Below are 57,671 nucleotides of genomic sequence, written 5' to 3' on the forward strand. Positions count from 1 at the left end.
CCCTGTACCGGGCCGAATGGATCGCGGCGCAGGATTATATCGCGCAGTGGGAACGCTATCGGGCCAAAGCCGAGGAGGGCGACGAGGAGGCGGTTGCCCCGGTACGCGACCTCAAACTCGAGACCCTGGCAGGGGTGCTGCGCGGCGAGATCATCGTCCACATGCACTGCTACCGTGCCGACGAGATGATGACCATTCTCGCCCTGGCTGAGGAATTCGACTACCGCATCGGTACCTTCCATCACGCGGTGGAAGCTTACAAGATCGCCGATGAACTGGCGGAGAATCAGGTTTGCGGCGCCCTGTGGGCGGACTGGTGGGGCTTCAAAATGGAGGCCTACGACGGCATCCAGGAGAACATCGCCCTGGTCGACCGTCCGGAAAACAGCTGCGCCATCGTGCATTCCGATTCCGCAGAGGGTATCCAGCGCCTCAATCAGGAAGCGGCCAAGGCCATGGGCAAGGGCCGCCGGGCCGGGCTGGATATCTCGCCGGAGCGCGCCATCCGCTGGATAACCCAGAACGCCGCCCGCTCTCTCGGCATTGACGAGGTCACCGGCACCCTGGCAACGGGCAAGATGGCAGACGTTGTGGTGTGGAGCGGCAATCCTTTCAGCGTCTACAGCAAGGCGGACCTGGTGTTTGTCGACGGCGCACTGATGTACGACCGCGCGGACCCGGCACGGCAACCGGTCTCCGATTTTGAACTGGGCCAGTTACAGGAGGTGGCACGATGAAACGCTTTCCAGTCCTCATTGCGGCCGCGTTGCTGTGCTGCCAACAGCTGGCAGCGGCGCAAACCCTGCTGATCAGGGATGCCAGGGTACACACCATGACCGCCGCCGGCGTGCAGGCAGAGCAGGATGTGTTGCTGCGCGACGGGCGCATCGAAGCCATCGGGCGCGGCCTGGAGACTCCGGCGGGCGCCGAGGTAATCGATGCCGCGGGCCGGCCGCTCACCCCGGCACTGTTCGCCGGCATTACCGCCCTGGGCCTCAACGAGGTCAACATGGTCAGCTCGTCCGTGGACAGCGGCGTCACCCAGACCGGCTCTCCCGAAATGCGCCCGGAGTTCAGCGTCATCCCGGCCTACAACCCGCACTCAAGCCTGATACCGGTCACCCGTATCGAGGGCTTCGGCTTCAGCGTGCTGGGCGCACTGGCCTCCGGCTCGATCATCGGCGGCCAGGGCCAGGCGGTACGGCTGGACGGCGGCTACGACAGCTTGGTCGGCGAACCCCTGCTGTTTGTAGCGCTGGGAGAAGGCGCCGCCGAGCTGGCCGGCGGTTCGCGCGCCGCCCAATGGATGCTGCTGGAACAGGCGGTGGGCGAAAGCCGCTCGGCCCCCCGGGCGGGAGACTCAAATCTGCTGACCCGCGAGGGTCGGGCAGTGATGAAAGAGTTCCTGCGCAATGGCACTATCGTATTCAGCGTTAACCGGGCCAGCGATATCCTCCAGGTCCTGCAATTCGCGGAACGCCACGGCTTCAAGGCAGTGATAGAGGGTGGCGCGGAAGCCTGGATAGTGGCCGCTGAACTGGCAGCGGCAGAGGTGCCCGTACTGCTGGACCCCCTGCTAAACCTGCCCTACAACTTCGACCTGCTGGGTGCGCGCATGGACAACGCCGCCCTGCTGCAGGCAGCCGGTGTCACCATCAGCTTTTCCGGTGCCGGCACCCACCATGCCCGCAAGCAGCGGCAATTGGCGGGCGTCGCCGCGGCCAACGGCCTCGACCAGGACGCGGCGCTGGCGGCGTTGACGATAAATCCGGCACGCATCTTCGGCCTGCCAGGCGGGCGTATCGAAGTGGGCGCCCCGGCGGATCTCGTGATCTGGAGTGGCGACCCTCTGGAGGTCAGCGAGTTTGCCGACCAGGTGATACTCGGCGGCAAGCTGCAGTCCATGGAAAGCCGCCAGACACGCTTGCGCGACCGCTATCTGGTCCGGGACCCCAAGTTGCCGCGGGCATACCTCCACTAGGGGCTTCTAAAAAGGGGTCAGGTCCAAAATTGGACCTGACCCCTTTTGAAGAATGCCACTATGCGAAACCTGACCCCTTATCTGATTGCTGGTAGAATCCTCGCTCCTTTTTGCTTTACCACTGGACGAGATTCCACAGCCGATGGACCAGCACTACCAGCCCCAGATCCTTGAGCAGAGCGCCCAGGCCCACTGGCAGGCTCACAACAGCTTCACCGTCGAGAAGGACGCCAGCCGGGAGAAGTTCTACTGCCTGGCCATGTTCCCCTACCCCAGCGGCAAGCTGCACATGGGGCATGTGCGCAACTACACCATCACCGACGTAATCTCGCGCTACCAGCGCATGCTGGGCAAGAACGTGCTGCACCCAATGGGTTGGGACGCCTTCGGCCTGCCGGCGGAAAATGCCGCGGTACAAAACCGCAGCGCGCCCGCCAGGTGGACCTACCAGAACATCGACTACATGAAGGGCCAGCTGCAGAGCCTGGGCTTTGGCTTCGACTGGTCCCGGGAGCTGGCCACCTGCCAGCCCTCCTACTACCGCTGGGAGCAGTGGTTCTTCACCCGCCTGTACGAGAAGGGCCTGGTGTACAAAAAGATGGCCACGGTGAACTGGGATCCAGTGGACCAGACGGTGCTCGCCAACGAACAGGTGATAGACGGCCGCGGCTGGCGCTCCGGCGCCCTGGTGGAGCGGCGCGAAATTCCGCAGTGGTTCATCCGGATTACTGCCTATGCCGAGGAGCTGCTGGCGGACCTGGACCAGCTGCCGCACTGGCCGGAGCAGGTGCGCACCATGCAGCGCAACTGGATCGGCAAGAGCCTGGGCGTTGACCTCCGCTTTGACCTGGCCAGCCCGGTCGCGGGCATCGATCACCTCGAAGTCTACACTACCCGCCCCGACACCCTGCTGGGCGTGACCTACATGTGTCTCGCGGCAGAACATCCGATCACCCGGGCGCTGGCGCTGGACAACCCCGAGCTGCAGGCCTTCATCGAGGCCTGCAAGACCCAGTCCTCCGCGGAAGCGGATATGGCCACCATGGAGAAGAAGGGGATCGATACCGGGCTCAAGGCCCTGAATCCGCTCACCGGCGAGGAAGTACCGGTCTGGATCGCCAACTATGTACTGATGGATTACGGCTCCGGCGCGATCATGGCGGTGCCCGCCCACGACCAGCGCGACTGGGAGTTTGCGCGCAAGTACGGGCTGACGATCCGCCAGGTCATCGCACCGGAGGACGCCAGCGAAGCCGATCTCGAGCAGGGCGCGGTCACCGCCAAAGGCACCCTGGTAAATTCCGGCGAATTCGACGGCATGGACTCCGAGGCCGCCTTCAGCGCCATCGCCGAACGGCTGCAGGCCGCAGGCCGCGGCCAGCTCACCACCAACTACCGGCTGCGGGACTGGGGCGTCTCCCGCCAGCGCTACTGGGGGGCACCGATCCCCATGTTCAACCTGGCCGATGGCGGCGAGATTCCGGTGCCAGCGCACAAACTGCCGGTCCTGTTGCCGGAAGACGTGCAGATGGACGGCGTGATTTCCCCGCTCAAGGCCGACCCGGAGTGGCGCAAGGACGAGCTGGACGGGCAGCCGGTGGAGCGGGAAACCGATACCTTTGACACCTTCATGGAGTCGAGCTGGTACTACGCCCGCTATACTTGCCCCGACTTCGATCAGGGCATGCTGGATCCGGAGCGCGCCAATTACTGGCTGCCGGTGGACCAGTACGTGGGCGGTATCGAACACGCTATCCTGCACCTGCTGTACGCCCGCTTCTTCCACAAGCTGATGCGCGACGAAGGCCTGGTCAACAGCAGCGAACCTTTCGAACGCCTGCTCTGCCAGGGGATGGTGCTGGCCGAGTCCTTCTACCGGGAAGGCACCGGCGGCGGCAAGGTCTGGGTCGCTCCCACCGAAGTCGACGTCGAGCGCGATGAGCGCGGCCGGGTAGTGCGCGCAGTGGAGCGCAGTAGCGGCGAGGAGGTCATCGCCGGCGGCGTCACCAAGATGTCCAAGTCCAAGAACAACGGCATCGACCCGCACGCGGCGGTAGCGGAGTACGGCGCCGACACCGTGCGCCTGTTCACCATGTTCGCCGCGCCGCCAGAGCAAACCCTGGAGTGGCATGATGCCGGGGTTGAGGGCGCCAGCCGCTTCCTGCGCAAGCTGTGGAAGGCAGTGCACGGCCATCTGGAGGCCGGCGCAGCCGGTGCCGTGGACCCGGACCTGCTCAGCGACGCCCAGCGCCAACTGCGGCGCAAGACCCATGAAACCATTGCCAAGGTCAGCGATGACTTCGGTCGCCGCCAGACCTTCAACACGGCGATTGCCGCCATCATGGAGCTCGGCAACGATATCGGTCGCCTGGATCAGGGCGACGCCCAGGGACGCGCCGTGGTGCGCGAGGCCTTGCGCGCCGTGGTCCTGATGCTGGCCCCGATTGTGCCGCACATCTGCCATCACCTGTGGCCCTTGCTGGATGGCGAAGGTGAACTGCTGGACACCCCCTGGCCAGAAGTCGACGCAGCCGCCCTGGTCCGCGACAGCATCGACATGGCCGTGCAGGTGAACGGCAAGGTCCGGGGCCAGATCGCGGTGGCGGCAGCTGCCGACCGGGCAACCATCGAGGCCGCAGCCATGGCCCAGGACAATGTGCAGCGCTTCCTCGCCGAGGTCACCGTACGCAAGGTCATTGTGGTGCCCGGTAAACTGGTTAACATAGTAGCCAACTGATGCCCGGGAGATGCCTCATGTCGCGCGCCCTCACCACCCTGCTGCTGACACTGGCCCTGCCCGTGCTGCTCGGCGCCTGCGGCTTCCAGCTGCGCGGCGCGGCCAGCTCTACCGGACTGCCGGAGGACTGGCGGCAGCTCCATCTGGCAACCGCAAACCCGAACAGCGAATTCAGCCGCGACCTGCAGTCGCGATTCTCCGCGAATGGTATTGAATGGGTCGAGCGCAGTGAAGCCGCCTACATCCTCGAGCTTGGGCCTGAGCGCTTCAGTCAGCGTAACCTCTCGCTCAACAGCGAGGCGCGGGCCGCCGAATTCGAGCTCACCATGCAGGCCAGCTTCGCAGTCAGGGCCGTCGACGGCAGCCTGGCCATGGAGCCCGCCGACGCCGTCATCGTCAAGCAGATGGAAAACGACCCGCGCAACGTCGTCGGCAAGGCAGAGGAAATCCGCATCCTGCAAAGAGAGATGCGTGGTGAGCTGTCGCGGCAAATCCTGCGCCGGATCGGTTTCCACGCCGCCGCCCGGTAATGCAACTCAAGCCCGAGCAGCTGCGTCAGCACCTGCAGAAGCAGTGCCTCCCGGTCTATCTCGTCAGTGGCGACGAACCTCTGCTGGTGCAGGAATGCGCGGACCTGGTCCGGGGCGCCGCCCGCGGGGCCGGCTGTACCGACCGCGAAATTGTTGATACCGCCGCCCGCGATTTTAACTGGCAGATGCTGCTGCACAGCGCCGCGGAGATGTCCCTGTTCGGTGACCGCAAGCTGATTGAGCTGCGCCTGCCCGATGGAAAGCCCGGTGCCGAGGGCAGCAAGGCCCTGTGTGAATACATCGACCGCGCCAGCGGCGACGATATCCTGCTGGTGGTAAGCGGCAAGATCGACAAACAGTCCCAGAACAGCAAGTGGTACAAGACCCTGGACAAGGCCGGAGCCACCCTCCAGGTCTGGCCTGTCGGTGCCCGGGAGATGCCCCGCTGGCTGCGCCAGCGCCTGCAGGCTGCCGGGCTCGACATTGACGCCGATGCTCTGGAGCTGCTGGCGGAACGCCTGGAAGGCAACCTCTACGCCGCGGTGCAGGAGGTGGAGAAACTGAAGCTGCTGGCCAGCAATCAACAGGTCACCATGGCCACCGTTACCGCCGCCGTACTCGACAACGCCCGCTACAATCTCTTTGCGATGGTCGATACCGCACTGGCCGGTGATGCCACCGCCGCCCTACGCATGATTCACGGCCTGCGCGGCGAAGGCAACGACCTGGTTCCCCTGCTGTGGGCTGTGGCCCGCGAAGTGCGCAGCCTCTACGCCATGCAACTGGACTGTGAAGCCGGCCAGCCAGTCAACCGGGTACTGAATAGCCACCGCGTCTGGCAGAGCCGCTCGGCGGCGGTGCAGGCCTGCCTGCAGCGCCATGACAGCAACTCGCTGGGCGCGCTGCTGCGGCAGGCGCTGACTGTGGACGGTAGCCTCAAGGGCTTTGCCGAGGGCGATCCCTGGGATCAGCTCGACCGGCTGCTGCTGGAACTGGCTACGTAGCAAGGGTAACCGACCGAGAGAAGAGTCGACCCACTCCGGAGGTGGAATTCGTGGCATCACGAACGATAAGAACGATTGTTGCACTGTGCGCTACCATTCTGCTGGCAGCCTGTGGTGGCGGTGGCGGAGGCAGCGGCCCGGTGCTGCAGCCCGACACGCCGGTCACCCCGGCGCCAGGCCCGGACCCGGAACCCGAGCCAGACCCCGAACCCGAACCGGCTCCGGACCCCGACCCCGATCCGCCTGAAGCCATCGGGCGCACCCTGTTTGAAAGCGGCCAGGTGCGCCCCATCGCGCTGGCGCCGGACGGCTCCCGGCTGTTTGTGCTCAACACGCCCGCTCACCGGTTGGAACTGTTCGACATCAGCGACGGGCAATTGTCTCCCGCGGGGAGCGTGCCCGTGGGCCTGGAACCGGTGGCGCTGGCCGCCGCCAGCGCGAATGAGGTGTGGGTGGTCAACCATCTTTCGGACAGCATCAGTATCGTCCGCCTGGATGGCGCCGCACCCCGCGTGGCCCGCACCCTGTGGGTTGGCGACGAGCCCCGGGACATTGTCTTCGCCGGGCCCGGCAACCGGCGCGCATTCGTCACCGCCGCCTACCGCGGTCAGAATCACCCCGGATTCAGCACCGCCGATCTGAAAACCCCGGGGCTGGGCCGGGCGGATGTATGGGTCTTCGACGCCGCCGCGCCCGGTGCCGGCTCCGGCGGTGAGCCCCTGGCGATCGTCAACCTGTTCGCCGACAGTGCCCGCGGCCTGGCCCGCAGCGCGGACGGCAGCCGCGTGTATGCGGCCGCCTTCCTGTCGGGCAACCAGACCACTACCCTGCTCAACGAAGCGGAGGTCGCCGGCGCCAAGCCGGGGCCAACAGAAAACCACGAGGGCGTTCGGCAACCTGATACCGGCCTGATCGTAGGTTTTGATGGCGAGCGCTGGGTCGATGAATCCGGCCGCGACTGGTCGCACAAGGTGCTCTTCGAGCTGCCGGATCTCGATCTCTTCACCCTGGATGCAATGGCCGAAACACCGCGCCTGCTGGACAGTCAGCGCGGGCTGGGCACGGTGCTGTTCAATGTGATCAACAACCCGGCCACCGGGGCGACCTATGTCAGCAACACCGAGGCTCGCAACCGGGTCCGCTTCGAGGGCCCAGGAACCTCGGCCAGCACGGTACGCGGCCATATCGCCGAGCACCGCATCAGCGTAGTCCAAAACGGCGCGGTGACCAGCAACCACCTCAATCCCCACGTCGATTTCTCACTGCCAGAAGGCGCATCTCTGCCGGCGAGCGACAAGCGTCTGAGCCTGGCCCAGCCCCAGGAGATGGCGGTCAGCCCGGACGGCAGGACACTCTACGTCGCGGCTTTCGGTTCCAACCGCATTGCCGCGATTCCGACCGCCGACCTGGAGGCAGGGCGCTATGACCCCGCCGCCACCCACCACATTCCGGTGCCCGGCGGCGGCCCCGGCGGGCTGGCGCTGAGTGTCGACGGCGACACGCTGTACACCCTGTCCCGCTACACCAACACCGTTAGCGCCATTGCTGCCGGCAGTGGCGATGTCCTCGCCAGCCACGACCTGTTTCACCCGGAGTCCGCGAGCATCCGACGCGGCCGGCGCCTGCTGTACGACGCGGAGCTGACCTCCGCCAACGGCACCGCATCCTGCGCCAGCTGCCACATATTCGGCGACGTCGACGGCCTGGCCTGGGACCTCGGCAACCCGGATGGCGAGATGCTCGAGAATCGCAACGAATTCGTACCCCTGCGCGGGCCCACCCAGGGCGTGTTCCATCCCCTCAAGGGCCCCATGACCACCCAGACCTTCCGCGGCATGGCGGACAGCGGCCCCATGCACTGGCGCGGAGATCGCAGCGGCCAGAACCGGGCCGTGGTGCGCGGTGAACTGGAGAGTCTGGAAGCGGCGGCCTTCAAGGAATTCAACCCGGCCTTCGTCGAACTGCTGGGCCGGGAGGAAATTCTGCCCGCGAACCTGCTGCAGGATTTCACCGACTTCGCCCTGGCGATCACGCCGCCACCCAACGCCATCCGCAATCTCGACAACAGCCTCACCCCGGACCAGGCCGAGGGGCGCCGGGTCTTCCTGGAAGAGCTCACCACCGGCGGCGCCCTGACCTGCAACCACTGCCATGTGCTGGATGTGGAGGCGCGGCAGTTCGGAACTGCCGGGTTGATGACCAACGAGGGGCCGGGCATTACCGAGGATTTCAAGGTGGCGCACCTGCGCAACCTGTACCACAAGGTCGGCATGTTCGGGGCCAGTGTTCCGCGCCCGGGGCAACAGGCCGGGTTCACCGGCGACCAGGTGCGCGGCTTTGGTCTGTTACACGACGGCGGTATCGACACCGTGAGCAACTTCCTCGCCAGCAGCGTGTTCGGCTTCGCCAGTGATGCCCAGCGCGAGCAGGTGGTGGACTTCATGTTCGCCTTCGACGGCAACCTCGCGCCGATAGTGGGCCAACAGTTGACCACTGGCGACCAGCCGGACGCTGCCGCCCGGGCGCGGCTGGATCTGCTGCTGGCGCGGGCAGGCAACGCCCGCCCCGAGTGCGACCTCGTGGTGCACGGTGTGCTGGACGGCGAGCAACGGGGCGCATTGCTGCTGGCGAACGGCCGCTTCCGCACCGACCGCAGCGCCGAAGACAGCATCGGGCTGCAACAACTGCTGGCCGTTGCTACCCAGCCCGGACAGGAGCTCACCTTCACCTGTGTGCCGCCGGGCATGGGGCAGCAGATGGCACTTGACCGCGATGGCGACGGCACCCTCGACGGTGACCAGAGCTGAGCCCGATATTGCGTCAGATCAAGACAGCCAGGACCGCGCTGTGATTACATGACTATAATAAAGGATCAGGAGAGGCCAGACCATGACCCGGATGTTTGAAACGGCGGAAGCCTGTGTGGACCACACAATCGCTACCCTCGGCAAACAGATCCGCCTGGGCGCACCACTGGGGCTGGGCAAGCCGGTGCAGCTCATGAACGCTTTCTTCCGCCGCGCCGCCCTCGACCCTGAAATCGACCTGCACATCTACACCGCGCTGTCGCTCGAAGTGCCCAAGCCCGCCAGTCACATCGAGGCGGAGCTGGCCGGCCCCATCGTCGAGCGCCTGTTCGGGGACTACGAGCCCCTGGCTTACATGGAGGCCCTGCGGGCCGGCAACATGCCGGCAAACATCCAGGTCAGCGAACTGTATTTCAAGGCGGGCTCAATGAAGGGACTGCCCTCCGCCCAGCAAAACTACATCTCCAGCAACTACACCCACATCGCCCGCGACATGGCGGCAGCGGGCGTGAACGTGCTGGTGCAGCTGGTGGCGGCGCGGGACACCGATGTCGGCTTGTCGCTCAGCCTTTCCTGCAATCCGGACGTGGCGCTGGATGTTATCCGGCTGCGCCGCGGTGGTGACCAGGATGGTTTTCTCTGCTTTGCCCAGGTGCACCGGGACCTGCCCTTCATGCGCCACGACGCAGAGGTCCCCGCATCCCTGTTCGACGGCGTCGTGGAGAACGCCGACTACCACCGCACCCTGTTTGCCGTACCCAACGCTGCGATACCCGCGGCGGACTATGCCACCGCGCTCAATGTCAGCAGCCTGGTGGTGGATGGGGGTACCCTGCAGATCGGCATCGGCGCACTCGGTGATGCCGTCGCCCACGCCTGCATATTGCGTCACCGCCACCATGATGCCTGGCGCGAACTGCTGCAAAACCTGACCCGGATCGACAGCGGCTGCGCCGCCGAACCCACCGTATTCAGCGAGGGCCTCTACGTCTCCACCGAAATGTTCGTCAACGGCATGCTGCACCTGATGGAGGCGGGCGTGGTAAAGCGCAGGGTGTTCGACCAGCTGGCGCTGCAGCGGGGTCTCAACGACGGCGTCATCTCCACGGCGATCGACGCGGCGATGCTGGACTACGCCCGCGCCTGCGGGCTGATGCCGCGCCTGCTGGATGAGGCCGCGCTGGCCGAGCTATGCCATTGGGGCCTGGTGCCCGAGGCTCTGGTGATTGCGGGCGACGGCTTGAAGCTGCACGGTGAAAGGCTGTGCAACGACATGGAGGATCCCGACACCCGCTCCGCGCTGCTGCGGGCAACAGCGGGTACCGAGCTGCGCCATGGCCGGGTGCTGCACGGTGGTTTCTTCCTCGGGCCCCGTGATTTTTATCAGAAACTGCGCGATCTGGACGAGGCCGGTCACGAAAAGATCTGCATGACCAGCGTCCAGCGCACCAACCAGCTGCTGCTCAACTACCCACTGTACTGCGCCCAGCGGCGCCACGCCCGCTTCATCAACACGGGCATGATGGTGAGCCTCAGTGGCGCGGTCACCTCCGACGCGCTGGAAGACGGCACGGTGATCAGTGGCGTGGGCGGGCAGTACAACTTTGTGGCCATGGCCCACGACCTGCCGGGCGCGCGCTCGATCCTGTGCATTCGCGCCACCCGCGGCAAGGGCAAGCATGTGCAATCGAATATCGTGCCGCACTATGGCCACACCACCATCCCTCGCCACCTGCGGGATATCATCGTCACTGAATATGGCATCGCGGACCTGCGCGGGCAGAGTGATGCCGAGATCATCCGGCGCCTGATCGCCATCGCCGACAGCCGTTTTCAGCAGGAACTCACAGACTGGGCCATTGAACACGGCAAGCTGCCCGAGGACTACGAGATACCGGCGGCGGCCCGGGACAACACTCCCTACCGCATCGCCAGCGCGCTGAGCAGCCATATCGCCGACGGCCTGCTGCCGTCCTACCCCTTCGGCACCCAGCTGACCGCGGAAGAACTGACGCTCAGCGCGAGCCTGCGGCGGATCAAGGCTTTGAGCGAGGAACCCGCGCACTTCCTCAAGGAAATTGTGCGCGCCCTGCTGCACCGGGGCGACAAGGAGGCCGCGCGCCCCTGGCTGGAGCGCATCCACCTGATGCACCCGGACAGCAGCAAGGAGTTCATCGTGCAGCAATTGCTGATGATGGAACTGGAGGAGCACGGTCTCCTGAAAGTACGCTAACATCCCCCTGACGCCGCCCGGAAGGCAGCGGCTGACAAGGCGCCAGTAGTGTTCGAAGTCATCTGTATCACATTCGCTTTTTTCTTCGGCCTGGCGGTGCGCCAGGTCGGCCTGCCGCCGCTGGTGGGATTCCTGGCCGCCGGCTTCGCTATCAACCTGTTTGGCCCGGGCCTTGGGCTGCCTTCCGACACCAGCAATATCCTGCACTATGTCGCCCACCTGGGTGTGTTGATCCTCCTGTTCACGGTAGGACTTAAACTCAAGCTGAAGCAAATTGCCCAGCCGCAGGTGCTGGGAGGGGCGCTGCTGCACTTTGCCATCAGCGTCGCGGTGTTCGCACCCGGTTTGTACTACCTTGTGGGACTGGACTGGAACACGGCGCTGCTACTGGCAATTGCGCTCTCCTTTTCCTCCACCGTGCTGGCGGCGAAGCTGCTGGAATCGAAACGTGAACTGGCGGTATTCCATGGCCGTACCGCCATAGGGATACTAATCGTACAGGACGTCATTGCCCTGGTGGTGCTGGCCATCTGGAGCGGCCAGACACCCAACATCTGGGCCCTGGCAGTGTTCGGCCTGCCGCTGTTGCGGCCGCTGATGCACTGGTTACTGGACTTTGCCGGTCACGATGAACTTCTGGTCCTGATGGGCATGATGTTGGCGCTGGTCATCGGCGGGATGGGCTTCCAGGCCATGGGCCTGAGCTCGGAGATTGGCGCCCTGCTTATGGGGGTGCTGCTGTCGAACCACCGCCGGGCCCAGGAACTGTCGGAATCCCTGTGGCCCCTGCGGGAGATTTTCCTGGTGGGCTTCTTTCTTGAGATCGGCATGTCCGGCCTGCCGGACCTGGAGGCACTGCTGTTCGCTCTCGGCGTAGGCCTCATCCTGCCATTCAAAGGCCTCCTGTTCTTCCTGCTGCTGATTGCCTTCCGGCTCCGCGCGCGCACCTCCTTCCTCGCCGCCGTCAGCCTCTCCGCCTACAGCGAGTTCGGCCTGATAGTGGCCGCTGTGGTGCTGCAGGACTGGCTGGTGCCGTTGGCCCTGGCAGTCTCGATCTCCTTCCTCATCGCGGCGCCCCTGAACCGCCTGGCCCACCCCCTGTTCGCGCGCCTGGAGGATCGTCTGCAGCGTTTTGAGCGCAGCACCATCCACCCGGATGAACAGCCCACCAATCTGGGCATGGCCGACGTCCTGATTTTCGGCATGGGTCGCACCGGTACCGCCGCCTACGATCACCTGCGTGAACTGGGCAGAATGCCGGCGGGCCTTGATGGTGACACCTACAAGGCCAAAGCCCACCAGGAGGCGGGTCGCAATGTGGTATTTGCCGACGCCGAGGACAGCAACTTCTGGCGCGGTGTGGATGTAACCACATTCGAAGCGGCGGTGCTGGCCATGGATGACATCGAGGCCAAAGTGGTTGCCGCACGCAGCCTGCGCGCCAAGGGCTTCACCGGCCCCATCGTCTCCCACGCCCTGCACGAGGACCATGTGGCGCGCATCACCGAGGCCGGGGCCACCCACACCTACCTGACCATGTACCAGGCGGGAATGGGGCTGGCAGACCGAACCATGAGCGCGCTGTACAGCGCTGACCCTGGCAGCCCGTAACCGGCCTGTCATGATTGCGGTGGATACTCGGCCGCTGGCATCATCCGGAGGCAGCATGCCAGCGAAAACCACCACCCTGTTGCTCCTGGCAGCCGCCTGCTTGCTGCAGGGCTGTACCACCGGCGCGCAAGATCAAAGCGACCACTTTGAACTCACCCTGCTGCATGTCAACGACCACCATTCACACCTGGAACCGCACAGCCTGGAGTTGGATGTCAGGGAACTGAACCTGCAGACCCGCGCTGCATCGGGCGAGCAACTGGAGGCTGTCACGGTGGCCTACGGTGGTTTCCCACTGCTGGCGGGCGCTTTGCAACAACTGGCTGCAACCGCACCCAATGCGATCACCCTGCACGCCGGGGACGCCATCACGGGCACCGCATACTACAGCCTGCTCGGGGGCGAGGCCGATGCCGCGCTGATGAACAGCATCTGTTTCGATGCCCTGGTCGCAGGCAACCATGAGTTCGACGGCGGGGACAGCGGCTTCGCGACCTTTATCGATGCGCTCTGGAACGGACGCTGCAAGACTCCGGTGCTGGCGGCCAATGTCGCACCGGGGCCGGGCTCGGCGCTGGCGACGGGCTACCTGCTGCCCTATACCATCCTGGAACGCGGTGCTGAGCAGATTGCCGTCATCGGCATCACTATTGGCGACAAGACCCGGAGCTCCTCGCGCCCGGATCAAGGCACCCGTTTCCTCGATGAGCTGGCAACCGCACAGCAGCACATTGATGAACTCACCGGTGCCGGTATCAACAAGATCATTCTGCTGACACACGTAGGCCTCGCCCGGGATCTGGCGCTGGCCCGCCAGCTGAGCGGTGTCGATGTCATCGTCGGCGGCGATTCCCACTCGCTGCTGGGCGGGGCCGGCCTGACTGCGTTCGGCCTGCGGCCCGTGGCACCCTACCCCAGCCGCACCACCAACGCCCTGGGCCAGCCGGTCTGCGTGGTCCAGGCCTGGGAGTACGCCCGCCTGCTCGGTGCCCTCAGCGTCAGCTTTGACAGCGACGGCGTGGTGAGCCGTTGCAGCGGCGCGCCGGTGCTGCCATTCGCCGAGCGCTACGAATACAGAGCCGCAGACGGCAATATCGCAAACCTCCCTGCAGAGGATGCTGCGCGGGTGACAGACCTGCTGCGCCAGCATGGCGTCCTATTGCCGGTTGCAGCCGATGCCGGGGCCGATGCCGCGCTGGCGGGGTACCGGGCCCAGCTCGGCAACCTGGCCGGGACGGTGGTCGCCCACGCAGAGGAAGATCTGTGCCGGGACTACCTGCCCGGGGCCGGCCGCTCCCAGCTCTGTCCTGCCGCCACCACCTGGCAGCATGGCGGTGACATCACCCAGCTGGTGAGTTTCAGCATGCTGGCAGCCACCCCGACGGCTGCCATTGCGCTGCAGAACGCCGGCGGGGTGCGGCGCGATATCGCTGGGGGCAGCATCAGCGTGGCGGATGTCTTCGCCCTGCTGCCCTTCAATAACACCCTGGTCACCCAGGAACTGACCGGGAGCGAAATTCTGACCGTGCTGGAGGAAGCGCTGGCACACGCCCTCGCCAGCCCCGCCAATGCCGGGGCCTACCCCTACACCGCCGGCCTGCGCTACAACGTAGACGCTGCACGTGAGCCGGGCAGGCGCCTGTCCGCCGTGGAGATCAACCCGCGGCTCGCCGGCAGCTGGCAGCCGCTGGAGCTGAACCAACGCTACACGGTGGTCAGCAACGATTTCATCGCCGCGGGCAAGGATGGCTACACCCTGCTTGGACAGAAATACGACAGGGGAGAATACACGGCGACCTACACCGAGTACGCCCAGGCCTTTATCGACTACCTGCGCGACCTGACCGCACAGGGGCAAAAGCTGGCAAAGCCCCCGGCAGACAGCTATTCCACGAGCAGCTATCGCAATGCCGCGGGCTGCACCTACCCGCAACCGCCCGACTGCAACACTACCGTCACCCCCCGGTAACTCTACTGTAACTCCCCGTCACTAGGATGCCCCCGGGTTTGCAATTTCAGGGGAAGAGCAGATGAGCATATGTTCAAGACGCAAGCAGCTGGCACTGGCAGTCGCCATGACCGTCGGTCTGGGCGCGCCGGCACTGGCGCAGCAAACCACCTCCGCTATTCGCGGCAATGTCACCACCGCCGCTGGCGAGCTGGTACCGGGCGCCAGCGTCACTGTACTCGACACGCGCACCGGTGCCGCCCGCGAGCTGACCGCCACCGAGACCGGCGGTTTCTCCCTGCGCGGCCTGCCGGTTGGCGGCCCCTATACCATCACGGTGCGCGATGCGCGCGGGACCCGCACAGTCGAGGATATCTACCTCAACCTGGGCGAGACCGCTAACCTGACGGTAGAGCTGGAGGGCCAGCGGGAAATGGAAAGCGTCGTAGTGACTGCGTCTGCACTCACCGATGTCGCTACCACCCTCGGCCCCACCGCCAGCTTCGATTTGAACGACTTGCAGTCAGCGCCGGCTGTTAACCGCGATATCAAGGACCTGATCCGCATCGACCCGCGGGTCTATATCGATGAGGCCTTCGCCGATTCCATCCAGTGTGCCGGCGCCAACTCGCGCTTCAACAGCCTGACCCTGGACGGCATCCGCACCAACGACAACTTTGGCCTCAACAGCAACGGTTATCCCACCGTGCGCATTCCGTTTTCCTACGACGCGATCTCCCAGGTCTCGGTAGAGCTGGCGCCCTTTGACGTGCAATACGGTGGTTTCACTGCCTGCAATATCAACGCGGTGACCAAGTCCGGCGACAATGAGTTCCACGGCGGCGTGTTCTTCGACTACACCGATGACTCCCTGCGCGGTGACGAACTCGAGGGCGACAAGATTACCGTGGGCGAATTCGACGAGCAGCGCTACGGCTTCAACGTCGGCGGCCCGATCATCGCCGACACCCTGTTCTTCTTTACCGCCTACGAAAAGCTTGAGGGCGTTTCCCTGTTCGATCGCGGCCCTGCAGATTCCAATGCCGCGGTACCGGTACTGGGCTTCTCCCAGGCCCAGTATGATGAAATCCTCGACATTGCCCGCAATCGCTACAACTACGAACCAGGTGGACTGGTCAGCAGCCTGCCGGTAGAAGATGAAAAGTTCATCGCACGGCTCGACTGGCAGATCAATAACGACCACCGCGCCTCGTTCATCTACAACTACAACGAAGGCAATGTTGTCCGCCAGTCAGACGGCGACTCCGACGAGTTCGAGTACTCGGACCACTACTACGACCAGATCGGCGAGCTGGAATCCTATGTGGTGTCAGTGTTCTCCGACTGGACGGAAAACTTCTCCACCGAGCTGCGTATCGGCACCTCTGACTTCGAGGCCACCGTCGCACCCCTGGGTGGCACCGAGTTCGGTGAAGTCCAGATTACCACCGAGAACAACGGCTCCTTTGCTACTGTCTACCTGGGTGCCGACGATTCGCGCCACTCCAACAAGCTGGAGTACAGCACCGACAACTTCAAGCTGGCGGGAACCTACGTTTACGGCGATCACGTCATCACCGGCGGCTTTGAGATGGAAGAGCTGGATGTGTTCAACCTGTTCGTGCAGGAATCCGGGGGCGAATACCGCTTCGATTCGATCGATGATTTTCGCGCGGGCACGCCGGGGCGAATCATTTACGAGAACGCCGCCTTTACCAATAATCCCAACGACGGCGCGGCGGAATTCTCCTACCGCATCAACAGCGCCTACCTGCAGGACGAGTACTACCACACGCCCTGGAACACCAGCTTCACCCTCGGCCTCCGCTACGACTGGTACACCAGCAGCGACAAGCCGGTGGAGAACCCGCTGATCGAGGAGCTATACGGCTTCTCCAACCGCCAGAACCTGGACGGCAAGGACCTGCTGCAGCCGCGCTTTGGGTTCAACTGGGGCGTCAACGATGAACTGGAAGTTCGCGGCGGCTTTGGCCTGTTCTCGGGTGGCAATCCCAATGTCTGGATCGGCAACAACTACCAGAACAACGGCATCATCCTGAAAGAAGTGCAGGACCGCTCGGGTACCTCGGTGTTTGACATCCCCTTCAACGGTGAGGGGCGCCCCCTCTACGATGTGCCGCAGGAACTGTTTGACGCGGTAGCGCGGGGCGAGGGTAGCCTCGGCGGTATCAACGTACAGGACCCGGACTTCGACATTCCCTCGGAGTGGAAGTACGCACTGGGCTTCAGCTACTCCCTGCCCCGGGATTACCTGTTGCTGGGCGATCTGCTCTATTCCGAGAAAAAGGATGCGGCAATCATCCGCGACCTGACGCGTACCCCCACCGGTGCCACCGCCCCCGATGGACGCCTGATCTACACCAGCGTCAACGGGCGCTCCCAGGACTTCATGCTGACCAATGCCCGCGGTGACTCGGGCGAGTCCACCAGCCTGTCCCTGGCGCTGAGCAAGTCCCACGATTTTGGGCTGGACTGGACCCTCGCCTATGCCTACACCCAGGCCAAGGATGTCAGCCCCATGACCAGCTCGGTGGCGTTCTCAAACTACACCAACATCGCGGTGGCAGACCCTGAGAACCCCGGCGCCGAGACCTCCAACTACGAGATTCCGCACCGGATCACGCTGCGCATGAGCTACGCCCGCGACTTCATCGCTGGCTACACCACCCGGGTTACCCTGTTTGGCAGCGCCAATGAAGGTCGCCCCTATAGCTACGTTTTCGCCGGCGACCTGGGCGGCGCCCTCGGCAGCTCGGTGGGCTTTATCGACCAGAACCTGGCTTACATCCCCGGGGCCAATGATCCGCTGGTGGTTTACGCCGATACCTTCGACAAGGCGGCCTTTGACGATCTGGTCGCGAGCGAGGGTCTGAAGCGCGGTCAGATCATGGGTCGCAACAGCATCAACAGCAGCTGGTGGACCAAGTTCGACCTGAAAGTCGAGCAGGAAGTGCCCGGTTTCCTCCCCGAACACCGCGGCAAGGCGTTCCTGGTAGTGGAGAACCTGGGCAACCTCCTGAACGATGACTGGGGCGTCCTGGAAGAGGCCAGCTTCCCGCGCAAGCAGCGACTGGTCGGCGCCTCCATCAACGAGCAGAACCAGTATGTTTTCGAGCAGTTCTTCACGCCGGCACAGCAAAGCCGCGTCGCCGATGCCTCCCTGTGGCAATTGCGGATCGGGGTCAGCTACGACTTCTGACCAGTAATACCCTCTTTGCCGGCGCCTGGCGCCGGCTTTTTTTTACGTGTTTTTCCGCGCCCCTGGCGCTAACCTTGAACAGAGCCGGGACACGCCATCCCGGGGAGACTGCCCATGGGCCCGCGCGTTCTCATAACCAGACTTGTAGTCGCCGCTGCCATGATGACATCGGAAATGGGCGCCACCGCCACCAGCACGCTGCGGGTCGCCACCTTCAACGCCAGCCTGACCGGGGACCAACACGTTGCCCGCAACGAGCCCGTGACCGGCAGCGAGCTGTTTGCCCAGCTGGCCACAGGCGACAATGCCCGGATTCGCAACGTTGCCGAGATCATCCAGCGGGTACGCCCGGACATCCTGCTGCTGAACGAGTTTGACTACACGCCGGACCCGGGCCGCGGCGTCAGCGCATTCCGGGCCAACTACCTGCAGCGCTCCCAGAGCGGTGCCGAACCCATTGACTACCCCTGGTTTTATACTGCGCCGGTCAACACGGGGATCGACTCCGGCCTCGACCTGGACCGCGACGGCATCGCCTCGGGCCGGGGTCAGGACGCCCTCGGCTACGGGCTCTATCCCGGCCATTACGGGATGCTGTTGCTGAGCCGTTACCCGATCGACGCCGCCGCCGTGCGCAGCTTCCGCCGTCTGCTCTGGCGGGACATGCCCCACAACCTGTTGCAGGAGGTGCGCGCGCCCGACGGTGAGCCCTGGTATGACCCGGCCGCGCGGGCCGTGCTGCCGCTGTCATCGAAATCACACTGGGACGTGCCGGTGCGGGTGGGAGCCCATAGCGTGCACATTCTCGCCAGCCATCCGACGCCGCCGGTCTTCGACGGCCCGGAAGACCGCAACGGCAAGCGCAATCACGATGAAATCCGTTTCTGGAACGACTACCTCACAGCGGGCGCTGCCGGGGCCTGGATCCGCGATGACCGGGATGGCCGCGGCGGGTTCGAAGGCGAGCTGTTTGTCATTGCCGGGGATCTGAATGCCTCGCCGGTGGAGGGCGACGCGATCCCGCCCGCCATCAGCAGCCTGCTGCAACACCCGCGGGTCCAGGCATCCACAGTACCGACCAGTGCCGGCGGCGCCGCGCAGCGGCCGGAGAATCCCCACGCGGCCGGGCATACGGCGAGCTTCGGGCTGCGGGTCGATTACGTGTTGCCCGCGGCCTCGCCGGCCTGGCGGGTCACCGGCGCCGGCGTATTCTGGCCCGCCAGTGACGACCCCCTCGGCCGCCTGGTGCGGGACCCGCGCCAGTCCTCGGACCACCGGCTGGTGTGGGTGGATCTGGAGTTTCAGCCCCTGCCGTAACGAGCTCACCTGTCGCCTGAACAGGCAGGTCAGTTCCGGCCTTGCGCCAGGCTGGCGGGTATCCGCTTGCATTCCGGGAAAGAGCCAACTACTGTATATCCATACAGCAAAAGACAGACTCTTTCTGGAGGCACGCGAATATGAACGAAGCACTGGAACAGGTTATTCTCCGCCACGACACCTGGCGCGGCCGCAGCCGCTGTTTCAGCGGGTTGCCGCTGTCCGCCAACAACGATTCCCACCGCGGCGGCCTGGGCACCGGCTACCGGGCCCTGGACGCGGCCCTGGTTCAGGGCGGCTGGCCCGAGGCCACCGCCATCGAGGTGCTCAGCGACAGCTGCGGCATGGGCGCCATGGGCCTGTTCCTGCCGGCCATGGAGCGGCTCAGTGCCCAGGGCCGCTGGCAGGCCTTCATCGCCCCACCCTGGACGCCCTACGCCCCCCTGCTCGCGGCCCGCGGCATCGACACGCAACAGGTTCTGCTGGTTCACCCCCGCAGCCGGGAAGACCTGCTGTGGAGTATTGAGCAGTCCCTGCGCAGTACCACCTGCAGCGTCGTATTCAGCTGGCTGGGCGCGGGGCAATACCGCTACAGTGAACTGCGCAAGCTGCAACTGGCCGCCGCCGCCAGCGATACTCTGTGCGTCCTGTTCCGGCCGCAACAGGCAGCCACCGAAAGTGCACCTGCGGGGCTGCGCCTGCAGATGCGCGAATACCGCAAGGCTCACATCCTCAAGCAGCGCGGCGGGCGCCAGGGGCTGGATGTGGACCTGGCGCCGGAAGACGAGTTGCCCCACCAGCCGCAGCTGTGGGAACTGCCAGCCTGGCCGGCGGCCGCACCTGCCGGCAACGCATTGGGCGCGAATTGAGGCAAATCAATTGTTATTGCCGGGGCAAGGGAACTAGCATGGAGACTCTCACCGATACGGCGGTCCAACAGCCGGCAACGGGACCTTTTATCGCAATGGAGAGCAGCCATGCAGGAACTACCCCACCACTACCATGTGTCCGCGAAGGCGGTGCCTGAAGGAACCGTTACCCTGGAGGGCAATGACGTGCCGGCGCTGGAAACAGCACCACCGAAGGAGTTCGGCGGCCCCGGCGGCCACTGGTCACCCGAGGCACTGCTGGTAGGGGCGGTGACCGACTGCTTTATCCTCACTTTTCGCGCCATCGCCCGCGCCTCCAAGCTGGACTGGACCGCTCTTGAATGTGGCACGGAAGGCAAGCTGGAACGCATCGACCGGGTGACCCGGTTTACCGAACTGACCGTTACCGCCCACCTGACCGTGCCAGCGGGTACAGATGCGGACAAAGCGAAACAGCTACTGGAAAAATCCGAGGCCAGCTGTCTGGTCAGCAATTCCCTGAACAGCACCATCCACCTGCATGCCAGCGTCGGCCAGGCCGGGTGAAAGGCATCGTGATATTGGCAGCGAGATAACGGGCGGGAAGCAACAGTGGACCAGTGGCTGAGTGATTACGGCGTGACCCTGGGCGTGGGCGCCCTGATCGCGTTCATGATTTTTATCGTCTGGGATCTCGCCAAACGCAGCAATGCCGGCAAATTCGGCACCATCATCCTCTACGTTGGCCTGGCAATGGGCATCTTCGGCTTCCTGATCAAGGTGATCATTACCTGGATGCTGGAGAACGCCGGGGTCTAGTACCCTGCCTCCAGGAGGCAGGGTACTAGACCCCGGCTTGGTGGCAGCCCTAGGCCTTGGCCTTGGCCGCCAGGGTGTTGGCGATCATCCGGTCGATATTGTCTTCCAGAATCGACAGCGGCACCGGGCCGTGCTTCAGCACTTCATCGTGGAAGGCGCGGATATCAAACTGCGCACCCAGTTNGCCGCCAGGGTGTTGGCGATCATCCGGTCGATATTGTCTTCCAGAATCGACAGCGGCACCGGGCCGTGCTTCAGCACTTCATCGTGGAAGGCGCGGATATCAAACTGCGCACCCAGTTCAGTCCGGGCGCGCTCCCGCAGCTCCATGATCTTCAGCTTGCCAATCAGGTAGGCGGTTGCCTGCCCGGGCATGGCGATATAGCGCTCGATGGCCTTGGTGGCGTCGTTGCGTGAGTTGGGCGTGTTCTCGACCAGATAGTCGATCGCCTGCTCCCGGGTCCAGCGCTTGCTGTGCAGGCCGGTATCCACCACCAGGCGGCAGGCGCGCCACAGCTCCATGGCCAGGCGACCGAAGTCAGACCACTCGTCGGAGTACATGTCCATATCCTTGGCCAGCTCCTCGGTGTACAGCCCCCAACCTTCGGTGAAGGCGGTAAAACTGGCGTAGCGCTGGAACTCCGGCAGACCTTCCAGCTCGATGGAGATCGCCCGCTGCATGTGGTGGCCGGGAAGCCCCTCGTGGTAGGCCAGGGCCTCCAGCTGGTAGGTGGGCATGCTGCTCATGTCATACAGGTTGGCATAGTAGATGCCGGGGCGGGAGCCGTCCGCAGGTGGTGCGTTGTAGAACGCCTTGCCGGCCGAGCGCTCGCGGAAGGATTCCACGCGCTTCACGATCATATCCGCCTCCGGCAACAGCCCAAACTGCTCCGGCAGGCGCAGACGCATGGCGTCAATGGCCGCGGTGGCATCGGCGAGGTAAGCGGCACGGCCCTCATCGGTGTTGGGGTAGTAGAACTGGGGATCCGTGCGCATGAATTCGAAGAATCCGGCCAGGTCGCCCTCGAACTCCACCGCTTCCATGATTGCGCGCATGGCACCATGGATACGCTCCACCTCCCGCAGGCCGATGTTGTGGATCTCATCCGCCGTCAGGTCCGTGGTGGTAAACCAGCGCAGGCGCTCGGCGTAGAAGGCATCGCCATCTGCAAATTTCCAGACGCCATCGGCCCCGGCCGCCTGTTCTGCCTGTTCCTCAATGGCCGCAATCAGGCGCTCGTAGGCGGGCTCCACGACCTCGAGCAGCGCCTCGCGGGCCTCTGCCAGCAGCCGGTCACGGGTGTCGGCGTCTATATCCAGAGCCGCGACCTTGTCCCCGAAGTCCTTCCACAGGGTGGAGTCCTCTCCCTCGGCAACGAAGGGCACACCACTGATGACATTGCGCGCCGACTCCAGCATCTGCGGGTACTGCCAGTCCGCCAGCAGCAGATCTTTCTCGGCGCGGATCTCCATTTGCTCAATCACCTGGTCGAACCAGGAGCCAATGTTATTGAGGCGGCCGATATAGGCCTCGGCATCGGCGAGATCGCTTACCCGGTGGATATTGACCAGGTTGCTGGCAGCCTGGGTGTGGGGGCCGCGGAACTGGTGGATCACAAACTGGTGGTGGCGGAACTCATCGCTGGCGATGCGCCGCTCCAGGTCGAGCTGGTACAGGTCGTAGGATAGCTGGTCTGCCGGTGCCAGCACCGCGCGGTCAAACTCCGCCAGTTGCTGCAGGCGGGCCTCGTTGATTTTGCGGGTCTCGTCCTGGAACTCCTCGGCAACCGGGTCCCACTGATCGTGGTTCAGCTTGATGCCGCGAGAACTGGCGGTATAGGGATACCGCGCCATGTCCACGGCATAGTTTTCCTCCAGGAAGGTGCGGAAGGCGGCGGTGACCGCGCTATCGGCCACGGCCTGGCTAACAGTCTCGGTGGCTTCGGCGGCGCTGGGCCCCGGCTGGTCGGCGGGGGCCTCATCCCGGGAGCAGGCGGCAAGTGTGGTGGCGAGCGCGAGGGGCAACAGAGCCAACTTATATTTGGTTAATGACATTTTTACCTCATTTGGCGACATTTCGTATCATTTGGCCATTTTTTATAGCCGAACTGGCTGGCATGATGACGTATTTTGGTCTCGATTGCCAGTTGTGGTCGGTACCGCGCGGGCAGCGCTGGACAACGGCGACCCGACCTCTGATACTGTACATATGCACAGTATTCATGCCAGGCTGGGGAAAATGCCCGCCGCCAATAACCGGCCCGGGTGCGGGCCGTGAGCCTCTGGCTGTGCCTGCGATTTCCGCAGCTGCCCCTGCAGTGCCAGACACTGAGCGAGGCGCAGCCCATGGTGGTACTGGCCCGGCAACGGGTGCTGCGGGCCAATGATTGCGCTGCCAGTCTCGGCATTCTCGAGGGTATGGCGGCAGCCACCGTGCGCGCCCTCGCGGGCAGCGAGCCACTACAATTGCTGGCGCGAGACCAGGAAGCCGAGCAGCATTGCCTGCAACAGCTGTGCTGCTGGGCCTATGGCATCACCCCCACCCTGTATCCCTGGCGCGGCGATTGCCTGCAACTGGAAGTCGGTGGCTGCCTGGCCCTGTTCCGCAGCCTGGAGAACCTGCTGCAAACCGTGCATTGCGGCATTCAGCTGCGCGGCTACCGGGTTGAGGCAGGCCTGGCACCCACCCCCAAGGCAGCGTGGCTGCTGTCCTTCGGCACCCAGGAGCTGGCTGCCGGCGGCGCGGATGGCTGGCAGGAGCAGCTCAACTCCCTGCCGCTGACCCTGCTGGATGACTTCCCCAGGGAGGTTGCCGCCCTGCGCCGGGCCGGTCTGCAGCGGCTGGGAGACATACTGGCACTGCCCGAATCCGCTCTCGGGCGACGCTGCGGCAAACCCCTGGTCCATTGGCTGCGACAGATGCTGGGACGGGAAACTGACCTGCAACCGGATTATCACCCCCCGGCCCACTTCAGTGATCAGCACTGGTTTGGCTATGAAGTCAAAACAACCGCGGAATTGCTGCCCGCCGTGCAGCAACTGCTGCAGGCCCTGTGCGGGTTCCTGCGCCAGGCCCAACTGCAGGCGGAGGAGATCGAGTGGCAGCTGATAGCGGTTGACCGTCAGGTCCAGTGCCTGCAAGTGCGCAGTAGCAGCCGTCACAGCGACTGGGAGAACTGGTACCAGCTCACCCGGCTGCAGCTGGATCGCCTGCAACTGCGTACGGGCATTGAAGGTCTGGCGCTGGAGTGCCGCCAGCTACTGACGGGGCGCAGCGCCAGCATCGACCTGTTCAGCCCCCACAACCAGCGCGAACCCATGCAGGCGCTGCTGGACCGCCTGCGCAACCGCCTGGGCCTGCAGGCCATCCTCACTATCGGCTGCCGGGATGAGCATCTGCCGGAGCTGGCCCTGCATGTCGGCAGCGAAGCCGCCGCGGCCCTACCCGCAGGTCAACCCTGTGCCCGGCGCCCGTTCTGGCTGTTACCGGAACCACAGCCGATTCACCGGGAGCAGGGGCAACTGCACTGGCAGGGCCTGCTGCAACTGGTCGGCGGGCCAGAGCGTATCGAAGACAACTGGTGGCAGGAACCGGTCAGCCGCGACTACTACATCGCCCGGGGCTCCAGGGGGCAGTATTACTGGCTGTTCCACGACCGCCTGCGGCGGCAGTGGTATATCCACGGCCTGTTTGCCTGAGCTGGAGCCGGCGTCTCGGGGAGCGGCCACCCCTTTACACTACTATTGTGAACTTATTGTGACAGTTACATTGCAGCGATAGATTAATTGCTGCAGATGGCCCTATGATGGCTACAGTCCAGGGCAGAGCTCCGCATACCGGGTTGCCTGACCCTGGAACACAAGCGTCGCGAGACGCCAGACCGGAGGTGTACCATGAAGACGATAACGAGAGCACTGATACTGGCCACCCTGCCCCTGTTCGCCGCTGGCGCCTGGGCAGAAGTAACCCAGGACTGCATCCTGGAGGGCACGGTGGACAAGAAAAAAGCCGAGCAGATGGGCAGCGATGTCTATGTCGCCTTCCACTCGGCAAACCGCGCGGAAAAAGGCAGCGAGTGCAAGCTGAACCGCCGCAACCGGGTCGAGTTCAAGGCACCCAAGAATGCCATGATCGAAAACGCGCCGGACGGTGCCAGGGTCAAGTATCGCTACACAGAAGAGGATAACCAGGCTGGCGAATGGAAGCTGATGGGCGTCTCCATGTAGGCACGCCTGCCTGGCGGAATACAGCCTCTACCCGGGCAAGGAGCCAGGGCCGGCGCCCTCGCTATGGTGCGAGGTTCCGGCTCTGGTCGACAAACAGCAACTCGTCCACCGCAAACCCCAACTCGCCAGCCCGCCGCACAAAGCGCTGCTGTAGTTCGGCGCTGACCTCTGGTGTGCGTGCCAGCAGCCACAGATAGCTGTTGTTGAAGCCGGATACAAAGGCGTAGTCATAGTTCTCCTGGTCCAGCTCGAACACCACATACGAGGCATAGAACGGCCCGAAAAAGGACACTTTGAGGTGGCCAGTGGTATCGTCGCCCACAAACCTGGCCACGCCTTCCGCCTCGGACCACTCGGATTTCTTCGCGCTATAGCCGCGGTTCAACACCCGCACACTGCCGTCATCATTCAGACTGTAGGTGGCGGTAACGCCATCGAGACCGCGCTCGAATACATGGTCGAGCCGGGCGATTTCGTACCAGGTACCCAGGTAGCGCTGGGCATCGAAATTCCCCACCGGCTCCACCCCCGGCGGGGTGCCCAGACAGCCGCCCAGCAGCAGCAAAACGCCGAGCCCGAGTGCGCGCACGGCCACGTTACTCGTGCGCAATGGTCTTGTCGGTGAACAGGTAGTCCTTCAGTTCTCCGTCGAGAACCGGATCGCGACGCCGAATCCACTCCAGCACCATGGCCGCGTGTTCCTTTTCCTCGTCACGGTTATGGCGGAGAATAGCCCTCAGCTCCGGATCCTTGCAGGCGTCCATACGCTGGTTGTACCAGTCCACAGCCTCCAGCTCTTCCATCAGGGAAACAATGGCGCGGTGCATGTCGCGGGTTTCGTCGCTGAGTTCAGCAACGGGCTCGTGGTAACCTTCGTTCGACATAAATACCTTCCTGTGCAGCTTCAGTAATCCATTCCGTGTTCTAGTGTAGCGGCTTCGCCAATATTGACCAATCCCATCTCAAACATTCAACACAACACCAACGGCGGCAAAACCCGCCACCAGGGCAAGAATCGGAGGCCGCCAGCGGAACAGAAGAAACCAGCCCGCAACTGCCAGAACCGCATCCAGCCAGCCATTGATCGCCGCCAGCGCCACAGGGTTGACCCAGGCTGCCAGCAACAGGCCCACGACCGACGCATTGACGCCGGCCACCAGGCCCATGACCCGGGGCCTAGCCGCCAGTGCCTCCCAGGCCGACTGCAGGGCCAGCACCAGCAGGAAGCCGGGCAGGAAAATGCCGGCAGTAGCCAGCAGGGCGCCACTGAAGGGGGCCGCCGGCAGCAGGTCGGCGCCGAGAAATGCTGCCAGAGAAAACATCGGCCCGGGCATCGCCTGGGCGGCGGCATAGCCCAGCAGGAAACGGTCTTCGCTGACCGCATCCCCCAGATGTTGCTGCAACAGGGGCAGCACTACATGGCCACCACCAAAGACCATGCTCCCGCTGCTGTAGAACTGGCTGAACAGGCGCCAGACCGGGTCTCCGCAGGCATAGAGTGGCAGCCCGACGAACAGCAGGGTGAACAGACCCAGAGGCAGCCAGCGAATACCGGTTCTGGCTTGCGCTTGCGACGCCGCGCCCGTGTCGAGCCGGGGCAGAAGAACCAAGCCCGCCAGCGCAGCCAGCAGCAGGGCAACATACTGCGCCCAGGGCGCAGCTGCGAGCAGCAACAAGGCCGCGGTCAACACAGCAATGGCTGTGGTGACAGCGTCACGGCAGAAGGACAGCGCCATGGTGCGCACTGCTTCCGCCACCACCACCACCGCCAGCAACTTGAGACCGCGTACCAGGCCTTCGAGCCCGCCGCTGCCAGCAACCTGCGCCGACAGCACCGCGACGGCGAACATCAGCAGAAAGGATGGCAGGGTAAAGCCGAGGAAGGCGGCCACGGCGCCGGGCAGCCCCGCACGGCGGTAGCCGATGGCAAAGCCGACCTGGCTGGAACTGGGGCCCGGCAGGAACTGGCTCAGGGCAACCAGGCGGGCATAGGCTGCGTCATCCAGCCAGCGCAAGCGCTGGACAAAAGCCTGCTGGAAGTAGCCGATATGGGCAGCGGGGCCGCCAAAGCTGACACAACCCAGCAGCAGGAAACGCCAGAAGACCTCCACAAAACCCGGCACAGAGAGCCTGTTCTCACGGCCGCGTGACATCAGGGCCTGAGGAATACATAGAGGCCAGAGCCCATGGTATCGCGCACCCAGCGCACATAATCGTCCCGCAACTCCCGAAATCAGCGCCGGATGATGGCGTAGTTGCCGTTGGCCTGGGCCACCAGCTGGTTGTCGCACAACAGCCGCGCGTCCAGGTTGGCGACCGAGCGTCCACGATTGAGCAAGGTCGTCTCGCACACCACGGTGCCTGCCAAAACCGGCCGGAAGTAGTTCATCTTGATCTCAATGGTAGCGCAGGATTGGCCCTCCTCCAGCGTCGGATACAGCGCCGCACCCATACCGGTGTCCGCCAGCGCGTACAGGACGGCACCGTGAACCACGGCATGCGGGTTGTGGTGCAGGTCCGCCTCCACTTCGATCTGGCATTTACTATAGCCGTGCTCCTGGCGGAGCATCTGCAATTTCATATGGTCGGCAAAGGGATGATGCACGGGAGACTCCTGTCGAAATATTGAGACGTCATGCTAAAGTAGCCGGAGATAATAATACGAGAGGCAGAATCATGCGCTACCTGAAAATCAGCCTGGCCGCCTTTGCCGCATTCTTCTGCCTGATGTATGGCCTGCAGAACCTGGCGAACCTGGACGCAGCCTATGGCTTTGTCGCCCTGATGGCGGGCATGGAGGGCCACGCAGCCTACCCGGACCACCTGGGTCCAGCGGTACAGGCGCCGTCACTGATCTGGACCATGCTGGCGGTAATTATTGCCCTGGAATTTGCAGCGGGTGTATTGGCGGCCAAGGGGGCCTTCGACCTGTGGTCGGTACGCAACGCCAGTGCTACCGAATTCAATGCCCGCAAGCGCTTCGCCCTGCTGGGAACCGGGCTGGCGGTAGCCCTGTGGTTCGGAATCTTCTCGGCTATTGGCGGCGCCTACTTCCAGATGTGGCAGACCGAGGCAGGCAGCGGCGCTCTTGAGGGGGCCTTCTGGTACTCCATGCAAAATGGGCTGGTTTGGCTGATGCTGCGGGCGGACGACAACTGACGCGGATACCGCAGCAAATCATGCGCTGGCGAACAGATCGCCCTGGGCCCCTGGCGGCCGGAACCGGCTGCAATCGAGTTCATCGTAGCGCCGCGCATTCAAGCCCAGGCGCTTGCTGGCCTGTTGAAAGCGCCGGGCCAGAAGTTGCGCGAACACGCCTTCGCCGCGCATGCGTTGGCCGAAGCGGGCGTCGTAATCTGCCCCGCCGCGGCACTGGCGAATCAGGCTCATGACCTTGGCCGCCCGTTGCGGGTAGTGCGCCTGTAACCAGTCCTCGAACAGAGGCGCCACTTCAAGTGGCAGGCGCAGCAGCATCCAGTTGGCCATGACCGCGCCGGCATCGCGGGACTTCTGCAGGATCTCCTCCAGCTCCCGGTCGTTGAGACCGGGGATCATCGGTGACGCCAGCACCCCTACCGGGATACCGGCCGCGCTCAATTCGCGGATAATCCGCAGCCGCGCAGCGGGCGATGCTGTGCGCGGCTCCAGGCTGCGCTTGAGATCGTCATCCAGCGTCGTCACGCTGATGAACACATGCAATAGCCGGTCGCGGGCCATGTCAGCCAGCAATGCCGTATCCCGGAGGATCAGCGCGCTTTTGGTGACGATAGTCACCGGGTGGCGGCTGTCATGGAGCAATTCCAGCAGCGCCCGGGTAGTGCCGCGGCTGGCTTCCAGCGGCTGATAGCAGTCGGTGTTGCCGGACAGATTGATAGGGCTGCACTGATACGCGGGCTTGCACAACTCCGCCTGCAGCCGTTCGACGAGGCCGGTGCGGGCAATCAGGCGGGTTTCGAAATCCAGGCCCGGGGAAAGGTCCCAAAAGGCGTGGCTCGGCCGCGCATAACAGTAGATGCAGCCGTGCTCACAACCCCGGTAGGGGTTGATGGAGCGGTCGAAGCCCAGATCCGGCGAGCTGTTCCAGCTGAGCGCACTTTTCGCGGGCTCATCCCTGACTTGCGTGGCAATGCGCTCTGGTGCCTCATCCCGCCACCAGCCATCATCCACGGTTTCACTGACCACCGGGGCGAAGCGATTGTGGGGATCAAAGGTAGCGCCACGCCCGCGGCGGGTTTGGGACGGCTGCCGAATGGCCAAGAGCGCACCTCAATACTGTGATTTTGCACAGTATAGTGCCGCAACCGGAAAATTCAATTACCGCCCGTCGGGGCGGGCACTGCCGGCCGAATCATTCGCTGCCTGCTGCCAGGGCCAGCGGCCCTCGATTTCCAGGTGCAGGATCATGCTGAGGAAGGTGCGTATGAGGATAATAAGGCCCAGCACCGCCACATTCTCCCAGGTCGCGGCGACAACGATCGTCTGCATGATGTCGCCGGCGATCAGGAATTCCAGGCCCAGGATAATCGAGCGGCCCAGTTGCCGGCGAAAAATCTGATAAGCCACCCCCTCCGGCACCTTGTTGAAGTGGCGCATGAACACCACCGAGGAATAGCCTGCTCCAACCAGCATAACCAGCACGCCAACTGCCTCGGTACCGAGGGCGAGCAGGGAAATGACTTCGGTAAACTCCATACTGCATCCATCCGCGAATAGTGGGCCGGCGCCAGCCCGGTTGCACCCTTGTCAGTCGAGATTGTCGCCAGGCGTCTCCGCCGGGTCTGCCGGATCCTGTTCGCCACGCTCCCAGGCGAGAAAGCGCTCCAGATCCTGGTTCAGGGTGCGCAGGGTCCAGGCCAGTATGGCCGCATCGTCCAGCAGCCCGAGGCCGAGGATAAAGTCCGGCACCAGATCCACCGGCATTACAAAGTACACCACCGCCGCCACGAGAATCAGCAGTGAACGCCAGGAGATATCCCGGTAGGAGCCCCTGGCGTAGGCGCCCACCAGACGCAGAGCGTCCTTGAGCGGTTTGATGATGGCCGCCAGCGGCCCGCTGCGGGCCTCCGCCTTGCGCCCCGCGGCAGCCGCCAGCGATTTCAACTTCTCCGGTTCCTCGATATATTCCCTGGCGCGGTTGGTAGCCCGGGCATAGGCCCTGCTGGCACGGACCCGGGTGGAGCGCTGTGGCTCCTGCTCAGGCACGGTCCTGCTCCGCTGTGTGCAGGGAATACCCCTGCCTGGGAAAATGCACATGCACCGTTCCCAGCCCGCTTTCGTCGCGCGCCAGGATCCAGCTGTGCTCAGTGGCGCCGGCCAGGGTCCCGGCTGCTGGCACCTGCCCGTAGTCCGAGGGCGCGATCGTTACCCGCTGGCCGATACAGGGGTCCGCCTGGTCCGCCGACGCAATCGGCCGCGGCTCGGCGCCGGCGGCCGCCTCCAGCGCCTGCTGCGGCGCGATCTCGCTGCGCACACCTTCGCCAAAAGCGGCGATGCGATCCATCCAAGCCAGCGTATTGGGAAAAGCATCGACCAACGGTGATTCACCCAGATCGCGAATAAACCAGAGCCCGTGATAAGTGGAAAAGTCCGCGTGAGTCGGGGCCTCGCCGAACAGGAAATCCTGCTCCAGGCGCGCCTCCACCTGCGCCAGGTGCGCCAGCACCAGAGGCCGGGCTTCCTTGACGCCGGCAATCTTCACCGCCGCCTTGCGGCTCATGCCAATGCGATCCAGCATGAAACGGCCCATGTCCAGCAGGGACATGAACTCCCGTGCCTTGCGGCGCATCGCCGGGGTGCCGGCCGCCAGGACACAGGGAAAAAACATGTCCAGGTCCGCCCGGCCCGCCCAGACCTGAGCCTCGGCGTCAAGATTTTCCAGCGCCAGCTGGGGCTTGTTGACCAGCGCGGCAATCTCGGCCGCGATCGTGCGGCTGTCGCAGAATACGTCGGCGCCGATCTGGGCCACCGGGATCTTGCGATAGCCACCCGCAAGCTGCGCCAGGACCGGTCGCGGCGGCATCTCGCGGGTAATTGCGGACTGCCAGGTCAAGCCCGCATAGCCCAGCATGCTGCGGATTTTCCGGCCGAACGGCGATAGGGCGTAATGGTGCAGAATCAGGTCCATCAATGCGGGCTCTGTCAGGGAATGTCAGTAGGGTACACGGTCCGGCCTGCCCAGGTATTGCTGCAGGACAGCGAAAGCCTCCTCCCCCAGCACCTGGGTCTGGCCGACGTCGCGCTGCTCCTGGGGTAACGCCAGCTGTTGATAAAAGCGTTGATCGTCAAAGCCGCAGATCTCCGCCGCGTGAATGGAGAAGCCGTAGAAAACGTGTCCGATACGCGCCCAGTAAATGGCGCCCAGACACATCGGGCAGGGCTCTCCGCTGGTGTAGATATGGCAACCCTGCAAATCGAAACTGCCGGCACGATCGCAGGCATCGCGGATTGCCATGATTTCACCGTGGGCAGTGGGATCATTGCTGGCGATAACCTGATTCCAGCCCTCGCCGACAATGGCGCCATCGCGCACGATTACCGCGCCGAACGGCCCGCCCTCGCCGGTTTCAGCGGCCCGACGGCCAAGCTCTATGGCGCGGCGCATGCAGTGCTCCGCCAGCGCGGCGTCGACGTGCCCCGTTTCCATCCTTGTCATCACCGTATCCAAAGTTCTGTGTACCCCGGTCAAACTCAGGGTGCTCCTTCCAGCGACCGGGCATACTTGCCGTCGCGCGCCAGGCCGTTGAGCTCGCAGCGCCTGAGTAGTATGCGCTGGGCGGCGGCCAGATTATCTTCCCGCCCCCGCCAGGCGGCCAGGACCGGCGCCTGCAATGCCCGCCCAAACGAAAAACTGATCTGCCAGGGCCAGGGACCCATCGCATTCATGGCGTTGAGATGGTCCGTGGCGTCTTCCGCACTCTGCCCGCCGGACAGAAACACCAGCCCCGGGACAGCTGCGGGCACGTGGCGGCTCATGCAGCGCAGGGTGGCATTGGCCACCTCCTGCACCGGGGCTTGCCGCTCGCATTTCAGACCGGCAATCACCATGTTCGGCTTCAGCAGCATACCTTCGAGGAACACGCCGTGGGCATCCAGTTCGATGAACACCGCCTCCAACACCCTGGAGGTAAGCTCTTCGCAACGCTCGATGGTATGGGCGCCATCCATCAGCACCTCCGGCTCCACGATTGGAACAATCCCCAGTTCCTGACACAGTGCCGCGTAGCGCGCCAGTGCGTGGGTGTTGGCCCGAATACCGCAGGCACTCGGCACATCGCGCTCATCGCTATCAAGCACAGCGCGCCACTTGGCGAACTTCGCTCCCAACTCACGGTACTCGAGCAGGCGCTCGCGCAGCCCGTCCAGACCCTCGGTAATCCGCTCGCCAGGGTGCAAGGCCAGCGCTACGGCCCCCTTGTCCACCTTGATCCCGGGCAAGATGCCGCGACTCGACAGCAACTCGGCAAAGGGTGTGCCGTCCCGGGTGGTCTGGCGCAAGGTTTCCTCAAAGAGAATAACACCACCGATGTAACGTTCGATGCCATCAGTAGTGAACAGGATTTCGCGATAGCGGCGGCGGTTTTCCTCTGTCGCTTCGACCTTGACCGACTCGAAGCGCTTCCTGATCGTGCGCCCGCTTTCGTCCGCCGCCAACACACCTTTTTGCCTGGCGACGATGGCTTTCGCCACGGAACCCAGCTGTTGCCTGTTCATCAACGACCTCCTTCCAGCACCGGCCTGCCAGAGCGAGCCGGCCGCCGGCTAACCGCCCGGAGCCAGCCAACTACAGCTTCACACCAAGGTAGCCCAATATCAACACCATGAGGTAATAGCAAACAACTGTCAGTGCGATGGCAGTACCCAGGGCCGGGTAAAATCCCAGCCCCCTGCCCAACAACACAGGCAGGGTCACAAACAGAGCCAGTGACGGCAATACGAGCCAGAATATGCTGGACGCGAGCGCGCTCACAGCGGCCGTATCCCTGGTTTCGGCATACAGCCAGATCATCGCCAGTACCGACACGAGGGGAATGGACGCCAGAATCGCACCAACCAGCGAGCTGCGCTTGGCGATCTCGGAGATCAACACAATCAGTGCTGTCGTGATGATGATTTTGCTGATGTAGTAGGTCATGCAACATCCGCTCCATTGGCGCAGAGACTATACCTCAGTGTCGATGAAATGGTCCTGCATGCCTAGGTCCTGCGCCCCTGTCCAGAAAAACGTATCTCCGCGAGCAGGGGGAGATGATCGGAAGCCGCCCGCGCGAGTGCCGATGCGGGAACTTCGATTCCCGTAACCTCAAGTTCGGCGCTGACAAAAATGTGATCAATGCGCACCGCGGGAAAACGGCCGGAGAACGTACCCCGGGGCTGCCCCGGGGCCTGCGCCTGTGCATCCACCAGGCGCCCTGAAATTTGCCGACACACCGGCGATGAGGGCAGGGCATTGAAATCTCCGCAAAGAATCACCGGGCCAAGGCACTGTTCATGTGCCAGCCATTCATTGCCCAACAATGCCTGCACCTGCGCCATCCGCTCGCGAGGGTGCAAGCCCAGGTGGGTATTGATGAACTGAACCTCGACACCGTCCAGCTCCAGCGCCACCCAGAGCGCCCCGCGAGGCTCCAGCGAAGCCCTGTCGGCCAGCCCCGGCAGGGCGCCGGCCTTGATCAGGCGCTGGGGCAGATGTGTCAGAATGGCGTCCCCATAGAGCTCCTCTTCCAAGTGTAGCGCGGGATGAAAGTGAAATTCCATTTCCAGATAGCGTGCGATCAAATGTGCCTGATCCATGCCATCTGTGCGCGAACGCCCGACGTCCAGTTCCTGCAGCGCGACCACATCCGGTCTGCCGCGGGCAATCACCCGCGCGATTCGCTCGACATCCAGTTTGCCGTCCATGCCCACACAGCTGTGTACGTTGTAGGTCATCACTCGAAGTGTATCCGTACGGGCACTGCTGCTCGGCCTGGGAACCGGGGCGGCTCCCCGCTCCGCCCGACCCAGGTAGCGCAAGGCGGCGTTGCGCAGCTCTCTGGGGCGCAGATAGTTTCTGTCGCGCTGCGGCAGCGGGGTGTCGATCGGTAGCAGCGCAAAGCCGTTGGTCTCAGCGGGCATCGCACCACCGTGGGCGCCATTCTCCGCAGCGAAGCTCACGGGCTCCAGCCCCTGACGCCAGCCCAGCAACACCAGATCTCCGGCGTCGGGATGCTGGCACATGTGCACAAGATCTTCTGCAATGGAGGGCAGAAAGGGGTGCTGCGTCCCGAACAGGGCGCCTTCGTCACCGGGCAGGCGGAAGTCTCCGGTAGCTGTGTGCGCGCGTAGCTGGCCTGGAGCTTGGACAGTGATCACGACCGGAACCCTGCAGGTCTTTGCCAGCGTATGTGCGATACGGTCGCGCTCGGCCTTGCTGACCTCGGACGGCGCATAGACATGGGCGATGGGCCCGAGCGCAGCGACCATGGGATGAGGCTCCTCATGCTCGCCCCCATCTAGCCCCATCACGGCGAAAAGACGCTGTATCCGTGTGCCCCCAAGCAAGCGAACGCGCTGGGTCTGTTCGCCGGCCACCCCGTCGATGTGTGTTCGCAGCGGCGCGCCGCTGCTGGTTGCGAACGCGGCGGATACCGCCTCTGCCAGGGTGGAGCCCTGCAGCTCTGCATAAGGGCGCACCAGCGCCTGCCCGTGATCGGAATAAACCCAGATCTCGTACTGCCGCCACGGCGCATGAGCGGCCGCTCGCCACAACCGGGCAACCGCATCATCAATTCCTTTGAGGGTCCAGTGGGCAAACAGTGATTCGGGGCCGCGGCGGTGCGCCTGTTCATCGTAGCCGAGCAGATTCATATGAATAACCGGCAGGCCACGGCTGATATCGATCTTGCCGCCGATCACGCAAAGCTCCCGCAGGAGGATAGAAATACCCACTCTGGTGGGAATGAACTTCAGTTCCGCCAGTAAACCGTGGCCTCTGACCAGGCCCTGCCCGAAGTCACGCAGTGCCAGAGCCAGTTCCAAAAGCAACAGGACCCCGACCCGGGCAAAACTGTAGAAGTTGGCCAGTAGAAAGGCCATCATCACCAGGGGATTGGCGGCGCGCAGCGTCGACCCCCACCCCATCGAGGATGCGCAGAAGTGGGATTCCGCGGCCCCGCCCGTATAGTTGTTGGAATAGGCGCTGCCACCCCTGAGCAGTGCCTCACCGCCTTCAGCGGCCAGCCGGGCCTCGACCTGCGCGGCCACTTCGGGTTCATACATGCGGACAATTGCGGACGAAGTCCGGTCCCGGTAGGAGAATGCCGGCACGGCAGCCGCCACGCCGTAAAAAAGTTCAGCCTGAACCGCCGGAGTTGTGGACGGCAAACCGGAGTAATGGGCATGCACCCGATAGTGCTCGCGCCTGAGCAAGCGCCTGAGGAATGGCATTTCGCCGCGCTCCAGCGCGCGCTCAAACTGTTGCTGCGAGAGTCCGTCGATTTGAATCATGACCAGGCCCGGCCGGGTTGCCGGACCTGCGGAATCGGGCAGACGCAGCAGGCGTGCCAGCCAGACACTGCGACTGAAACTGCGTCGAAGGCGGCGGTACAGGCTTTCCAGGCGACCTAGCACAGTGGGCAGGCCCCGACCGGTACGCGCGCGCCATGCCAGGCCAGCATCGGTGTTAGCGCTCCCCGACCGACAACATCCCGGCGTCGAGTGACGCTTCACTCGCGCTGGCGAGACTCTTCAGGAGATCCCACTCCGTCTTGAGGAAATTCACCATGTCGTCCCAGCCGCTCTCCAGCCCCGGTGTCTGTCTGCCGATATGGGTCTGGAGGCTGGCATAGCAGGTGAGTGCCCTGTCCGCCGTCCGCGGCATGGAAAAGGTATCGGCCGTGTCCCGCGCCGCCTGCTGCAGTTCACGCAGCTTCTCTCCTCCCAACTCAGCAACCCACTGCAGCGCAGCGGCGAACTGGATCGGCGAAGCGCCCGCCAGCAAGCGCCCGTTGCCGCCGTCCCTCACCACTTCGCGGGCGCCAGGCGCGTCCAGCGCCACCACAGGTAACCCGGCGGCCATGGCTTCGGTGAGCACCATGCCCTGAGTTTCGCTGGTGGACGCAAAGGCAAAGACGTCCATGGCATGCAGGGCGTCTGCCAGCGCCGGCTGCCCCAGAATACCGGCGACATGCAGGTGTGCACCCAGCTGCTCCCTCTCAAAGATCGCGCGCAACTCGGCCTCGGCGGGCCCTCGTCCAACCAGCAGGAAATGCGCGTGGGGATTGGCAGCAATAAAATTGACCAATGCCCGGGCAAGAAACTCCAGATTCTTCTCGGGTGCCAGCCGTCCCATGTGCCCAACAACGAAGGCCTCCGGGGGAATATCGAACTGACGACGAAACCCATGCCGGTCGCCGCGGGCGAAGCGTTCCGGGAATACCCCGGTGGGTACGACCGTGACCGGGCGGGTGACGCCCCGCTGCTGTATCAGAGTCCGAATGCTGTCGCTGGGGGCAAACACATGATCGCACAGGTTAGCGTAGCGCGTTGCCAGCTCAATGGCAAAGCGTCGCATGGCGGGCGAGTCGCCGCGCAGGTAGTGGGTGTATTGTTCGTAGAGCGTATGGTGAGTGAATACAATCGGCAGGCGCCGGTGTCGCGCCAGACGCAGGGCGGTAAACCCGAGCAGGAACGGGTGCTGGGAGTGCACGATGTCGGGCTGGAACGCATCGATGTCCAGGCCGAGACCTGCCTGCATCGGCAGAGCCACCGAGAAATCACTGTCGTTGAAGTGCTGGATCGCAGGGACCCGCAGCACATCGGTTTCAGTCTGCGGCCTGTCGGGATATTCTGGCGCCAGGATCAACACCTGGTGCCCGCGCTTGCGATACTCCGCGCTGAAGGCTTCCACCGAACGCGCCACGCCGCCGACATGGGGGGTAAAGGTGTTGGTGACCAGGAGGATGTTCACGCATCTGCCCCCGGTTCCCGGGCGAGCACGACTTCAGTGGTGCCGTCCACCGCCTGCTGGGGCTGACAACCCGGCAGACGCACTTCGATCGGCGGTGCGCCCCGGTGCCAGTGCGCCTGCCAGGAGACACACGGTGCACCATCGCCGCTCGGCATGATGGTTATGGAGAGGCGACCAAAGGCCGTCGGGGCGGGGCCAAACCGTATTGGCGCCTCCTGCGCCAGCCAGCGCTGCGGAACCCCCGCACAGAGGATGAGGCCTGAGCCTTCCTCGCGGACAAAGCAGTTGCGGATCATAAGCAACCATTCCGCGGCTGCCCAGACGTGGTGGCCATCTCCCATGCAGCCACCTCCGGTGCGGGGATGGATAGCCTCCGGCCATTGGCCCGTGGTCGAGGCCAGGGCCGCTACCGTGTCCATAAGGTCGAGATAACGGGGATCTCCGGCGCGCAGCAGGATCTGGGCAACGTGCAGGGTCAGGTAGGCGTTGAGGCCGGAATGGATCATGTCCTGATAGAAGGCGCCGGCAACGAAACAGTGGTCGAGCAGGAACTCGACGCAATCGAGCAGGCGCGGGTCCCGTGCCGCGCAGAGTTGGGTCGGATAACCGAACGCCACAGAACCGATGGCGCCGGCATCCAGGCGGCGGTGAGGAGACGCGGGCATGGCAGGGCGGCCCAGTCGTTGCGCGCATTGCGCCAGACTCCGCTCCACCGCGCGCGCAAAATCATCGGCGCCCTGCGCAAACTTCTTGCTGTGGGCGGGATCGTCATTCTTGAGCAAAGCCGCAGCAGAGCGCAGACCCGCCACACCCCAGAAGTCATCCCAGTAATAGTAGTCGTTCGGCCCCAGATGCTCCGCGCTGAAGCCGGCGGGCAGCAGCCCGGCGTGCGGAGCGTCGAGATCATCCGCCAGGCGCTTGCGCAGGATCCAGTCGGCACCACGGATTACGGGCCGTACCCAGTCCGGCGACAGGGTGCGCCCGGTCATGCTGTGGAAGCGCTCAACGATCCACAGCACCTGGCCATTGGAGTCCCACTCACCATCCTGGGAACGGAAGTAACCCTGGGCAGTCTGCCGCTGCGGAAATTGCCACAGCGCCCGCTCGGCGCGACCAGTCAAGCCGGCACACAGAAGAGCATGGATCATGAAGGCGGCATCGCGAAACCAGAACCGCTTGTAGGTAAACGGCCCGGGGTAGACATCTTTCGGCGAATGCAAAATCAGAGACATGATCGCCGCATCGTAGAGAAACTGGTAGTGCGGGTCTGGACAGCTGAACTTGCAGCGATCCTCGTGCCCCGAGCGCCAGGCATCCGCGGCGAGCGGCCTGGAGCCGCTGGCGGGCAGGGTTATTGTCGCCGTGATTGCCGTTTCTTCGCCGGCCTTTACCGGAAACAGCGCTGCCGCGGTTATCATACCCACATCGCAGCGCCCCTCGCTCTGATCATCCAGATCATCCAGATGTATGTAAACGTCCCCGGCGCGGTAATTGGATACATGGTGACGGCTGGCGGCCGCGCTGAATTCGACCCTGTGGTCCTCGTCGACAATCCAGGCGCTGCGATCGCTGGTCAGCCTGACCTCGTGCACGAAGCTGATGCCCTCCGGATTGTAGGGGCGCAGCGCCAGTACCAGCCAGGCGTCGCTGTCGCTGCGCGCCTGCGCTTGCAGCTCGCATACCGCCGACCCCGATTCAAGCCGTACCCAGGCCCGGTTACGGAGGCTGCCACCGGACATGGCAGTTTCGGTAACGACGCAGACACCATTCTGCATCTCCTGGGTCTGGCGGGCATCGAGACTGCGCGACGGTAACAGACAGCGGCCATCCGCAGTCTGCAGCCAGCAGTCCAGGGACCAGCCGTCATAGAGGGGGGTCAGCAGGCCGCGTGGATCCACGATCGGCAGTTCAGCGCAATCCGGATAACCAATCGCGGTCCAGTTCCTGTGCGTGAGGTTGATGTGGGTAATGGAAAATGCGCGCGGAATGAACGACACATCACGCGGGTCAAACTGGCGCTCAATCCAGTAGGGCCAGACCCAGTCCAGGTTGTGCTGGATCACGCGGCTGTTGATCAGGCCGCGGGCGTGGAATACCACACCGGCCCGCAGCAATTCGATCGGTTCGGCCACCTCGGATGGCTGCGCAAAGCCGTGCAACTTTGCCAGCAATGCTACGGGATCCAGAAACCCCGTACTGCGCGCCACCCGCCGTACTATATAGCGCCAGGGCAACCACCGCAGCCAGGTCACGGCAGATCCTCCGCAATGACTCCCGCGTCCTCGTAGCGATACAGGGCGCGGCGCGCCAGCCGGGTAACCCATACCACAGCAATCGCGGTGGCGATGAAACCGCCGGCGTACAGAGTCCATTCCAGCGGTGAGCGGCCAACGTTGCGCACGCCCAGGGTTGTGACATCGGCCGCGATCGAACCCAGATATACGCTGTGCAGGGAGAACGGAATGAAACCCAGCAACGAGCCCACAGTATATCCACGCAGGGGCACCGAGGTCAGCCCGAAAAAATAGTTGGATACCTTGCTGGGGAAAAACGGGATCAACCGTGTCAACAGGACAATCTTCCAGCCATCGTGAGTCAGTTCCTCACTCAGCATATGCAAACGCGCCCGGGCCGTGATAAACCGCCGGGCGCGAGCCCCGAACAGGTAGCGAGCAACCAGAAAAGCCAGTATTGCACCAAGTGTGGTTCCCACCACAACGTACAGGGTACCCTTTGCGACCCCAAACACGAATCCGGCGCCAGTGGTCAACAGCACCCCGGGGAGGAGCAGCACAACCGCCGTCGCCATCAGCAGAATGAACCAGACGGCAGCCCAGGCGCCCTGTGACTCGAACCACAGCAGCAGGCTGGCGATCTGCTTGTGGATGTCAAAATAGACCAGGAGGGCGAGCACCCCGGCGACGAACGTGATACTCGCCGCCATTCCCCAAAGTGGTGAGCGCTCGCTTCCCTTTTTACCCATGAGTTATGTCTGGCATCCTTTACTCAGACTGTTCAGCCACTCCCGTACCAGCTCCACTGCCTCATCGTGGATAATGCTGCGCCCGATCTCGGGCATGCGCACATCCGGGTCGTTGGAATCCATGCGGAACACGGTGATGGAGGCGTCCGCATCGCCGGGCACAAAGTCAAACTGCAGCCCCCCCGAACCGGCGCCGGCGGCTACCGGCGGCTTGCAGATACCGTAGGTGGAATCCACCTCGCGCCAGAACTCCAGGAACATGCCCGAGTTGCTGGCGAAGCCGCCGGGGCTATGACAGTGCGCACAGTTGATATCCAGGTAGGCCTTGGTACGCTCCTGCAGCGGCTGCGCGAGGTCCTCCCAGTCCGGCGCCCTGTCGACGACCGCGAGATTCCTGGGCAGGCCAGCCAGGCCCCCCAGCTGGGCCATGTAGGTCAGCTGGTTATGGCTCTTGCCTGCATAGCTGTTGTCGCGATTCAGGAACCGCGCCTTGGGCCCGATCGGCAGGTTCACCGTTTCCTGGTTGACGCCGCTGCCGGTCTCGGCGCGGGTGACGCCATGGCAGGTCTTGCAGCTATTGGCGTCGGGGATAACATACTCGGTACTGCGGGTCATGCCGTCGCTGTGGATCCACTGCAGGGTTCGACGGCCGCCGGCGACGGTCAGATCCGCGCCGCTGCTATCTTCGCGCCAGATGTAGGGCAGCGTCGCCCAGCCCTGACGACGGTGGATCAACAGGCGGGTCTCGATGATGATCTCACCCGCTCCCGGATTGAGGAAATCGTTGGGCATGGTGAAAGTCTTGGCGATGATCGTTCCCACCGGGAAGTCGAATACATCGCGCGTAGCATAGGCTGCCTGCAGCCCTTCGGGGAGAAAGATAAAGCGGTATTTCTCCGCGTAGTCGGTAAACAGCTCGCTGGTCAGGTCGTACAGGATACCGCCGTTGGCGTCACCGCGCGGATCCAGCGCATCCGCAAACAGGTTGTATCCCGCCAGTTCGCGACAGCTAACCTCCACGGCGCCGAAATTGGCCTCGTTAGCGGCGGGGGTGCAGAGCTCGGCGATCTCGGCTTCGGTCGGTGGCCGCTCGCCCTCGGCAATCGCCTCGGGTGTATCCAGCACAACCTCTGCCAGAGAGGCGTGGGCACAGGCGAAGAAGGCGGGATCTGCACTGGCGCCGCCGCCACCGGGCTGGAACAGCACGCCCCGCCGCACGGCTTCGGCCTCCGCTATACAGATGCGATCGGGATCTGCGAAGGCGCCCTGCCCTTCCCCCAGGCCGTCGTAGACGATCTCCGGCAGGCCACCGTGTCCGGTGAACAGGCCGGCGATATCGGCGACCAGGCCCTGCGGGTCAGTTGCGTTGTCGCTGTATTGGTTGTCGTGCACATGGATGCGCCGCGGGTCGGGGTCGTAGTTGGCATCCTCGGTGGTCAGCCCACTGATCGCGTAACTGACGATGGCGATAGCCAGCGACTGATTGCCTTCGATACGGTTGCCGAACACCTCGATATCATCGAAGGCCATGGCAAGAATACCGGTGCCGGCAGGCACGATAGCGACGATATTCCCCTCCGGCGCGAAGTTGGGGGTGTTGTTGTTGCGAATGGTGTTGTCGTAGATTCGCGCGCGCTCTCCGTCCAGCGCCAGGTTGGGCAGGTCGAACACCAGAATGCCGCCGGTGTTGTTCTCGGCGATGTTCTCGTAGACATCCGAGTTGGTGGAGTTTTCGATTTCGATGCCCGCGACATTCAGGGATACCCGGTTGCGGCGCACGATGATCTTGTCCGACTGGCCCACATAAATACCGGCGTCACTGGCGCCGATGACCACGCTGTCCTCGATCAATACGTTCCGGGTCTGCACCGGGTACAGGCCGTAGGCACCGTTGCTGGCACAGGGGCCACAGGTCCACTCCACCCGCAGCGACTTCATGGTGACGCCGTTGGAAAACTTGAACTTGACGCCATCGGCGGGCGGATCAATGAGCGCAAATTTCTCCAGCACCACGTTGTTGCTGGTAACCAGAATGCTCTCACCGCCTGACACCTGTGCCGCGAAATTGAGCACGGTCTGCTCGGGCCCCTGTCCACGCACAGTGACGTTGTCGACATCCAGGGAGAGGGCGCCATCCAGTTCAAACTCGCCCGCGGGAAGCTCGATGGTCTGCCCGGGCTCGGCGTTGATGAACGCCTCAAGCAAGCGCCTCTGGAAGTCTTCTCCGGGCTCCACTACCACCAGGTTGGGATCCACCTCCTCCGGCTGCACCGGCGGCGGCTCCGGCGTCGCCTGTCGGTCGCTGCTTTCGGAGCAGGCCAGAAGCCCAAGCGCCAGCAGGAGAGCAAGCAAGCCTTTAACTGGATAGCCCATCCGCATACCCTTTATTATGCTGTGTCTGATATAGACTAGTCCGTAATAAGGTATTCGGCACATTTTTTTACGCGCCCGGTAGTGTCTGACAAGTTCTGGCCCTGACCCGAGAGGAAGTGATCCATGCCCTGCTCCACAACCCTGCCCTGCAGCCGCTTCTTGCCCGCCCTGCTGCTCATGCTCACACTCACCGCTTGCGGCCGGCAGGAGGCGCCAACCCGGCCCGCTGCGGAGGCCGCTGCGGATGCACCGCGCATTGCCCTGGTGATGAAGTCGTTGGCCAACGAGTTTTTCACCAGCATGGCAGACGGCGCACGGGCCCACCAGGCCGCCAACCCGGGCCAGTACGAGCTGATTGTCAACGGCATCCGCAATGAAAGCGACCTGGCGCAGCAGGTGGCGCTGGTCGAGCAGATGATGGCCACCGGGGTAGACGCCATCGTGATAGCGCCGGCAGACTCCAGGGGCCTGCTGCCGGTTGCCCGCCGTGCCGTTGCCCAGGGCATTGTGGTGGTCAATATCGACAACCGCTTTGACCGGGATGTCCTCGCCGAAATGGGAGTGGAGATTCCGTTTGTGGGGCCGGACAACCGCGAGGGCGCGCGCAAGGTGGGCGAGGTACTGGCGGCAGAGCTTGCATCCGGCGACCAGGTCGCCATCATCGGCGGCATTCCCGGGGCATTCAACGCCCAGCAGCGTCAGGCCGGATTCGAAGATGCCATGCGCAGCGCTGACATCGAGGTGGTTTCCATTCAGGCAGCGGACTGGGAGCAGGCGCGCGCGGCGACAGTTGCCAGCGCCATTCTCGGCGAACACCCCGGGCTCAGGGCCCTGCTCTGCGCCAACGACAGCATGGCACTGGGAGCCGTCGCCGCCGTGCGCCAGGCCGGTCGCGCCGACGAGGTACTGGTGGTTGGCTTCGACAACATCTCTGCCGCAAACACCCTGGTGCAGTCTGGCGCCATGCTTGCCACTGCCGACCAGTACGGCGACCAGCTGGCAGTCTTTGGCATTGAGTATGCGCTGGAAATTCTGGCAACCGGCCAGGCCCCGCAGGACCGCAACACTGCGGTCGACGTTGTCGTCGCCAGCGCCCGCTAGCGAGCCAGTGGTGAGCGCAGACACCAGCCCCCTGCTGCAGACAAGGGGACTGGACAAGCAGTTCGCGGCACCGGTACTCCGGGGCGTCGACTTCAGTCTGCATCGAGGCGAGATCCATGCGCTGATGGGCAGCAACGGTGCCGGCAAGAGCACCCTGTGCAATATCATCGCCGGAATTCACCAACCTTCCAGCGGCAGTCTGCTGCTGGAGGGGAGCCCCTACCGTCCCGCCTCAATCCGCGACGCCGAGGCCGCCGGCGTGCGCATGGTGATGCAGGAATTGAACCTGTTCCCCAATCTGAGCATTGCCGAAAACCTGTGTTTCAACCAGCTCGGCAACCGGTTTGGCTGCATCAGCCGGAGAACGCTGAAAACCAATGCCCGCACCGCCCTGGCACGGCTCAAACTCGACGATCTGGACCCCGACCTGCCGGTCTCGGCGCTCGGGGTCGGCAAACAGCAGTTGGTGGAAATTGCCCGGGTGCTGGCGCAGCCAGTCAAGCTGCTGATCCTCGACGAGCCCACCGCCGCCCTCACTGACCCCCAGATCGACCAGCTGTTCCTGCAGCTGGACGCCCTGCGTCACTCCGGCGTCGGCATCGTTTACATCTCCCATCGCATGAGTGAAATCCAGCGGGTTGCGGACCGGGTCTCGGTACTGCGGGACGGAGTGCTGGTGGCTACCGAAACTGCCAGCAACATGCACGTTGACCGCCTGGTTCACCTGATGGCGGGTCCGGCCATGATGCAGATACCGGCGTCCGGCGCCGCACCCGCACCCGCAAACCAGCGCGCCCCGGAGCCCGCTGGGGAGGTGGCCCTGCGCGTGGAGGGCTTCGGACGGGAGCGCGCCTTTAGCGATATCAGCCTGGAGGTACACCGCGGCGAGGTGCTGGGCATCGGCGGCCTGATCGGCGCCGGACGCACCGAACTGCTGCGCGCCCTGTTCGGCGCCGATGTGGCGGACTGCGGCTGGCTGCACCTGGCCGCCGATGGGTTCAGCCGCAGACACCGGTTCAAGACCCCCGCGGAGGCCATTGCGGCAGGTATCGGCCTCGTGGTGGAGGATCGCAAGGCACAGGGACTGCTGCTGGACAAATCCATCGCCATGAATATCAGCCTGGGCAGGTTGCCGCAGTTGCACAATCGCCTGGGCGTGGTCGATGACGAGGCCATAACCCGCCACAGTGAGCTGCTCTGTGACCAACTCGAAGTCAAGCGCGACAGTATCGCCCAGGCGGTCAGGCAGCTTAGCGGCGGCAACCAGCAGAAGGTGCTGATCGCGCGCTGGCTGCTGCAGGATCTGGACGTAGTGCTGTTCGACGAGCCCGGCAGAGGGGTGGATGCACGCTCGAAACTGCGCATCCAGCAGCTGATCCGGGAGCTGGCCGCACGCGGCAAGGCAATAGTGGTAGTAAGCAGTGAGACCGAGGAACTGCTGGCCCTGTCAGACCGGGTGCTTGTGCTGTCCAACGGCCGCCTGGCAGGGGAGTTTGACGCCCGGACGGTTACCGAAGAGACCCTGCTGGCCGCCAGCTTCCGCCACTATGCCCAGCCCGGGCAGAACCCCGCCCCCGGCACGGAGACCGGCACATGAGTCGCAGTATCCTGGCGGGTATTCGCCTGCCCTGGAATTCCCTCGGGCTGGTCGCGGTACTGGTACTGTTGGTGCTGTTTTTCAGCAACCAGAGTGAGTACTTCTTTTCCGCGGTAACCTTCCGCACCCTGGCCAACCAGATCCCGACCCTCACCGTAATCGCGGTGGGCATGACCTATGTGCTGCTGATCGCCGGCATCGACCTGTCCGTGGGCTCGGTCATGGCGCTGTGCGCCGCGGTCATGGGAGTGCTGATGGCCGATGCCGGCTGGCCACTGCTGCCGGCCATTGCCGCCAGCCTGCTCACCGGGCTGGCCTGCGGCAGTGCCAGCGGCCTGGTCAGCGCGCGCTGGGCCATCCCCTCCTTCGTGGTCACCCTGGGCATGCTGGAAATCGCCCGCGGTGGCGCCTACCTGGTGACCGACTCCCAGACCCGGTATCTGGGCGCCAGCGTCGGGCGGATTGGCGAGCCGCTGGCGGGGCTGGGGGTGTCGCCAGCGCTGCTGGCCGCGCTGGCGGTCGTCGCCGTGGCCCAGTTTGTGCTGGTGCGCACGGTGTTCGGACGTTACATGGTTGCCATCGGCAGCAACGAGGAGGCGGCCCGTCTCTCGGGCCTCAATACCGTGCGCTGGAAAGCGCTGGTATTTGCGCTGGCCGGACTACTGGCAGCCCTGGGCGGGGTGTTCCAACTGGGTTACCTGCAGACCGCGGACCCCAACGCGGGCATCGGCCTGGAGCTGTCCGCCATTGCCGCGGTGGTCATCGGTGGCACCAGTCTGTCGGGCGGAAGGGGCTCGGTGGTCAACACCTTTCTCGGAGTCCTGATCATCGCCGTAATGCAGACCGGGTTGGCGCAACTGGGCATCTCCGAGCCCGGCAAGCGCATTATTACCGGCGTGGTGATAGTAGCGGCGGTGCTGTTTGACCAGTATCGTGAGCCCCTCGCCCGCCGTTTCTCCCGGTGGCGACTATCGTCAGGAGCAAGGGAATGATCGCAGTGGCGGCCGTTATCGTCGGCCTGGTAATTCTGGTGTGGAGCGCGGATCGGTTTGTAACGGGAGCGGCAGCGACCGCCTGGCACTTTCAGGTTCCACCGCTGTTGATCGGCATGGTGATCATCGGGTTTGGTACCTCGGCACCGGAAATGGTGGTTTCGGCCATGGCCGCCTCCCAGGGCAACCCCGGCCTGGCGCTGGGGAATGCCTACGGGTCGAATATCACCAATATTGCGCTGATTCTGGGCATCACCGCCCTGATCAGCCCACTGCTGGTGCACTCGCAGATTCTGCGCAAGGAACTACCGATCCTGCTGGCGGTTACCGCCCTGGCGGCCTGGCAGCTGGTGGACGGCACCGTCTCCCGGCTGGAAGCGTTCGTGCTGCTCGGGGTATTCGCAGCATTGATCACCTGGACCATCCGCGAGGGCATGAGCGGCAAGGCCGACCAGCTCGGCACTGAAGTAAGCGAGGACCTGGACGCCGTCGCCCACATGCCGCTGCGCCGCGCCCTGCTGTGGCTGGCGGTGGGGCTGATCGCCCTGATTGCCGCCTCGCGGCTGCTGGTCTGGGGCGCCATCGACATTGCGGTGGGCCTCGGGATCAGCGACCTGGTTATCGGCCTGACCGTTGTCGCCATCGGCACCTCGCTGCCGGAGCTGGCCTCCTCGGTCATCGCCGCGCGCAAGGGCGAAAACGACATCGCCCTCGGCAATATCATCGGCTCCAACCTGTTCAACACACTGGCGGTTGTGGGCATCGCCGGCGGCATCAATGCGATCACCGTGCCCCCGGAAGTTCTCACCCGGGACGTGGCCGTGATGGCGGGACTAGCGGCGCTGTTATGCGTGCTGGGCTACCGCCGCAATGGACCGGGACGCATCAACCGCCTGGAGGGCGGGGTGCTGCTGCTCTGCTTCGGCGCCTACACCGCCTGGCTGTTAACGACCAGCCTCTGACGCACCCCGCCCACGGGCGAGCTTTTCCAGCTCCCCGGGGGGCAGTGGCTTGCTGAAATAGTAGCCCTGGTATTCATTACAGCCGTGCTGCTGCAGGAATTGCCACTGTTCCAGGGTCTCTACGCCTTCCGCCACGGTCCCGAAGCCGAGCCCCCTGGCGATGCCGATGATCGCCAGTACTATCGCCTGGTCCTCGGGGTCGTCGGCGAGCCCATCGACGAAACTCTTGTCGATTTTCAGCTTCTGTACCGGATAGCGCTTGAGGTAGCTCAGGGACGAATAACCGGTACCGAAATCATCTATGGAAAGAACCACACCGCGACCATGAAGATCGCTCAGGGTCGCCAGGGTCTTGCCGGAATTCTCCATCGCGATACGCTCGGTCAGCTCCAGATCCAGCATGTGGGGGGGCAGGTCGTATTCAGCCAGCAGGCCACACACCATCTCGGTAAAGTCGTCACGGTACATCTGCACCGCGGACAGGTTGACCGCGACTGACAACACCGGCAGCCCCGCCGCTCGCCAGCTGGCCTGCTGGGCAATGGCCGTGCGCAACACCCAGTTGCCGATCTCCAGAATCAGGCCGCTCTCTTCGGCAATGGGAATAAAGCGCGCCGGCGAAATATAGCCGATCTCGGGGTGCTGCCAGCGCAGCAGCGCTTCGACACCGGTAATCTCGTCGGTTGCAAAACTGACCTGGGGTTGGTAGTGCAGGCTCAGGCCCTGGTTGGCCAGGGCATCCCGCAATTCACTTTCTATCAGCAGGGTTTCGTTGGCACGCGCCCGCATCTCCTCCACAAACAGGCTGTAGGTGTTGCGCCCGGCGCGTTTGGCCCGGGACAGTGCCGCATCCGCGGACTGGCTGAGCTGGTCCAGATCCCGACCATGGCCAGGGAAGCAGGCCACGCCGATACTGGCGGTGAGATTGAGACGGTGCCTGCCGGCCTGCAGCGGCTCTGCCACCAGTTCCAGCAAGCGCTCCGCCATTGCCACCGCCTGCTCCGCATCGGTGTTGGGCAACAGCAGGAAAAACTCGTCACCACCCGAACGACAGAGGGTCGCCTCCAGGCTCAGCTCTGCAGTCAGACGTTTGGACAGCTCTTTCAATACCGTATCGCCGACCGCCAGGCCCAGGGAATCGTTAATGATCTGGAACCGGTCGACGTCGATATACAGCAGCGCAACCTCGCCGCCCCCCGCCCGCGCCGCGTTCAGGGCAATTCTGGCCTTTTCCCGCAGCAGCTCCCGGTTGGGCAGGCCGGTGAGAGAATCGTAATTGCTCAGGACACGAATACGCTCGCGATTGTCGTGGTGCTCGGTAATGTCGGTGGAAATACCACAGAGCGCGTAGATCTTGCCCTCCGCATCCCGTAGGGGAATCTTGACCGACCAGAAGATAACGGTCTTGCCGTTAAAGACGGTATCGACTTCTTCCTGCTCCTCCGCCTGGCCGGAATTCAGCACCTTGTTGTCGTACTCCCGAACCCGTGCCAGGGTGCGCTCATCGAAGAATTTGTCGTCGCCAAAACCGATCACCTCCTGCCGCTCGACACCCCAGAGATCCAGCACCTGCTGGTTCACGAACAGGTACTTGCCATCGAGATCCTTGAGGTAGATGCAGGCGCCGACATTCTCCAGGATCGTCGACAACAGGGCTTCGCTTTCCCTTACCGCCTTCTGGAATTTTGTCCGCTGCGCCTCGCGGTCAAAGTTGTCCAGAGCAAAGCTGATGTCGGTGGCCATCTCCCGCAGCAGGTTGATGGCGTCCTCATCAAACGCATCCGGCCTGTGATGGTAAACATTGAGCACCGCGAACTGCCTGCCGCCGCGTTGGATCGGGAACGCCGCCGCCGACCGCCAGCCATATTTACGGGCGCGCTCTTGCCAGGGCCGGGTCAGGGCCGACTCCAAGTAGTCATTGACAATCACCGGACGGTTCTCGCGCACGGCGGTCCCGGTGGGTCCGCTGCTGTCCGGGTGTTCAAGGCGGGCCGAGAGCACCAGGCTATCCAGGTAGTCACATCCCTCGCCGGCACTGGCAGCCCTGGTAATCAGCCCGCTGGCGGTATCAACCCGGCCCACCCAGGCCATTTTCATGCCGCCAAATTCAACCGCCATGCGGCACACCAGGGGCATCAGCTCTTGCTCACTGTCCATCCTGACGATAGCCTGGTTCACTTCGCTCAGGGCGTGATAGAGATTACTCAGGCGCGCCGCCCGCTGTTCACTGCGATCGCGGCCCCGGGCCAGTACCAGCACCAGCAGCGCCAGGGCAAAGCTGGCAGAGCCGCCAGCCAAAAGCACCAACAGCGACTGTCCGGGAACGACGGTAGCCGCCCGGTACTCCGGGGTTGTGCTCAGCAACAGGGCCCAGCTGCGGGTACCCACGGTCAGGGTTTGCCGCCGCTGCAGTTCACCGGCCTGCAGCCGCTCCGCATGAGATACGGCGTCAGTGGTAAACAGCGTATTGGCCGGGTCAGCCGGATCCCCATCGTAGATATCCAGGTCGATAGACCAGTTGATCTCATTCCGTAAGCCAGCCATCAGGTCCGCTACCCGGAAGGGGATATCGACAAAACCGACAATCTGTTCGCGCCTGGTGGCCACGGTATCCGGGGTACTTCCCGCGGCGTAAACCGGCAGGTACATGACAAATGACGGTGACGGCGCGCGCAATGTGTCCTGCACCAGCCCAATTGGGCGGGTAATAACGATTTCGCCGCTGTCCCTGGCGCGTTCAGCTGCTTCCCGCGCCCGCGGCACCTGGTAAATATCCAGTCCTATTGCCGCCAGATTGTCTCCAGCCAGCGGCTCCATGAAGATGATAGGAGCGAGTACGTCGCCCTCAGTGCCGGGATGGATAGAGTAATTAACCGGCAACTGGGAGCGGACTCTGGCCTCGTGAGCCGCCAACTGCTCGCGCCGCACCAGCTCCACCCAGGCGACACCCTGCAGGCCGGCGACATCCGAGGTTGCGTGCAGCGCCCGGGTATAGGCCAGAAACTCGTGATACTCGACTTCCCGGGACCCCTGGAAAAAACCCTGCAGGCCGCGCATGACCACGGCGTAGGTATTCAGCTGGCGCTCAATGACGGCGACCAGGCGATCCGTCTCCGCCAGGAAGGCACTCTCGACCAGGGAGCGTTCACGCTCGCGGCTGTGATCCCAGACCAGCATGCTGGCAGCGACACCCACCGCCAGCACAAGCATAGCCAGAAGACCTGGCAGAACGCCGGCATAGCGATGCCTGTACCCTGCATCCATGGCTGTAACCGCCTCGCTGATAGCGATTCCAAACAGATCGCTGCGAGCCATGTTAAGCACGCGACGAGCGGTTTGGCAATGACCAGCCGATATGGACATGACCCGCGCCCGGGATGATCCGACCCGCACGGAATCTCAGCCCTGGCCGACACGCCGCAACATAACGTAATTTTTACTGCAAGCAGGGCTTGACGAGGGAGGCGCAAGAAAAGTTAAACTGCGGTTGCGGAATTCTTTAAGCATACTTTATCCGCGTAGTCCAACACGACGTGTTGGGACGGTGACCAGGCGGCCCGCAGGGGCGCGCACAATAACGATTACGGAGCCTTACCATGCCGAAGAACATTCGCACTCCAATAGCAGCAGCATTAATCGCCGCCACAACGTTCCCGGTGTGGTCAGTGGCACAGGCCCAGACCCTCGCCCTGGAAGAGGTGGTCGTCACCGCCCAGCGGCGCGAAACAATGCTCCAGGAGACCCCGATCGCGGTCACCGCGTTCAGTGCCGAGAAAATCGCGGACCTGGGCATCCATGACATTTCCGACATCGGCAGCATCGCGCCCAACACCAATATCCAGAAGCAGCCGTCCTCGAATTCCAACATGTCCATCTATATCCGCGGCGTGGGCAGCGGCGAAACCTCGCTCATGGTAGACCCCAAGACCAGCTTCTATCTGGACGGGGTCTACATGAGCAAGACCGTAGGCTCGGTCTTCGACATCGTGGACCTGCAGTCCATCGAAGTCCTGCGCGGTCCACAGGGCACCCTGTTCGGCCGCAACAGCACCGGGGGTGCGGTCAACGTCACCACCGTCAAGCCCACGGGCGAACTGGGCGGCAAGCTTGAAGCCAGCGTCGGCAACGACGGCTATCGCCGTCTCTCCGGCTCGGTGGATCTGCCAAAAATGGCCGACATGCTGTCGCTGAAGCTGTCAGCGGCGAAAATGGAGTATGACGGCTGGGCCACCAACGACTGGCCCGGCGGTGAAGAGGAACTGGGCAGTGAAGACAATACTTCCTACCGGCTGGCGCTGCGCCTGGAGCCCACCGATAACCTGATCGTTGACTACGTCTTCGACAGGACCGATAACCGCGGCGTTCCCACGCCGTTTCAGATCTCCAAGGTGAAGGACAGCATCTACAACGGCTTTACCGAGACACCCTTCCCCTACACCTTTCTCGGGGGCGAGCTCTACCAGCAGATGGCCGCCACCGTCGGCAACCCGAATGACCGTCGCGAGCAGTACACCCTGGACGGCGTCAGCGACGAGTACCTGGAGGTGGACGGACACAATCTGACGGTCTCCTGGGAGCTGGAACCGTTCATGATCAAGTACATCTACGCCAACCGGAAGACCGATTCCGGCTACGAATCAACAGACCTGGACGGCGGTGCCTACACCGCGCGCGACCTGTTCTACGGCGGCGGCCAGTCCATCCCGACCCAGGGCTTCCAGGCCGGAATTCCCGAGGGCTGGATCGATCTGGAGACACATGAATTGCAGCTCATCGGCGATGCCATGAACGACCGCCTGCAGTATACCGTCGGCCTCTACTACTATGAAGAGGATATCTATCAGGACAACCCGCAGACGTTTGCCCTGCCGATCCAGTTCCTGCTGGGCAGCCCGCTGGCCGGCGCCTTTATCGGTGCCGGCTTCTGCAACGATTTCGGCACCGGCCCGGTCTGCCAGGGCACTCAGCGTCTGCCGCTGCCGTTCCCCTTCCCGGGGGCGGATCCGAACATGAACGGCTTGGTAGACTTCATCTATGGCCAGACCACGGAATCCAGCGCGGTATACGGGCAGGCGACCTATTCCCTGACCGACGACCTGGACCTCACCGCCGGCCTGCGCTACACCGAGGACAAGCGCGACGGATTCCTGTTCAACGAGACCCTGGGCCACAGCAGCATCGACGACCGGCTGACCAACAGCGACAAGTGGGATGACCTGAGCTACCTGCTCACCCTGAACTACGCCGTGTCCCCGGATATGAATGTCTACCTGTCCCATTCCACTGGCTATAACGGCGGCGGCTTCAACTCCCGGGCCTCCACCGTAACCGCCTGGGAAGAGGCCTACGATGAGGAACAGCTGGATTCCTATGAGCTGGGGATCAAGTCCGACTGGCTGAACCAGCGTTTGCGGCTGAACGCTGCCCTGTTCTACAACGACTATCAGGACATGCAGATTGCGGTGTTCGAGGCCGGCAGCGGTGGCGCGTCCAGCCGGATTACCAACGCCGGGGCCTCAACCTACCAGGGCTTTGAGCTGGAAGCCGTCGCCCTGCTGAGCGAGAACATCACCCTGGACCTGACCTACGGCTACCTGGATGCGGAGTTCGACGAGTACAACGCCCGCAACCCGGTCACCAATGAAATCGAAAACATTGCCGATATCACTACGGTAACCCGCGCCCCGGAGAACACCGGCGCCCTGGGCCTGCAGTACAGCCTGCCCAACACCGGTATCGGCGCCTTCAGCGCGCGGGTGGACGTCAGCTACACCGACAGCATGACGTTCCACCCTTTCCTCAACCAGTTTGATTCATCAGACGCCCGCACGGTAACCAACGCGCGCCTCACACTGGATGAGCTTTCCGTGGGTGGCGATGGCGAGCTGCGCCTGTCGGCCTGGGTCAAGAACCTGACCGACGAGGAGTACCGGGAGTGGGGTATCGACTTCGGCACCCTGGGCTATGCCGGCAACACCTGGAACCAGCCGCGCACCTTCGGCTTCGACGTGATCTACCAGTTCTAGCCGGGGGCGCCTAGCCGGGGGCGCCTAGCCGGGGGCGCCTAGCTGAAAATGGGGTCAGGTCCCTTTTGAAAAAAGAGACCTGACCCCATGGGGGGGCCAGCCTCGCGCTGGCCCTTTTTCGTCCTGCACCTCCCCTGCGCCCACGCTCCACCCAAAACAAAAAGTTCTTCGTTCTGACACAGATCCGCCACAGCGCTGCAATACACCACCCCTAAGCTCGAATAGCAGTGGACCCGCTGGCATGGCGGGCCGCTGAGCGCACGGCAGGCAAAGGAACGAGCCGCGGACCGTGCTCGACTTCCAATCCAATAGCGCAGGATACACACCATGGATCACGACGAAGGCAGCAGCAATCCCTCCAGCAACCGCACATTCCAGGAAGTCCTTACCGGCTACGCCTCCCGCCGGCAGGTCATGAAAGGTGGCCTGACCCTGGCCGCCGGTACATTCTTTGGCAGCTCCCTGGCGATGGCAGCCAGGGGCGGCAAGCCGGGCCCCAATGGCCCGGTGGGTCAGGATCGGAAAAACGGACTGATCAATTTCACCCCGGTCCCGGTCGCCGAGGGCACAGGTCCGATGCCAACCATTTCCGCGGACTACGACTATCAGGTTCTGATTCCCTGGGGTACCTCTCTCAAAAACGGGGTGCCCGATTACGTGGGGGACCCCGATACGCGCCCCACCGCATCCGAGCAGGCCCAACAGGTGGGCATCGGCCACGACGGGATGTGGTTCTTCCCCTTCCGCAGCAGCAATACACGCGGCCTTTTGGCGCTTAACCATGAATACGGCGGCAACTCCCACGTCCTGGGCAAGTCCGCCCCCGGCGACATCGAGGACGTCAAGACTTCCCAGCACGCCCACGGTATCTCCGTAGTCGAGATCCGCAAAAGCGGCGACAAGTGGGATCTGGTCAAGAATAGCGAGTACAACCGCCGGGTTCACGGCAATACGCCGGTGACATTCAGTGGTCCGGTTGCCAACAGCCCGCTGATCTATCCCGAAAATAACGCCAAGGGCACCCTCAACAACTGCGCCAGTGGCTACACCCCCTGGGGCACCTACCTCACCTGCGAGGAAAACTTCAACGGCTATTTCAACGATGCCACCGGTGGTTGGATCCCCACGGATGAACAGGAACGCTACGGCTTCCGCTCTACTGGCTTTGGCTACGGTTGGGGCAACTTTGATGAGAGGTTCAATCTTGGCCGGGAGGGGGGTGACGAAAGCGCCTACCACAACGAGGAAAACCGCTTCGGCTGGGTTGTTGAGGTCGATCCCTTCGACCCGGATGCCACGCCGGTCAAGCGCACAGCCCTGGGCCGCTTCAAGCACGAGGGCGTTGCGATCGTGGAGGGTCGCGGCGGCCGCATAGTCGGCTACATGGGCGACGATGAGCGCTTCGACTATATCTACAAGTTTGTCTCCGAGAGCAACTGGAAATCCATGCGCGCCCAGGGCATGAGCCCGCTGGATCACGGCACCCTGTACGCGGCGAAGTTCAATGAGGACGGCAGCGGCGAGTGGCTGGAACTCAGCATGAACAACCCAGCAGTTGCGCCGCATTTTAGTTCCGAGGCCGAGCTGCTGACCTACGCCCGCATCGCTGCCGACAAGGCAGGCGCCACCCCCATGGACCGCCCCGAGTGGACTACAGTAGCCCCGAATGGCGACGTCTACTGCGCTCTTACCAATAACAGTCAGCGGACCGAGGCCAGCCCCGGCAACCCGCTGGTACCCAACGCCGATGGCCACATCATCCGTTGGCACGACAGCAACCAACACACCGGCCTGAGCTTTACCTGGGATATCTTCATCATCGCCAAAGATACCCACGATGAGGGCGACGAGCGCACTTTCTCCGACCCCGACGGTCTCTGGATTGACCCCGACGGTCGCATCTTTATCCAGACAGACGGCGGCCAGAAGAAGGGCCTCAACAACCAGATGGTTGTCGCCAGCACCTACGACAGCGGCCCGGACATGGACGTGCGGCGTATGTTCAGCGGCGTGACCGGTGATGAAATCACCGGTATCGCCATCACCCCGGACCGGCGCACCATGTTTATCAACACTCAGCATCCCGGCAACGGCAGTCCCACACTGACCAACTTCCCGGTGGAATTTGACGGCAAGACCATCCCCCGCGACTGCACCATCGTAATCACCCGCAAGGACGGCGGCATTATCGGTTCCTGAGCGCTAGTAACCGACACCGTAACCCCGCTACCGGCAGCCGGTAGCGGGGTTTTTTATTGCGCCAGGCGCTGGGCTCGCAGGGGCAGGTCCAGCGCCTGCAAAATCTTCATCCGCAATTGGCCGTTGTAGTCAGGCCGCTTTGCCAGAAAAGCCCGCACCGTGGCCACCGCCTCCGCCGAATCGTGGTTTTCCAGCGTGGCGTGCAGCCAGCCCGAAGGAAAGAAGATATCCCCGGTCACCTGGATTTCCTGCAGCAATTCCAGGCTTGGCTGGATATAGCGTACCGAGTGGGCGGTGCGAGACGGATGATGCAGATAACCCAGGGCATCCAGTACCCAGTTCTCGGTCGCCCTGTTGGCCGGGTCCGCCAGGCCGGCGAAGAAGCGATCGCGGACAGCGGTATCAGATGCCAGGGCCGGCGTCAGAAAGGCCAATCGCCGCCGGCTGTCGGGATTTTCCGTCTGCGCCAGCTGCGCGCTGACGATGGCAGCAGACTGCTCCGGCAGGCGCAGGGCGAGCCGCTCGGCAAGCTGGATACGGTCGTTTTCCGACAGCTGCAGCCCGGGCACGGACTCCTCGCCCCGCCAGATGGCCAACAGGCGCTGCAGCGAATCCGGCTGCGCAGCGAGCAGGGACAGATTGTCGTACAACAATCTTGTCCGCCCGGGCTCATCGCTGGCGGCGATGCCCGCCCACAGGGTAGCCTCCAGACGCGGCTGCAGCCGCTCTCGGACTGCGTCCGGCAACAGTGTCTGTTGCAGGCGGCTGAGCTGGGACAGGGCGGTGGCAAGCAGCAGCTGGTTGGTCTCCCCCGCCACGATACCCAGCAGCGCATCGCCGTAGGCCTCGGCATTGATGTCCGCCCCGATTAGCACGCCCTCGTACAGGTCCAGCAACAGTCGACCCCGGTCCACCAGCGCCAGGTCCGCCCAGCCGTCGAGTTCTGCCAGCCGCGCCGGCCGCGGGCCGTAGAACAGCTCCGGATCCTCCACCTGCAGGGAACGGCCGGGGAAGCCGCTGTCGTGGACCCAGACCTCGCTCCATTTCTGCAGGTCCACCTCGGTCAATGGATCCAGAATCTCTACCAGTGCGGGCCAGGTGGCGTTGCCATAGGCATAGCGGGTGAGATAATCCCGCATACCACGGCGGAACAGCTCCTCTCCCAGCATCCGCTCCAGCTGCCGCATCATGATCGGCGCCTTGTTGTAGATAATGGGCCCGTACATCTGCCCGGCTTCGTTCAGGTTGCCGAGCTGCTGGCGGATTGGGTTCGCCCCCTCCGAGCGATCCACCGCATAGGCGGCGGGGTAGTGGCGCAGCAGGAAGTTCAGTTCGTGGTCGATGTCCGGAAATCCGGGGTTTACCATTTTCGCCGCCATGAAGTTGGCGAACACTTCCTTGGTCCAGACATCGTTGAACCAGCGCATGGTGACCAGGTTGCCAAACCACATGTGGGCGACTTCGTGCGCGATCAGGCTGGCCCGGCCCAGCAGTTCCTCATCGGTGGGATTCTCGTCCAGCAGCAGCAACTCGGCCCGGTACTGGATGGCGCCGACATGCTCCATGCCGCCGTACTGGAAAGCGGGGATCAGCGCGAAATCCAGCTTGGCAAAGGGGTAGGCAATGCCGGTGTAGTCTTCCAGCCAGGCAACGGCCGCCCGGTGCTGGGCAAAGATGGCGTCCAGATTGCGGGCGAGCTTGGCCGGGTCCGTCTCCCGATGCAGGAGGGTCATGCTGCGCTCGCCCCAGGGCTGCTGCTCAACCTGAAAGCGCCCGGCCACAAAGGAAAACAGGTAGGAGCTTATCGGCTCGGTGACCGCAAACCGGTGCAGGGTTGCCTCCGCACCCGGCTCCGCGGCCAGCAGCGGGCCGTTGGTCAGCGCCTGCCAGCCCGCGGGCAGCTTGAGGTTGAGCTCCCAGGTCGCCTTCAGGTCGGGCTGGTCGAACAGCGGGAAGGCGGTGCGGGCGCGGTCCGGCACGAACAGGGTATAGAGATAGTCCGGGTTGCGGTTGAGGGCGCTGTCGCCGGCGACAAAAGCGATTGCCACTGTGTTGCTGCCGGCGCGCAGGGATGCCGCCGGCAGCAGGATGTGCTCGCGCTCTGGCACCGCTGCCAGCGCGCTACCGTTGATTACCAGTTTTTGCACGGCCCCGGGCCCGGCGCGGAAATCGAGCTGCAGGGGAGTAGCGGCATCCGCGAGCGTGAAGC

At 63.7% G+C, this 57,671-nt stretch carries 43 protein-coding genes (2 of these 43 running past the window's edge); 23 read left to right on the forward strand and 20 right to left on the reverse strand.

The genetic code is table 11. The features are described 5' to 3' along the window. From Q6D67_RS02465 to Q6D67_RS02530, 14 genes are all read left to right on the forward strand, one after another. A protein-coding gene (locus Q6D67_RS02465; RefSeq protein ID WP_304703947.1) for an amidohydrolase crosses the window boundary here: on the forward strand, nt 1–737 show its 3' portion. Its footprint begins 622 nt before the window's first position; 737 of the gene's 1,359 nt are visible here — the last part of the coding sequence; its start codon lies off the left edge, out of view; its stop codon occupies nt 735–737. After that, nucleotides 734–1,981, forward strand: a complete 1,248-nt coding sequence (locus tag Q6D67_RS02470; protein ID WP_304703948.1) for an amidohydrolase family protein — start codon at nt 734–736, stop codon at nt 1,979–1,981. Before Q6D67_RS02465 ends, Q6D67_RS02470 begins: the two co-directional genes overlap by 4 nt. Nucleotides 1,982–2,123: 142 nt before the next feature. Further along, the gene (leuS, locus tag Q6D67_RS02475) at nt 2,124–4,718 is read left to right on the forward strand and encodes a leucine--tRNA ligase (RefSeq protein ID WP_304703949.1); all 2,595 of its coding nucleotides are present in this window, start codon (nt 2,124–2,126) and stop codon (nt 4,716–4,718) included. A 17-nt stretch (nt 4,719–4,735) separates the two neighbouring features. Continuing rightward, entirely contained in the window at nt 4,736–5,248 is a 513-nt protein-coding gene (lptE, locus tag Q6D67_RS02480; protein WP_304703950.1) for an LPS assembly lipoprotein LptE, read from the forward strand. After that, nucleotides 5,248–6,252, forward strand: coding sequence for a DNA polymerase III subunit delta (gene holA, locus Q6D67_RS02485; protein ID WP_304703951.1), 1,005 nt, complete (start codon nt 5,248–5,250; stop codon nt 6,250–6,252). Before lptE ends, holA begins: the two co-directional genes overlap by 1 nt. A gap of 50 nt (nt 6,253–6,302) precedes the next feature. After that, entirely contained in the window at nt 6,303–9,059 is a 2,757-nt protein-coding gene (locus tag Q6D67_RS02490; protein WP_304703952.1) for a hypothetical protein, read from the forward strand. An 82-nt stretch (nt 9,060–9,141) separates the two neighbouring features. After that, nucleotides 9,142–11,292: an acetyl-CoA hydrolase/transferase C-terminal domain-containing protein gene (locus tag Q6D67_RS02495; RefSeq protein WP_304703953.1), complete on the forward strand. Its 2,151-nt coding sequence runs from the start codon at nt 9,142–9,144 to the stop codon at nt 11,290–11,292. A gap of 48 nt (nt 11,293–11,340) precedes the next feature. Beyond that, a complete protein-coding gene (locus Q6D67_RS02500) occupies nt 11,341–12,903 on the forward strand; it encodes a cation:proton antiporter (RefSeq protein WP_304703955.1) in 1,563 nt (520 codons plus the stop codon). Between the two features lie 55 nt (nt 12,904–12,958). Next, nucleotides 12,959–14,872: a 5'-nucleotidase C-terminal domain-containing protein gene (locus Q6D67_RS02505; protein ID WP_304703956.1), complete on the forward strand. Its 1,914-nt coding sequence runs from the start codon at nt 12,959–12,961 to the stop codon at nt 14,870–14,872. A 61-nt stretch (nt 14,873–14,933) separates the two neighbouring features. Beyond that, nucleotides 14,934–18,071 carry a TonB-dependent receptor gene (locus Q6D67_RS02510; RefSeq protein WP_304703958.1) on the forward strand — a complete coding sequence of 1,046 codons (3,138 nt, stop codon included), beginning with the start codon at nt 14,934–14,936 and terminating at the stop codon, nt 18,069–18,071. Between the two features lie 159 nt (nt 18,072–18,230). After that, a complete protein-coding gene (locus Q6D67_RS02515) occupies nt 18,231–19,388 on the forward strand; it encodes an endonuclease/exonuclease/phosphatase family protein (RefSeq protein WP_304703960.1) in 1,158 nt (385 codons plus the stop codon). 140 nt (nt 19,389–19,528) lie between these two features. Beyond that, the gene (imuA, locus tag Q6D67_RS02520) at nt 19,529–20,257 is read left to right on the forward strand and encodes a translesion DNA synthesis-associated protein ImuA (RefSeq protein WP_304703961.1); all 729 of its coding nucleotides are present in this window, start codon (nt 19,529–19,531) and stop codon (nt 20,255–20,257) included. A 108-nt stretch (nt 20,258–20,365) separates the two neighbouring features. Further along, nucleotides 20,366–20,803 (forward strand): OsmC family protein, encoded by a 438-nt coding sequence (locus Q6D67_RS02525; RefSeq protein ID WP_304703962.1) that lies wholly within the window; start codon nt 20,366–20,368, stop codon nt 20,801–20,803. A gap of 45 nt (nt 20,804–20,848) precedes the next feature. Continuing rightward, nucleotides 20,849–21,055 (forward strand): DUF2788 domain-containing protein, encoded by a 207-nt coding sequence (locus Q6D67_RS02530; protein WP_304703963.1) that lies wholly within the window; start codon nt 20,849–20,851, stop codon nt 21,053–21,055. 49 nt (nt 21,056–21,104) lie between these two features. On the opposite strand, the gene Q6D67_RS21705 is transcribed toward Q6D67_RS02530, so the two are convergent. Then, on the reverse strand, nt 21,105–21,197 hold the full coding sequence (locus Q6D67_RS21705; protein WP_370551912.1) for a hypothetical protein: 93 nt from the start codon (nt 21,195–21,197) through the stop codon (nt 21,105–21,107). Then, complete coding sequence (locus tag Q6D67_RS02535; RefSeq protein WP_304703964.1) at nt 21,191–23,110, reverse strand: DUF885 family protein; 1,920 nt, start codon at nt 23,108–23,110, stop codon at nt 21,191–21,193. Before Q6D67_RS02535 ends, Q6D67_RS21705 begins: the two co-directional genes overlap by 7 nt. Before the next feature lie 219 nt (nt 23,111–23,329). Here Q6D67_RS02535 and Q6D67_RS02540 point away from each other — a divergent pair, with 219 nt between their 5' ends. Beyond that, entirely contained in the window at nt 23,330–24,754 is a 1,425-nt protein-coding gene (locus Q6D67_RS02540; protein WP_304703965.1) for a DNA polymerase Y family protein, read from the forward strand. A 195-nt stretch (nt 24,755–24,949) separates the two neighbouring features. Continuing rightward, on the forward strand, nt 24,950–25,282 hold the full coding sequence (locus Q6D67_RS02545; protein WP_304703966.1) for a hypothetical protein: 333 nt from the start codon (nt 24,950–24,952) through the stop codon (nt 25,280–25,282). A gap of 61 nt (nt 25,283–25,343) precedes the next feature. On the opposite strand, the gene Q6D67_RS02550 is transcribed toward Q6D67_RS02545, so the two are convergent. The 4 genes from Q6D67_RS02550 to Q6D67_RS02565 form a co-directional block, all read right to left on the reverse strand. Continuing rightward, nucleotides 25,344–25,871, reverse strand: a complete 528-nt coding sequence (locus Q6D67_RS02550; RefSeq protein WP_304703967.1) for a lipocalin family protein — start codon at nt 25,869–25,871, stop codon at nt 25,344–25,346. Nucleotides 25,872–25,878: 7 nt separating this feature from the next. Beyond that, complete coding sequence (locus Q6D67_RS02555) at nt 25,879–26,166, reverse strand: ferritin-like domain-containing protein (protein WP_304703968.1); 288 nt, start codon at nt 26,164–26,166, stop codon at nt 25,879–25,881. A 78-nt stretch (nt 26,167–26,244) separates the two neighbouring features. Beyond that, the gene (chrA, locus tag Q6D67_RS02560; RefSeq protein WP_304703969.1) at nt 26,245–27,405 is read right to left on the reverse strand and encodes a chromate efflux transporter; all 1,161 of its coding nucleotides are present in this window, start codon (nt 27,403–27,405) and stop codon (nt 26,245–26,247) included. Between the two features lie 110 nt (nt 27,406–27,515). Next, the gene (locus Q6D67_RS02565) at nt 27,516–27,887 is read right to left on the reverse strand and encodes a PaaI family thioesterase (protein ID WP_304703970.1); all 372 of its coding nucleotides are present in this window, start codon (nt 27,885–27,887) and stop codon (nt 27,516–27,518) included. A 71-nt stretch (nt 27,888–27,958) separates the two neighbouring features. Here Q6D67_RS02565 and Q6D67_RS02570 point away from each other — a divergent pair, with 71 nt between their 5' ends. Beyond that, nucleotides 27,959–28,441: a DUF2165 family protein gene (locus Q6D67_RS02570; protein ID WP_304703971.1), complete on the forward strand. Its 483-nt coding sequence runs from the start codon at nt 27,959–27,961 to the stop codon at nt 28,439–28,441. Between the two features lie 18 nt (nt 28,442–28,459). Here the strand turns inward: Q6D67_RS02570 and Q6D67_RS02575 are convergent, their stop codons facing one another. The 12 genes from Q6D67_RS02575 to Q6D67_RS02630 all read right to left on the reverse strand — a co-directional run bounded on the left by Q6D67_RS02575 (nt 28,460) and on the right by Q6D67_RS02630 (nt 42,585). After that, nucleotides 28,460–29,539, reverse strand: coding sequence for a PA0069 family radical SAM protein (locus Q6D67_RS02575; RefSeq protein WP_304703972.1), 1,080 nt, complete (start codon nt 29,537–29,539; stop codon nt 28,460–28,462). A 57-nt stretch (nt 29,540–29,596) separates the two neighbouring features. Beyond that, nucleotides 29,597–29,974, reverse strand: coding sequence for a DUF1622 domain-containing protein (locus Q6D67_RS02580; protein ID WP_304703973.1), 378 nt, complete (start codon nt 29,972–29,974; stop codon nt 29,597–29,599). A gap of 51 nt (nt 29,975–30,025) precedes the next feature. Continuing rightward, nucleotides 30,026–30,484 (reverse strand): YkvA family protein, encoded by a 459-nt coding sequence (locus Q6D67_RS02585; protein ID WP_304703974.1) that lies wholly within the window; start codon nt 30,482–30,484, stop codon nt 30,026–30,028. Further along, nucleotides 30,477–31,406 (reverse strand): glutathione S-transferase family protein, encoded by a 930-nt coding sequence (locus tag Q6D67_RS02590; protein ID WP_304704096.1) that lies wholly within the window; start codon nt 31,404–31,406, stop codon nt 30,477–30,479. The genes Q6D67_RS02585 and Q6D67_RS02590 overlap by 8 nt, the downstream gene beginning before the upstream one ends. A gap of 24 nt (nt 31,407–31,430) precedes the next feature. Then, nucleotides 31,431–31,934 carry a nucleoside deaminase gene (locus Q6D67_RS02595; protein WP_304703975.1) on the reverse strand — a complete coding sequence of 168 codons (504 nt, stop codon included), beginning with the start codon at nt 31,932–31,934 and terminating at the stop codon, nt 31,431–31,433. 35 nt (nt 31,935–31,969) lie between these two features. Then, a complete protein-coding gene (locus tag Q6D67_RS02600) occupies nt 31,970–32,992 on the reverse strand; it encodes a class I fructose-bisphosphate aldolase (RefSeq protein ID WP_304703976.1) in 1,023 nt (340 codons plus the stop codon). A gap of 70 nt (nt 32,993–33,062) precedes the next feature. Then, nucleotides 33,063–33,413: a DUF3147 family protein gene (locus Q6D67_RS02605; protein WP_304703977.1), complete on the reverse strand. Its 351-nt coding sequence runs from the start codon at nt 33,411–33,413 to the stop codon at nt 33,063–33,065. Between the two features lie 62 nt (nt 33,414–33,475). Further along, on the reverse strand, nt 33,476–35,890 hold the full coding sequence (locus tag Q6D67_RS02610; protein ID WP_304703978.1) for an endonuclease/exonuclease/phosphatase family protein: 2,415 nt from the start codon (nt 35,888–35,890) through the stop codon (nt 33,476–33,478). A 52-nt stretch (nt 35,891–35,942) separates the two neighbouring features. Beyond that, nucleotides 35,943–37,229: a glycosyltransferase gene (locus Q6D67_RS02615; protein ID WP_304703979.1), complete on the reverse strand. Its 1,287-nt coding sequence runs from the start codon at nt 37,227–37,229 to the stop codon at nt 35,943–35,945. Then, the gene (locus Q6D67_RS02620) at nt 37,226–39,481 is read right to left on the reverse strand and encodes a hypothetical protein (protein ID WP_304703980.1); all 2,256 of its coding nucleotides are present in this window, start codon (nt 39,479–39,481) and stop codon (nt 37,226–37,228) included. The genes Q6D67_RS02615 and Q6D67_RS02620 overlap by 4 nt, the downstream gene beginning before the upstream one ends. Continuing rightward, nucleotides 39,478–40,212 carry a TVP38/TMEM64 family protein gene (locus Q6D67_RS02625; protein WP_304703981.1) on the reverse strand — a complete coding sequence of 245 codons (735 nt, stop codon included), beginning with the start codon at nt 40,210–40,212 and terminating at the stop codon, nt 39,478–39,480. Before Q6D67_RS02625 ends, Q6D67_RS02620 begins: the two co-directional genes overlap by 4 nt. Nucleotides 40,213–40,215: 3 nt before the next feature. Further along, complete coding sequence (locus Q6D67_RS02630) at nt 40,216–42,585, reverse strand: parallel beta-helix domain-containing protein (RefSeq protein ID WP_304703982.1); 2,370 nt, start codon at nt 42,583–42,585, stop codon at nt 40,216–40,218. Nucleotides 42,586–42,708: 123 nt separating this feature from the next. Between Q6D67_RS02630 and Q6D67_RS02635 the strand changes: the two genes are divergently transcribed. Genes Q6D67_RS02635 through Q6D67_RS02650 form a run of 4 tightly spaced genes read left to right on the forward strand, consistent with a single transcriptional unit; the run spans nt 42,709 to nt 47,237 of the window. Next, entirely contained in the window at nt 42,709–43,686 is a 978-nt protein-coding gene (locus Q6D67_RS02635; RefSeq protein ID WP_304703983.1) for a sugar ABC transporter substrate-binding protein, read from the forward strand. Nucleotides 43,687–43,696: 10 nt separating this feature from the next. Then, nucleotides 43,697–45,283, forward strand: coding sequence for a sugar ABC transporter ATP-binding protein (locus Q6D67_RS02640; protein WP_304703984.1), 1,587 nt, complete (start codon nt 43,697–43,699; stop codon nt 45,281–45,283). Further along, on the forward strand, nt 45,280–46,275 hold the full coding sequence (locus Q6D67_RS02645; protein ID WP_304703985.1) for an ABC transporter permease: 996 nt from the start codon (nt 45,280–45,282) through the stop codon (nt 46,273–46,275). The genes Q6D67_RS02640 and Q6D67_RS02645 overlap by 4 nt, the downstream gene beginning before the upstream one ends. Next, nucleotides 46,272–47,237 carry a calcium/sodium antiporter gene (locus tag Q6D67_RS02650; protein ID WP_304703986.1) on the forward strand — a complete coding sequence of 322 codons (966 nt, stop codon included), beginning with the start codon at nt 46,272–46,274 and terminating at the stop codon, nt 47,235–47,237. The genes Q6D67_RS02645 and Q6D67_RS02650 overlap by 4 nt, the downstream gene beginning before the upstream one ends. Here the strand turns inward: Q6D67_RS02650 and Q6D67_RS02655 are convergent. Further along, nucleotides 47,220–50,447, reverse strand: coding sequence for an EAL domain-containing protein (locus tag Q6D67_RS02655; protein ID WP_304703987.1), 3,228 nt, complete (start codon nt 50,445–50,447; stop codon nt 47,220–47,222). The genes Q6D67_RS02650 and Q6D67_RS02655 overlap by 18 nt on opposite strands. 386 nt (nt 50,448–50,833) lie before the next feature. On the opposite strand from Q6D67_RS02655, the gene Q6D67_RS02660 reads away from it, so the two are divergent. Then, nucleotides 50,834–53,263: a TonB-dependent receptor gene (locus Q6D67_RS02660; protein ID WP_304703988.1), complete on the forward strand. Its 2,430-nt coding sequence runs from the start codon at nt 50,834–50,836 to the stop codon at nt 53,261–53,263. 327 nt (nt 53,264–53,590) lie between these two features. Continuing rightward, nucleotides 53,591–55,462 (forward strand): PhoX family phosphatase, encoded by a 1,872-nt coding sequence (locus Q6D67_RS02665; RefSeq protein WP_304703989.1) that lies wholly within the window; start codon nt 53,591–53,593, stop codon nt 55,460–55,462. Nucleotides 55,463–55,515: 53 nt separating this feature from the next. Here the strand turns inward: Q6D67_RS02665 and Q6D67_RS02670 are convergent, their stop codons facing one another. Then, nucleotides 55,516–57,671, reverse strand: the 3' portion of a protein-coding gene (locus Q6D67_RS02670) for a M1 family aminopeptidase (RefSeq protein ID WP_304703990.1). Its footprint extends 229 nt past the window's final position; the window shows 2,156 of its 2,385 coding nt (coding positions 230–2,385); its start codon lies off the right edge, out of view — the gene reads right to left on this strand; its stop codon occupies nt 55,516–55,518.

Origin of the sequence: Haliea sp. E1-2-M8 (assembly GCF_030649675.1) — a bacterium.
Classification (GTDB): Bacteria; Pseudomonadota; Gammaproteobacteria; order Pseudomonadales; family Halieaceae; genus Haliea.

What these genes read in the sequence shown, in the direction of transcription:
- leuS (WP_304703949.1), top strand. Translation starts at nt 2,124, where the DNA reads ATGGACCAGCACTACCAGCCCCAGATCCTTGAGCAGAGCGCCCAGGCC.
- Q6D67_RS02570 (WP_304703971.1), top strand. Translation starts at nt 27,959, where the DNA reads ATGCGCTACCTGAAAATCAGCCTGGCCGCCTTTGCCGCATTCTTCTGC.
- Q6D67_RS02505 (WP_304703956.1), top strand. Translation starts at nt 12,959, where the DNA reads ATGCCAGCGAAAACCACCACCCTGTTGCTCCTGGCAGCCGCCTGCTTG.
- Q6D67_RS02645 (WP_304703985.1), top strand. Translation starts at nt 45,280, where the DNA reads ATGAGTCGCAGTATCCTGGCGGGTATTCGCCTGCCCTGGAATTCCCTC.
- Q6D67_RS02595 (WP_304703975.1), bottom strand. Translation starts at nt 31,934, where the DNA reads ATGACAAGGATGGAAACGGGGCACGTCGACGCCGCGCTGGCGGAGCAC.
- Q6D67_RS02605 (WP_304703977.1), bottom strand. Translation starts at nt 33,413, where the DNA reads ATGACCTACTACATCAGCAAAATCATCATCACGACAGCACTGATTGTG.
- Q6D67_RS02515 (WP_304703960.1), top strand. Translation starts at nt 18,231, where the DNA reads ATGATGACATCGGAAATGGGCGCCACCGCCACCAGCACGCTGCGGGTC.
- holA (WP_304703951.1), top strand. Translation starts at nt 5,248, where the DNA reads ATGCAACTCAAGCCCGAGCAGCTGCGTCAGCACCTGCAGAAGCAGTGC.
- lptE (WP_304703950.1), top strand. Translation starts at nt 4,736, where the DNA reads ATGTCGCGCGCCCTCACCACCCTGCTGCTGACACTGGCCCTGCCCGTG.
- Q6D67_RS02525 (WP_304703962.1), top strand. Translation starts at nt 20,366, where the DNA reads ATGCAGGAACTACCCCACCACTACCATGTGTCCGCGAAGGCGGTGCCT.
- Q6D67_RS02555 (WP_304703968.1), bottom strand. Translation starts at nt 26,166, where the DNA reads ATGTCGAACGAAGGTTACCACGAGCCCGTTGCTGAACTCAGCGACGAA.
- Q6D67_RS02660 (WP_304703988.1), top strand. Translation starts at nt 50,834, where the DNA reads ATGCCGAAGAACATTCGCACTCCAATAGCAGCAGCATTAATCGCCGCC.
- Q6D67_RS02665 (WP_304703989.1), top strand. Translation starts at nt 53,591, where the DNA reads ATGGATCACGACGAAGGCAGCAGCAATCCCTCCAGCAACCGCACATTC.
- Q6D67_RS02580 (WP_304703973.1), bottom strand. Translation starts at nt 29,974, where the DNA reads ATGGAGTTTACCGAAGTCATTTCCCTGCTCGCCCTCGGTACCGAGGCA.
- Q6D67_RS02470 (WP_304703948.1), top strand. Translation starts at nt 734, where the DNA reads ATGAAACGCTTTCCAGTCCTCATTGCGGCCGCGTTGCTGTGCTGCCAA.
- Q6D67_RS02590 (WP_304704096.1), bottom strand. Translation starts at nt 31,406, where the DNA reads ATGGACCTGATTCTGCACCATTACGCCCTATCGCCGTTCGGCCGGAAA.
- Q6D67_RS02650 (WP_304703986.1), top strand. Translation starts at nt 46,272, where the DNA reads ATGATCGCAGTGGCGGCCGTTATCGTCGGCCTGGTAATTCTGGTGTGG.
- Q6D67_RS02600 (WP_304703976.1), bottom strand. Translation starts at nt 32,992, where the DNA reads ATGAACAGGCAACAGCTGGGTTCCGTGGCGAAAGCCATCGTCGCCAGG.
- Q6D67_RS02545 (WP_304703966.1), top strand. Translation starts at nt 24,950, where the DNA reads ATGAAGACGATAACGAGAGCACTGATACTGGCCACCCTGCCCCTGTTC.
- Q6D67_RS02635 (WP_304703983.1), top strand. Translation starts at nt 42,709, where the DNA reads ATGCCCTGCTCCACAACCCTGCCCTGCAGCCGCTTCTTGCCCGCCCTG.
- imuA (WP_304703961.1), top strand. Translation starts at nt 19,529, where the DNA reads ATGAACGAAGCACTGGAACAGGTTATTCTCCGCCACGACACCTGGCGC.
- Q6D67_RS02510 (WP_304703958.1), top strand. Translation starts at nt 14,934, where the DNA reads ATGAGCATATGTTCAAGACGCAAGCAGCTGGCACTGGCAGTCGCCATG.
- Q6D67_RS02495 (WP_304703953.1), top strand. Translation starts at nt 9,142, where the DNA reads ATGACCCGGATGTTTGAAACGGCGGAAGCCTGTGTGGACCACACAATC.
- Q6D67_RS02630 (WP_304703982.1), bottom strand. Translation starts at nt 42,585, where the DNA reads ATGGGCTATCCAGTTAAAGGCTTGCTTGCTCTCCTGCTGGCGCTTGGG.
- Q6D67_RS02655 (WP_304703987.1), bottom strand. Translation starts at nt 50,447, where the DNA reads ATGCTTGTGCTGGCGGTGGGTGTCGCTGCCAGCATGCTGGTCTGGGAT.
- Q6D67_RS02625 (WP_304703981.1), bottom strand. Translation starts at nt 40,212, where the DNA reads ATGGGTAAAAAGGGAAGCGAGCGCTCACCACTTTGGGGAATGGCGGCG.